A 57671-nucleotide genomic window follows, 5' to 3' on the forward strand; every position below is an offset into this window, starting at 1 on the left:
AATCTTCGCTGACTCGATCGACGTTGCTGGATCATTGAACTTCGCATTAAGGTCAATATTTCGTAATGCGTAGCTTGCGAAGCCTTCCGCTAATTTGAATTCAGCACTGCCGTTTGCAGAAAATTTCTGTTGGTTGTTTTCACCAGAAGCGGCAAACGTCGCAGTTGTCCATGTATCAACAGCAAACTCAGAAAGATTCAAAGACACATCGTATAGCTTAGTGAATGAACCCGCTTGCTTGTCGTCCATCTCAAACAATGCATTTGAAACAGTTACGCCTGCAAGGTTGATCGTCCAACCAGATGCTTCAGTTGCGCTTTGTTCTTGAGATGCAGGTGCAGATTCAGCATTTGTGTCTGCTACAGGCTCAGATCCTTGAGGCGCTGACGCTTGCGTTAGTGCATCAATGTTCTTGCGACCATCTTTAAGCGTTTCTAAATAGAATTCTGCACCGTCTAGAGTGATGTTGCCAATCTCTAGTTGGTTGCTAAATAGCGGGGTAACCGAAACATCAACACCAACGGTATCAACCTTAAACAGGTTTGGTTGGGTGAATCCTTCAGGGTTACGTAATTCAGTTTGACCAAGTTCGAAGCCAATAGATGGGAAGAATTGCCAGCTGATATCACCCTCGATCACGAGCTCTAGGCCTGTGTGTTTTTGGGCTTGTTCAACAATTAATGGCTTAAATTGGTTAGGGTTCACTAACAGCACTAGTGCCAGAATTGCTGCAACGACAACAAACACTGGTACAGCTATGAAAATGAGTAGTTTCTTCATCCGCATATTCCTTGCTTAGATTCCAAAAGAAAGTGGCACTATAAAAGTGCCACTGATTCGGTAAAAAATAAAGCTAAGTGAGTCACTTAGACAAAAATTTTACTTAATTAAGACTTCAACAACTTCGCAATGTGCGCTTTTAGCACATCAATCGCGATGCGGTTTTTACCACCACGAGGAACGATGATGTCTGCATGTTGTTTTGAAGGCTCGATAAACTGCATGAACATTGGACGTACTGTTTCTTGATATTGCTTAAGTACCGTGTCCATTGTACGACCACGCTCTTCTACATCACGCTTAACACGGCGTAGTAGACAGATGTCTAACGGTGTATCCATAAACACGCTTGCGTGCATTAGTTTACGAAGACGCGGGTCTGTTAGAAGCAGAATACCTTCTAAAATGATCACTTTCTTAGGTGTAAGTGTAGTCGTTTCAGAAGTACGTGTGTGCTCTGTATAGCTGTATTCAGGAACTTCTACCGCATTGCCACTCATTAGCTGCTGTAGGTGTTCACATAATAGATCATGATCCAGTGCATTTGGGTGATCGTAGTTAGTTTTAACACGCTCTTCCATACTCAAGTGGCTTTGGTCGCTGTAGTAGCAATCTTCCGTGATAACACCAATTTGATGGTCGCCTACTTTCTCGCGCAACTCATTATAAATTGTACTAGCAATCAGACTTTTTCCTGATGCTGAAGCGCCAGCGATACCTACGATGACACATTGATTATTATCAGACATTAATTTTGCACCCGATATGGTTTGGTGGTGGGAAGAGATAAACCGCCTGATTATAGGGGCTAAACAATATAGATTCTAGTCGCCATTCTTGCTAATTACAGTCAAATTGATGTTATCTATACATTAAATGAATATAATCGTTTGCTTTCGAATCACTAACGTACAACTATTTGCACAAACCCAATGACTATCTAACCAAATCCAAAAGCTATTTATCTCACCCAAATATTATTTATACGGCTTTAAGGCTGATCTACTCTAATCAACCATAGAAAAGTTAATCGCTTCCGGTCTTGCTTTTCCCGTCCAGAACATCTTCGCAGCCACATTTTCAGCCAATTCAAGGTAGTGACGAGTATGTTCGCTGTCCGGACGACGTATAACGGTTGGGCAGCCCGCATCGATGTCTTCTCGCACATCAATATGCAGTGGAATCTGCGCCAAAATATCAAGGAAGAACTCCTCCGACATAGCTTCTGCACCACCAGCACCGAAGATATGCTCTTTTTCACCACAGTGGCTACAGATATGGTAGCTCATGTTTTCCACTAAACCTGCAACTGGCACGCTCACTTTATCGAACATCGCCACGCCTTTACGTGCATCGGCTAAAGCCAAATCTTGAGGTGTCGTCACGACTACCGCGCCGGTTACTGGGATCTGCTGTGAAAGCGTTAGCTGAATATCACCCGTACCCGGTGGCATGTCGATAACAAGGTAATCCAATTCAGGCCAAACCGTTTCGTTCACGAGCTGACCTAATGCTTTCGCCGCCATTGGACCACGCCAGATTGCCGCATCATCTTTTGACACAAGGTAACCGATAGAATGAGTAAAAATGCCATGAGCTTCGATTGGCATCATCCATTTGTTATTCTGTACTTCTGGTTTTGCGTCTAGTTGACCAAGCATCATAGGCACAGATGGACCATAGATATCCGCATCCAACAAGCCCACTTTTGAACCTGACTTAGATAACGCAAGCGCAAGGTTTACAGAGGTTGTGGATTTACCTACCCCACCCTTTGCCGACGTCACGGCGATAATGTTCTTAACGCCCTTCAAAGGTGTCGCGACTGTTGTTTCTAGCGCAGACGGCTTCACTTTTACTTCAAATTGGAAAGCACTCACAAGCTTTTGCTCAATCTGGGCATTAATCCAATCTTCAAGATCAACAGCAAGCTGATTGGCAGCAAAAGGCAAGGTAATAACAAATGATCCACGCGGATCAACCGATACAATATTTTGGTGTAGCGCCCACTCTGGTATGAGGATTGGTGACTCGAACTCATTCAACCATGAACAGAAATCTTGCTTAGAAGTAAAGTTACGCATTGGGGCTCCTTTTTTTATTTATGCTATCACCCACGAGATGAAGACTGAACCCCTAAAAAACTAGGGGAATCCTTTGTCTGATACCTTGGCGTATCACACGTTATAAAGTAGTATTACCTCTCAAAATTTATACCTATCAAAAAAGCGAATTATTAAGTATGGCAACTGATCCAAGACAACTTTTGGTAACTTGTGCGCTTCCGTACGCTAACGGCTCTATTCACCTTGGCCATATGCTTGAGCATATCCAAGCTGATATCTGGGTTCGATACCAGCGTCTACGTGGCAACACTGTAAACTTCATCTGTGCTGACGATGCTCACGGCACGCCAATTATGCTTAAAGCTCAACAGATGGGTATCACACCAGAAGAGATGATCGCTGCTGTTAGTGAAGAGCATCAAAAAGACTTCGCTGGCTTTGATATCAGCTTTGATAACTACCACAGCACACATAGTGAAGAGAACCGTGAACTGGCTTCTCATATCTACCTTGAGCTTAAAAAGAACGGTTTCATCTCTAGCCGTACTATTTCTCAGCTTTTCGATCCTGAGAAAGAGATGTTTCTTCCAGACCGTTTTGTAAAAGGTACTTGCCCTAAGTGTAAGTCAGAAGACCAATACGGTGATAACTGTGATAACTGTGGTGAGACATACAGCCCAACTGAACTGATTAATCCAAAATCAGCAGTTTCTGGCGCAACTCCAGTAATGAAAGACTCTGAGCACTTCTTCTTCGACCTACCTCAGTTCGAAAGCATGCTTAAGGAGTGGACTCGTTCTGGCTCTCTACAGAATGAAACTGCAAACAAAATGCAGGAGTGGTTTGAGTCTGGCCTGCAACAGTGGGATATCTCACGTGATGCGCCTTACTTCGGCTTCGAAATCCCAGGCGAAAAAGACAAGTTCTTCTACGTGTGGCTAGATGCGCCAGTTGGCTACATGGCTTCTTTCAAGAACCTATGTGACAAGCGTGACGATCTAAACTTCGACGAATACTGGAAGAAAGATAGCACAACTGAGCTTTACCACTTCATCGGTAAAGACATTGTGTACTTCCACTCTCTATTCTGGCCTGCAATGCTAGAAGGTTCTGGTTTCCGTAAGCCAAACAACGTATTCGTACACGGCTACGTAACCGTAAACGGCGCTAAGATGTCTAAGTCGAAAGGCACATTCATCAAAGCAAGCACGTACCTAAACCACCTAGATCCTGAGTGTCTACGTTACTACTACGCTGCTAAGCTAAACAGCCGTATCGATGATTTAGACCTTAACCTTGAAGACTTCACTCAACGTGTAAACGCTGACGTAGTAAATAAGATTGTTAACTTGGCTTCTCGTAACGCAGGCTTCATCACTAAGCGTTTCGAAGGCAAGCTTTCTGCTGAATTTGCAGAACCAGAGCTTTATAACGAATTCGTAGCAGCAGCTGAGCGTATCGGTCAACTGTACGAAACTCGTGAGTTTAGCCGCGCTATTCGTGAAGTAACGGCACTAGCAGACAAAGCTAACCAATACATCGACGAAAAAGCACCTTGGGTTCTTGCAAAAGAAGAAGGTAAAGAGAAAGAGCTTCAAGAAGTTTCTTCTGTAGGTATTAACCTATTCCGCGTACTCATGGCTTACCTGAAACCCGTAATGCCAGAGCTAGCCGCTCGCACTGAAGCTTTCCTAAACGAAGAGCTAACGTGGGAAGCGATTGCTACCCCGCTAACTGATCACGAAATCACTAAGTTCAAGGCGCTATTTAGCCGTATTGATCCGAAGAAAGTCGAAGCAATGATCGAGTCTTCTAAAGAAGATGCAGCCGCTGAAGCAGCAGCAAAAGAAAAAGCGGAAGCAGAAAAAGAGCAAGCAAGCCAAACTGAACTAGACAAAGAACCAATCGCAGATGAGATTGAGTTCGATGCCTTTGCAGCAGTCGATATGCGTATAGCTCGTATCATCTCTTGTGAAGAAGTACCAAAAGCGAACAAACTACTGAAATTCCAACTGGACATCGGTGGTGAGACTCGCCAAGTATTCTCTGGTATCAAGTCAGCGTACAAACCTGAAGAGCTAGAAGGCAAGCTAACTGTCATGGTAGCAAACCTTAAACCTCGTAAGATGAAGTTTGGTATGTCTGAAGGCATGATCCTAGCTGCTGGCCCTGGTGGCAGTGACTTATGGATCCTTGAACCACACGAAGGTGCTCAACCAGGTATGCGTGTAATGTAATGCCGGTTTAGCCACTTAAAAATCCCCATAACAGCCATGTTATGGGGATTTTTTATATCTATGGAAAACAAGCGTTCTCTGTTAGAGTCGCCTTCAACTATGCTATGTAGAGTAAAATGTGCTTTATCAAATCCAATATATTTGATTGGAGCCATATTCACTCCCAGATACCTTTTTAGGACTACCCTGTGACTAACAATGAAATCTTGCGTCGTATTCAACACGCACTAAACCTTAAAAATGCACAAATCATCAAAGCTATTGAACAAGCTGACGTTATCGTTGCTCACGATAAAGTGATTAACTGGCTGAAAGAAGATAACGACAAGTCATGCGCAACGATGAAAGACAAAGAGTTAGCGGTATTCCTAAATGGTTTCATCAACCTGAAGCGTGGCAAGAAAGAAGGTGAGCAGCCAAAACCTGAAGTTGCACTAACGAACAACATGATTTTCATGAAGCTGCGCATCGCGCTAAACATGAAAGCTGAAGATGTGCTTGATGTACTAGAAGTTGTTGGTGTGAGCTTAAGTAAATACGAGATCGGTGCTTACTTCCGCAAGCCAGAAAATAAGAACTACAAAGTGTGTGAAGACCAATTACTTTGTGATTACTTAAATGGTGTTCAGTTTACTAACCGCCCAGACTCAGAAGAGTTTGCAGGGTAAGTGACTGCCTATTGATAAGTTGTCACTAACTATCAATAAATAAAAAGCGGCGAGATAATTTGATTATCTCGCCGCTTTTTGTTTTCTTTACGTCGTTTACTTAACAAGCAAACTTAACAGTACTTTGATGAAAAGACTTAGCTGTCATCTTCAGTAAAGTTTGTTGGTAACGTTGTTTTCATCTCGTTCCAAATCTGTGCGCTTGCGATACCGTAATTACGAATCACAAGTGGTAGGTTTTCACGCTCACCACTTTCACAAATAACAAACAAGTCTTTGTAGAACTCCATGGCTAAACGACGAGCTTCCGGGTTAGAGAAGTAGTAGCTGCCAACACGGTCGTAGAGCTTACGAACACCGTTAAAAATCAGTCCGTAGATTTGGTTACCTGAATGGAATGCTAAACGTTGGAAAAGCATGTAATCGTAGAAGTTAAACGTTTTAGCAATTAAGATCGTTTGACGCTTCGCTTCATCTTTTTCTACGTCTTCTTTCACTGACTGTTTGATCTTGTCAGCATACGGAGAAGACTCTAGGAATTCATCCCATGTCGGTGCCGCAAGTAAAGCTTCACAAGATTCAATCACGTTAGTAATCGTACGCTCAGACGCTTCTTTATTTGCTTTGAAAGCATAACGCATAAAGATAGGACTGATATTGGTACGTGCAGCAAGCAAGTCTTCTACCATTTTACTTGCGTTATCAACATCCAACGTCATTAACGTATCAAGAATATGAAGGCCTGAGGTTTCCATAAACTGGTTAACTTTTGTTGGCTTGCCGTGTTGGATCGTCAACCAACCATCACGAGCAAGACGTTGTAGTACTTCACGAAGCGTAGTACGTGTAACACCAATCAGTTCAGAAAGCTCACGCTCTGCGGGCAAGATAGAACCTGGAGGGAAACGGCCATTCCAAATACTTTCAATGATATACTTTTCTGCAAATCCTGCCGGGCTCTTCGCCTTAATGACCATCTACACTTCAATCCAATTTAATTATTATGTTCTAATTTACTCATCATACCACTAGTCTTACCTAGCTGAAATACCCCCAAAAACTTTACTCACCCAAATATAACAATAGAGCTAAAGCTCTAAAGTTAAGCACACGTTTACACTTAGAGTTTGGAAAGCAAGTGACTATAAACCACCATTACAACAACTTATTAACACAATAAAATCCGTTAAAAATCAATGGCATTGGTCATATTTACAAGGTAATTAAAATGCAATATTAAGTTGTAATAATCACACATAAACAGTCTTTATTATGTTGATTTCAATCATTTCGCTGAAATATTGATTCTAGTCGGTTTTTATCACATTTTAAGTGGTATGCTTGCGCTACTTTGATCGCGTTTCTCAACAAAAAAGAGGTATTTTTAGTGCTACAGGGCTTTTCCTGTTGACTAAATGTTATCTAAGAGTAGAGTTGCGCTCAAAAATAAGCAGTGCTTGAGTTTCTAAGGGAGTGACTTGGCAAGACCACAGAACATTACATGGAATGTAGTTTTTCTAAGTCACTGTTAGTTATAGTTTTTAATCAATTTTATAGCTCGATTCTCAAAATGTTGTATTGCTTGTCTATTCATAATCAACATAAAAGAGTATTAACATGCCGATGTCTCTCGGAAACGCTTTTATCAAGAACTTCCTTGGTAAAGCTCCTGATTGGTATAAACTTGCCATCATTTCCTTTTTAATCATCAACCCGTTTGTTTTTTTCCTAGTTGACCCATTTGTTGCGGGCTGGCTGTTAGTGGTTGAGTTTATTTTCACTCTAGCTATGGCTCTCAAATGCTACCCTCTTCAACCAGGTGGTCTATTAGCTATTCAAGCAGTCGCCATTGGCATGACCAAACCAGAAATGGTTTATCACGAACTGCAAGCAAACCTTCCTGTATTACTCTTGCTCGTATTCATGGTTGCTGGCATTTACTTCATGAAAGAACTGCTTTTGTTCATTTTCACGAAGATCTTGCTTGGCATCCAATCTAAAGTCTTACTCTCTGTTGCTTTCTGTGTTGCTGCTGCTTTCTTATCAGCATTCCTAGACGCACTAACAGTAATCGCCGTAGTTATTAGCGTTGCGGTCGGCTTCTACTCTATTTATCACAAGGTTGCATCAGGCAAAGGTACAACGTCTGCGCACGATCATACGCATGATGAAGAGATCTCTGAGCTAACTCGTGATGACTTAGAAAACTACCGTGCTTTCCTACGTTCATTGCTTATGCACGCCGGTGTTGGTACAGCACTGGGTGGTGTAATGACCATGGTAGGTGAACCACAAAACTTGGTAATTGCTAAACAAGCAGGTTGGGAATTCGGTGAATTTATCATCCGAATGCTGCCTGTAACGCTGCCTGTTTTTTTCTGCGGTATTTTAACTTGTGCACTTGTCGAGAAATTCAAAGTATTTGGCTACGGTGCAGAACTGCCAAATAACGTTCGCCAAATCTTAGTTGAATTTGACAACAAAGAACGCGCAAACCGTACAAAACAAGACGTAGCAAAACTATGGGTTCAAAGTGCAATCGCAGTTTGGCTTATTGTTGGCCTTGCGCTTCACGTCGCTGAAGTCGGTTTGATTGGCCTTTCAGTTATCATTTTAGCAACGGCATTTACTGGTGTAATTGAAGAACACTCGATGGGTAAAGCCTTTGAAGAAGCGCTACCATTTACTGCTCTTCTTGCTGTCTTTTTCGCAGTCGTTGCTGTAATCATCGACCAGGGACTATTTAAGCCAGTGATCGACGCAGTACTTCACGTTGAAGATAAGGGCGCACAGCTCGCACTCTTCTACGTAGCCAACGGTATCTTGTCGATGGTTTCAGATAACGTGTTCGTAGGTACGGTTTACATCAACGAAGTGAAAACTGCACTGGTTGAAGGCATCATCACTCGTGACCAATTTGACCTACTTGCTGTTGCTATCAACACAGGTACTAACCTACCTTCTGTTGCTACGCCAAACGGCCAAGCTGCATTCCTATTCTTATTAACATCGGCACTTGCCCCGTTAATTCGACTGTCTTACGGCCGCATGGTTATCATGGCTTTGCCATACACTATCGTACTGGCTCTTGTTGGCCTTGCTGGTATCGTGTTCTTTGTTGAACCGATGACAGCCTGGTTCTACGATGCAGGTTGGATCATTCAGCGCACAGGTGAAGCCGTTGCTCCATTGGTTTCTGGTGGTCACTAATCTGATTTTGTGTTGCGAAACACAATAAGTGTATCTAACTAATCAAAAATATTAGTTGATTAGGAAACTTATCCAAGATAAAAAGCTCTGAGTATTCAGAGCTTTTTTATTTTATAGACGGGATTAAATTCGTGAACTTTTTTGCAATGCTCAAAGACTTCTCTAAGGGACGTTTATCTTGGCTTTTACTGCTGGCTTTCATACTATTTTTTGAAGCGTGTGCCCTTTTCTTCCAGCACGTAATGATGCTTGGCCCTTGCGTGATGTGTATCTACGAGCGCGTTGCCATGCTTGCTATCGGTGTCGCGGCAATGATTGGCGCTATAGCCCCAAATAACCCGATATCACGTTGGCTAGGCCTTGCTGGTTGGGGATTTGGCGCGTACAAGGGTTTGACGCTGGCTTTAGAGCACGTCGATTACCAGTTCAACCCGTCTCCTTTTGCAACCTGTGACTTATTCGTGACCTTCCCTAGTTGGGCGCCACTAAACAAATGGGTTCCGTGGATGTTTGAAGCTTACGGAGACTGCAGCAAGGTTGTGTGGCAGTTCTTAGAGCTTTCTATGCCTCAATGGCTAGTGATTATCTTCGCGGGTAACTTGGTTGCTTTCGGCTTTATTGTTGTGTCTCAATTCGTTAAATCAAAGAATGACTAACAATTAGCTCATCATGTGCAGAAACGAAAAAGTCGACCAACAGGTCGACTTTTTATTGCTTAAGCTTTTATCACTTAAAGAGAATCTGATGCTCATTCAAGCTTAATCTATCAACAAGTCTCGATTAGCTGTTTTTGCCGCAACATTGCTTGAATTTCTTGCCACTCTCACACGGACATAGATCGTTTCGACCAATATCTTTAAATGGGTTCACGCTTTGTGACTTATTACCCAACATGGCTTCATCTGCCGCAAGTGCCACTTCAGAAATCATCAAATCAATCTGACCAACCAAGTCAGCAAGCGATGGCGGATTCTGAAGGCCAGCAGCGACCATTTGTTGTTGGGTTTGTTCTTCGTCGATCGCCAACATCAATGTAGTTAGCAGCGCTTGTAGCATACGTAGCGTACCATCCGCCACGGTCACACTTTGCCACTGCTCCTCAATCGTAGGCCAAACCATCATAAAGCCTTCCGCGAAATCAGCGAATTGTTCGTTAAAGTCACCTTCCGCAAACACATCGGCTAGTAAGTATTCACTACGCTGAATCAGGTTGTGTTGACGGTTAATTTGTTCCGTCACGATTGTTACCAGCTCTTTGCCCGCTTCAGGCGCGACGATAGCCAGCCATTCTTCAGGATCTAATGGTTTAGTCGCTAGGTTAGACGCAAGGATTGCACCTTCAATAAACTGCGGTGTAATGTCTGTAACTTGTTCTGGTAGGCTTAATAATTGATATGTCATGAAAGCTCGAGTGTTTTAAATCATTTTGTCCATTATAGCGTTATCAAACCCAGCATGTCGCCACTAACCGCTCAAGTAAACATGACAACAGGAGCCCCACTCTCGTAGTGACAATCCTGTGAGCAAACCGTACAATCACGCCTCTTAATTTTTGGTCCACTCAGTTTCGGTAAAAAAACAGCATGCGAGTAATACTTGGCCCTATGGAGGGCGTCCTTGATCATCTAATGCGCGAAATTCTTACAGAGATTAATGACTATGATCTCTGTGTCACTGAATTCGTGCGTATCGTTGATCAACTTCTTCCCCCGCATGTTTTCCACCGTATTTGCCCTGAATTACATCAAGGCTCTCAAACCATGGCAGGTGTACCTATCCACCTGCAGCTTCTTGGACAACACCCAAATTGGATGGCTGAGAATGCCTTCCAGGCGGCCAGCTTAGGCGCTAAAGGGATCGATATTAACTTTGGGTGTCCTGCTAAAGCAGTAAACAAAAGTAATGGTGGAGCGTCCCTGTTAAAAGAGCCAGAGCTCATCTATCAAGTAGTGAAAGCTTGCCGAGAAGCGGTCCCTGCGCACATTCCCGTGTCTGCAAAAATTCGATTAGGTTGGGAACACCCTGAAGAATGTTTTGAAATTGTCGACGCGATCGAGCAAGCAAAAGCTGACGAACTTACCGTGCATGCGCGAACCAAAGTTGGCGGCTACAAAGCCAGTGAAATCAAATGGGATTACATCAACCAAATAAGAGAGAAGACCTCTCTGCCGTTGATTGCGAATGGGGAAATTTGGAACTATCAAGATGGCCAAGATTGTATTGAGGCAACGGGTGTCGATTCATTAATGGTCTGCCGCGGCGCTTTTAATATTCCAAACCTTGGTAATGTCGTTAAGCACAACCACCAGAAAATGCCGTGGGATAGAGTGATCGCACTTTTACTGCGCTATTCAGAGTTTCAAATTAAAGGGGATAAAGGCATGTACTACCCCAATAGAGTGAAACAATGGTTTGTCTATTTAAGTAAAGGCTACCCTGAAGCGAACGAACTGTTTAAAGAAATTCGTACTTTCAAGAAAGCGCCGCCTATCGTAGAGCGCCTACAACGCTATCAAGAAGAGCATTTCCACTCAGCTTAATATGTCTTAGCCAGGGAGAGTCATCAACCCCTCTCCTCCTTTAAAGCGCAAGATTTGAGTAACGTGGTTAAAACTCGATTCGGTCTTTACCGGTCGTCTTAGCCACGTACAGTTTTTCATCGGCGTACTTAAATATCTCTTCAAAGTCGAGTTTGCTTTGCTCCGTTTCAACAATGCACACGCCGCCAGATACCGTGAAGCCATTAGGGATGATATCCTCAGATTTAGAGCAAACCGCGCTTTTTACACGCTGCAATGTTCTGATTAATGTTTCTCGATCATCCCCTTTCAGATAGACAACGAACTCTTCACCACCAAATCTCGCAGCAACATCACTACTTCGAATGCTATTACTTATCTGGCGCGACATGTAACGGATGACATCGTCGCCTTTATCGTGGCCGAAGGTGTCATTTATCGACTTGAAATCATCGATATCAAATACCGTTAAAGCAAACAACTGATCATGTTCTACGCTGCGCCAAAACGCTTCTAAACCACGTCGATTCAGTAGCCCGGTCATTGGGTCTTTGGCTGCAAGATCTTTGAAATAACCGCGTTCAATATTGGAATTAACGTAAAAAAAGATGGTTACAGAGAATAGATACACAATGATAGCGACAATAAGGCTGTCTTTTTCATAAACGAAAAAGTGTCGAGCCTCATCAACCAAATTCAATTCGTAGTACATAGCATGATGAGATGCTACGCCCTCTAGCTCAATTTTATGATAGAAAGCGGCGGAATCTCTTGGGCTAGTTAAGGTAGTATCAATAATATCGATTCGACCGGCTAAGTGTTCATTAGCAATAGCAAGTAGTTTTCCAGCGTCAATATCAACCGATAACATCCCTTGATGTTCGCCTTTATGAAAGACAGGGATCGTCATGCTGATCATACGGTCAAGAGAATCAAACCGATATGCAGGACCAGATAAAGTCAACAGATCAGGGTTGTTGGCGGTTTTTTGCCAATATGGACGGCTTTTGATGGTCGAAAGTAATTCCTTTCCTAACCCTTTGGCAAAATCTTCCGGTGACGAAATAACGTACCCACGTTTATCAATAAAGTGGACACCATCGTGGTATTCATCAAGTTGGGAGAGAAATGAGAGAATAGGTGCTAGAGCTATTTTCTCCGAAGCACTTTTATAGGTACTACTTGTTTCTGTACATAAAGACTCTTCACCGACCAGCATGTAGTCAATATCAACAGAAGGGATATCGGTAGTTTTGCCTTCGGCAAGAAGCAGGCTATCAATTGGCCAAATTTGGCATAGGCCATCAACCACCTGTTTGTTGTGGTCAAGGAAAAGAGGGTTACCTGATTTGTAATAGTTTGAGAAACTATAATCTAGCGCGGTAACGATCTTAGTCGTTCGTTTAAAAACTTCTTCGATACGTTGAAATTCATTGCTGATATCTTTCTCTACCGAGTCAAAATGGTTCTTTGCAATCAAGCTAAGTAACATCGCTGCGATCACAGCAGGGAAACCAAAAACAAAGGTAAGGCTAAAGTGCCTGTTAACTTTCATATCATGTGCTCTTAGCGCTTAGCTATTTTCATTTACCCCATTAATATTATGACATTAATCGCCGGCTCTCTCGATGTAAAATAATGTAAATTCATATTAACAGCATAGCTTACGGCCAAATAACCGATTCGGAGTGAACTAAATAACCACTTATAAAAGAACAAATTAGAGAAATACGACCATTATGTTGAGTTAATTTACTAATTTCTATCAACTGTTTTAATACTGTTAACAAGATTATTTATATGCAACCTATGTTCATCATTCTAGTTATTACTAACGGCTAACAATCGCACGATCGATCACAGACTGAGGAAGGGTTACGCCCAGTTCACGAGCCGCATCCAAATTGATGACAAGCTGTGAGCTCTTCGCTGTTTTCACATTCAACTTTCCAGGCTTTTGTCCCTCAAGTATTGCCGCTACATAATCAGCAGTTTGAACACCTACGTCATAATAATCTAGACCTAAACCTGCAATGGCGCCCTTCCCTACATAAGACGTTGCCCCAGCTACGACTGGGGTACCTGATTGGTTTGCTGCTTGAATCAGATCTTCAATACCACTTGCTACTGTGTTGTCGGTCAGCGCGTAGATAACATCTGATTTTTTAGCGATAGATTCAGCTTTTGATTCCACATCATCGATAGTCAGTGCTGTTGCGGTATAAAGTTTGAGTCCATTCGCTCGCGCAGCTTTCTTCAATAACTTTATCAATGCCACCGCATTGGCTTCTGCAGGGTTGTAGACAACACCAATGGAACTCGCTTTAGGGAGCAGTTCTTTGATCAACGAAACGTGTTGCGACACAGGAGAGAGATCAGAAAGGCCGGTCACGTTTTTTCCGGGGTTGTTGAGTTGTTTGACAAGCCTTGCACCGATCGGGTCGGTCACAGCGGTAAATACAATTGGAATAGATCGGGTCGCGGAGACCAATGCTTGCGAGGTAGGCGTGGCTATACCAACTAATACGTGAGGATTTTCGCTAGCCAACTCTCTTGCTATTTTTGCGGCTTGCGCTGGACTACCATCGGCCATCTCATACGAGAACTCTAGATTTTTTCCTGGCTCATAACCTTTCGCTCTTAACCCTTCAAGAAGCCCCAAACGTGTCGCGTTCAGATCAGGATGGTCTACAACTTGTGAGACCGAGACTTTGGCAATATTTGCCATCGCGCTGCCAGTCCATAGCAACAAAAAACAGCTGAAACCAGCCGTTAATACTCTTCTTACAGAACCCATTAATATTCCCTTCATCAAGCTCTCGTTGTTATTGCTCGATCTAAAGAGACAACATCAAATTCACTATTGACACTTTTACCAGTAACTATTGATAAGTTGAAGTGATATTTAACAAAAACACAACAAGGCTCGAAATATGTGAGGAAAGGTAAGTTTGCTTAAGTTATTAGGTAAGCAATGAAGTGAATAACGAGAGATAAGTGAGATGAATAATGAAGATCAAAAGGAACGAATCTGAGAACAAGCCAACATCGATGTGTAACTGTCCTCAGACGATAGGGAAAGACAAGATATTCTTAGAACCAACGTTCCATTGAAGATTTATCTAACTGGCGGAAAGCGCGATTTAAAATGATCGCCAATTCTTTATAACGAGGGCGTGGCTTCATTGGTTCCAATGCAAAACCCGTTTCGCTGATCTTCTCATGTAATTCTCGATACCAAGAAACCAATGCTGGCGGTAATTGAGTGTTCGAACGGTTACCTAACCACCACATGCCTTGAAGTGGCAAGCTGATCGCAAACAACGCCATAACAACAGCTTGTGGCATCGCATGATAATTATTGAAGACCATTTGTGTAAGAATACTAATAGCGGCTATCGCTGGCATCACTTTCACACCAAAACGCGTGGCTTTAATGATGCGCTGTTCAGGGAAGATAGCGTTTAACTCTTTTCGAACAGGCCAGAGATCCATGTACTTTTGGCCATCTTTTAAACTGCTCGCTAAACTAACTCTATTACTCATATGAGTCTCCCATTAAAAAAAAGTTGAAATCATCAACTAAAAACACAAAAATTTGACGAAAAATAATATTCTTTCAAATTTTTTTGTTATATTTGCACAATATCGCTATTATTTGCAGACCTCAATCTCATTGTTGCCCTTATTTACAATTTAAGCAACTTTGGGACGACTTCTGCAAGGAATGCAAAAGCCTCTTTTTCTGAAAAAAGTGCGCTTTCACTTTAATACGGAAATTAACGTTTTTTTGACCAAGGTTAGTACGCAAGCCTATGTGCTTCGACTATTCTTGAGATTAATTTTCATCCTTAACTGATTTCGATCAGAAAAATAAACAGGTAGTCATTAATGTCTAAGCTAGTTTTAGTTTTAAACTGTGGTAGTTCTTCTCTTAAATTTGCTGTTGTTGATGCAGAAACAGGTGCTGAGCACCTAACTGGTCTTGCTGAGTGTCTTGGTCTTCCAGAAGCTCGTATGAAGTGGAAACTTGATGGCAAGCACGAAGCACAACTAGGCGCGGGCGCAGCTCACGTAGAAGCACTATCTTTCATGGTAGAAACTATTCTTGCTTCTAAGCCTGAGCTTAAAGCTAACCTTGGCGCTATCGGTCACCGTATCGTACACGGTGGCGAGCAGTTCACTTCTTCTGCACTTATCACTGATGAAGTACTTAAGGGTATTCAAGACGCTGCAACTTTTGCACCTCTTCACAACCCAGCTCACCTTATCGGTATCGAAGCGGCTCAACAGAACTTCCCTGGCCTACAAAACGTTGCTGTATTTGACACTGCGTTCCACCAAACAATGCCTTCTGAGTCTTACCTATACGCTCTACCGTACAACCTGTACAAAGAGCACGGCATCCGTCGTTACGGCATGCACGGTACTTCTCACCTGTTCATTACTCGTGAAGTAGCTGGTCTACTAAACAAGCCAGTTGAAGAAGTTAACATCATCAACTGTCACCTAGGTAACGGCGCATCTGTATGTGCTATCAAGAACGGTCAATCTGTAGATACTTCTATGGGTCTTACTCCTCTTGAAGGTCTAGTAATGGGTACTCGTTGTGGTGACCTAGATCCTGCGATCATCTTCCACCTACACGACGCTCTTGGTTACTCTGTTGAAGAAATCAACAACATGCTAACTAAAGAGTCTGGCCTAGCTGGTCTAACTGAAGTGACTTCTGACTGTCGTTTCGTTGAAGACAACTACGGTGAGAAAGAAGAAGCAACTCGTGCAATGGACGTGTTCTGTCACCGTCTAGCTAAGTACGTTGCTGGTTACACTGCAACTCTAGAAGGTCGTCTAGACGCAATCACTTTCACTGGCGGCATCGGCGAGAACTCTGGCCCAATCCGTGAAATGGTTCTTAACCGCCTAGGCATCTTCGGCATCGAAGTTGACGGTGAAGCTAACCTTAAAGCTCGTTTCGGCGGCGAAGGTACTATCACTACAGCTAACAGCCGTATCCCTGCAATGGTTATCTCTACTAATGAAGAGCTAGTAATTGCTGAAGACACTGCGAAACTAGCAGGTCTTTAATTGATTTTTCTGACTAGCTTCACTCGAAGCTAGTCAGTTTTTCATACTACGAAAATGGGGCTCAACTTCTATTCCTACCCCAATTTAAATGTCGGTAGGAACAGAAGTTGAGCTTTTTTTATTTCCAATAGTCAAAGGTGTTCGTCAATGTCCCGTACTATTATGCTTATCCCTACAAGCGCTGGTGTTGGTCTTACTAGTGTTAGCATGGGTGTTCTTCGCGCTATGGAGCGTAAGGGCGTAAGTGTTTCTTTCTACAAGCCAATCGCTCAACCTCGCAGCGGTGGTAACCAACCTGATTTAACGTCTACTATCATCAGCGCAAACAGCGACATTAAGATTGGTGAGCCAATCGCAATGACTAAAGCTGAAGCTTTGATCGGTAGCGAAAAAATGGACGAGCTTCTTGAGTCTGTTGTTGAGCAATACAACAAGATCAACAAGGACGCAGAAGTAACGCTAATCGAAGGTCTAGTACCTACTCGTAAGCACCCATTTGCTAACCAAGTGAACGCGGAAATCGCTAAAACACTAGGCGCAGAGATCGTTTTCGTTGCGACTCCGGGTACATACAACCCTATTCAGCTTAAAGAGCACATCGAAGTAGCATGTTCTAACTTCGGCGGCACTAAAAACAAGAACATCTCAGGCGTTATTATTAACAAACTGAATGCACCTGTTGATGAAGCTGGCCGTACTCGCCCTGACCTTTCTGAAATCTTCGATGATGCAGATAGCGCTCAACAAGCGAACCTTGAAGTAATGCAAATCTTCAACTCTAGCCCTATCCGTGTTCTTGGCTGTGTGCCATGGAGCATCGACCTAATCGCAACTCGTGCGGTTGATATGGCTAAACACCTTAACGCTGAAATCGTTAACGAAGGTGAAATCTCAACGCGTCGTATTAAGAGCATCACTTTCTGTGCACGTTCTCTACCGCACATGATTGAGCACTTCAAACCAGGTTCACTGCTAGTAACTTCTGCAGACCGTCCTGACGTTATCGTTGCTGCGGCTCTTGCTGCGAAGAATGGTGTTGAAATTGGCGCAATCCTACTGACTGGCGGTTACGACATTCCAGAAAGCATTGCTAACCTTTGTGCGCCAGCATTCGCTTCAGGTCTACCGATCTTCAAGGCTCAAGGTAACACTTGGCAGACGTCTCTTAACCTACAGAGCTTCAACCTAGAAGTACCTGCAGACGATAAAGAGCGTATCGAGTTCGTTAACGATCACGTTGCTAGCCACATCGATGGCCCTTGGATTGATTCTCTATCTGAAGGTACTCAAGGCATTCGTCGTCTAAGCCCACCAGCATTCCGTTACCAGTTAACTGAATTTGCTCGTAAAGCGGCTAAGCGTATCGTTCTTCCTGAAGGTGATGAACCACGTACTGTTAAAGCAGCTTCTATCTGTGCTGAACGCGGTATCGCAACTTGTGTGCTTCTTGGTAACCCAGACGAAATCCGTCGTGTTGCTGCACAACAAGGTGTTGAACTAGGCGCTGGCGTTGAGATCATCGATTCTGCATCTGTTCGCGAAAACTACGTAGCTCGTCTAGTAGAACTTCGTGGCGCTAAAGGTATGACTGAAGTTGTTGCTCGTGAGAAGCTAGAAGATTCAGTATTCCTAGGTACTATGATGCTTGAAGCTGGCGAAGTTGACGGCCTAGTTTCTGGTGCTGTTCACACAACGGCGAACACAATCGTTCCTCCGTTCCAGATCATCAAGACTGCACCTGATGCTTCTATCGTATCTTCAATTTTCTTCATGCTTCTGCCTGATCAAGTACTTGTATACGGTGACTGTGCGATCAACCCTGATCCAACAGCTGAGCAACTTGCTGAAATCGCTATCCAATCTGCTGACTCTGCAGCGGCATTTGGTATCGACCCACGCGTTGCTATGATCTCTTACTCTACTGGTGAATCTGGTAAAGGTGCAGACGTAGATAAAGTACGTGAAGCAACCAAACTTGCTCAAGCGAAACGTCCTGATCTAGTGATCGACGGTCCTCTTCAGTACGACGCAGCAATCATGGAAAACGTTGCCGCTTCTAAAGCGCCTAACTCTCCAGTTGCAGGTAAAGCGACAGTATTCGTATTCCCAGACCTAAACACAGGTAACACGACTTACAAAGCTGTACAGCGTTCAGCAGACCTAGTATCTATCGGTCCAATGCTTCAAGGTATGCGCAAGCCAGTAAATGACTTGTCTCGTGGCGCTCTAGTAGACGATATCGTTTACACAGTAGCTCTAACGGCTATCCAAGCAGACCAAGCGGCTCAAGCTGAAGAAAAAGTGATTAACTAATTTTTCTTTTGTAGAAAGCAAAAAACCCTAGATTCTTATCTAGGGTTTTTTTATGTCTAATGCTTAAAGTTATTTGATGATCTTAAGATTAATCTAACCTCGCCCGTGGGCTGATTCTAAATCTAGTGTTGGTCCTTTTGGCACAACTTGAGTTGGGTTTATACCCGTGTGGCTGTAATAGTAGTGACGCTTGATGTGATAAAAGTCGGTCGTCTCTTTGATGCCTTCGATCTGGTAGAGCTCTTTTAAGTAACCCTGAATATGGACGTAGTCTGAAATTCGCTGCTTATTACACTTAAAGTGCCCAACATAAACGGCATCAAATCGAACCAGAGTGGTAAACAAGCGCCAATCCGCCTCTGTAATCTCGTTACCCGCTAAATAGCGATGTTCGCTAAGGTGAGCGTCTACTTTGTCTAAGGCTTCAAATAACGCATCATACGCTTCTTCGTAGGCTTCTTGTGTCGTTGCAAAGCCCGTTCGGTACACACCGTTGTTAATGTTTGGGTAGATATAGTCATTCCACTCATCAATCTTCTTTGCCAGTTCCCACGGATAGTAATCATCGGTGTTGCCTGTCAGTTCATTAAACTCTGAGTTAAACATACGGATAATCTCAGACGACTCGTTACTCACAATGGTGTTAGTCTTTTTATCCCACAACACAGGCACCGTCACTCTACCCGAGTAGTCAGGTTTGGCTTGAGTGTAGATTTGATGCATGCGCGTATGACCAAACAAAGGTTCAGGCAAACCCATTTGCCAGCCTTCGCTCATCATATCGGGGCAAACAACCGTCACGTCAATGTGATCGGTTAGGTCTTTAAGCTCTCGGAAGATAAGGGTGCGGTGCGCCCAAGGGCAAGCCAATGATACGTACAAGTGATAACGGCCGCTTTCAGGCTGAAACTGCGCGGACGCTTTATTCTCTACCCAGTGACGAAAGCCTGCATTTTCACGAACAAACTTGCCACCGCTTTCCTTGGTGTCGTACCAAACATCATGCCAAACACCTTCAACTAACTTGCCCATATCCAAACCTCTGTCATCCATACTTTTCTCTAGTATAAAAAAAGCCTACTTTTTCAAAACTAGAAGAAGTTGGCTTAGTTGTTCAAATTATTTGATGAAGCTTATTTAATATGAAGCTTTAGACACAAAAAAAGCGCGACTCTAATAACTAGTCGCGCTTAAGCCTGTCACAGGCTGAACCGTTTTAAATAGGCTCTAGACTTGTACGTGCAAGCAAGATACTGCGTGAACGTCATCGCCTTGAATCGTTGGCTTAGTTTGCGCACACGCCTCTGTTACTTGCGGGCAACGAGTACGGAACACACAACCTGATGGTGGGTTGATTGGTGACGGTAGATCACCCTCCAGCATCTGAATGGTTTTACTGCGCTCTAAGCGAGGATCTGGAATCGGAACTGCAGACATCAACGCTTTGGTATATGGGTGCTTAGGGTCTGAGAACAAGGCATCTGATTCACCTAGCTCAACAGCATTACCTAAGTACATCACCAATACACGGTCAGAGATGTGTTTAACCACTGACAAATCGTGCGCGATGAATACCAAAGACAAACCAAGCTCTTTCTGTAGTTCTTTCAGAAGGTTAACTACTTGAGCTTGGATAGAGACATCCAGTGCAGAAACAGGTTCATCACAGATGATCATCTTAGGCTTCAAGATAAGTGCACGTGCAATACCGATACGCTGGCACTGACCACCAGAGAATTCATGTGGGTAACGGTTGATTACGTTTGGTAGTAGACCAACTTTTGCCATCATCTCTTTAACTCTGTCCTTCACTTCTTGTTTAGAAAGTTCAGGGAAGAAAGTCTCTAGAGGCTCAGCAATGATGTCGCCGACTGACATACGCGGGTTGAGTGATGCTAGTGGATCTTGGAAGATCATCTGAATCTCTTTACGAGTCTCACGACGTTTCACTTCTTGCATCTTAGTCAGGTCCTGACCTAACCACATCACTTGACCTTCAGTCGCTTCAACCAAACCGATAATCGCACGTGCAAAAGTCGATTTACCACAACCAGACTCACCTACCACACCTAGCGTTTCGCCTTCGTAAAGATGAACATCAACACCATCAACGGCTTTGAGGTTTGATGGTTTCGCCCAAGGCCAAGCAGACTTAGCCGCAATGCTAAAGTGAACTTTTAGGTCTTTAATATCTAATAGTAATTCTTTACTCATTTTGTCCAAGTCTCCCAGTCTGAAAAACAAGCACGCTGACGGTCTTTAGCAAATGGCTGTAGAATCGGTGCTTCTTGCTTACAACGGTCCATTACACGGTGACAACGGTCTTGGTAAGGACAACCTGTTGGTAGGCGAAGTAAGTTAGGTGGGTTACCTGGAATCGTCGGTAGAATTTCACCTTCGGTATCCAAACGAGGAATCGCTTTAAGCAGGCCTTCCGCATAAGGGTGGCTTGGCTCGTAGAAGATTTCATCAACCGTGCCATATTCCATGGTACGACCTGCGTACATCACAAGTACTTTGTCACATGAGCCAGCAACAACACCCAAATCATGGGTGATCATGATGATTGCCGTATTGAACTCATCTTTAAGTTCGTTCAGCAATTCCATGATTTGCGCTTGAATGGTTACATCCAGAGCAGTTGTTGGTTCATCAGCGATAAGTAATTTAGGACGACACAGCAGTGCCATTGCGATCATCACACGCTGACGCATACCGCCCGAAAACTCGTGCGGGTACATGGTGATACGCTTACGTGCTTCAGGGATTTTCACCGCTTCAAGCATGCGCACTGATTCTTCAAACGCTTCAGCTTTACCCATGCCTTTATGCAGCATCAGTACTTCCATCAACTGATCACTTACTTTCATGTAAGGGTTCAGTGACGTCATTGGATCTTGGAAGATCATCGCGATCTGTTCAGCACGTACTTTGTTCAGCTCTTTTTCAGGCAGGTTAAGAATTTCATTGCCTTCAAACTTTGCGCTACCTGAGATGATGCCGTTCTTAGCCAGCAGCCCCATCAGTGCAAATACCGTTTGTGATTTACCTGAACCCGACTCACCAACAATACCCAGCGTTTCGCCTTGGTTAAGTGAGAAGTTCAAGTCGTTTACTGCGGTTACGATACCATCTTGCGTGGTAAATTCGACGCGCAGATCTTTGACATCTAATAAGCTCATCATTGCTTCCTTCAATCTTTTATAGCTTTTGTATTTTTATTTGCTATTTCTTTATCTGTCTTTTGGATCAAGCGCGTCGCGCAGACCATCACCCACGTAGTTAAAGCAGAACAGCGTAACTACCATGAATGCCGCTGGGAATGCCAGTTGCCAAATAGCAACTTCCATTGTTTGCGAACCTTCTTGTAACAGTGCGCCCCAACTTGTCATAGGCTCTTGAACACCAAGACCAAGGAAAGATAAGAATGATTCAGTAAGGATCATGCTCGGAATAAGTAGCGTCGAGTAAACCGCAACAATACCCAATACGTTCGGTACGATATGACGTGTAATGATCTTCCATTTACTTACACCACATACGTGAGCAGCCTCGATGAATTCTTTGCTACGTAGACTCAACGTTTGACCACGTACGATTCGTGCCATATCGAGCCAAGCAATAGCACCGATAGCAACAAAGATAAGTACAATATTACGACCAAAGAATGTTACCAGTACGATCACAAGGAACATGAATGGTACTGCGTACAAGATCTCTAGGATACGCATCATCACTCGGTCAGTACGACCGCCAATGAAACCTGAAGCTGCACCGTAAAGCGTACCAATCAGTACCGCTACAAATGCGCCCATCACACCAACCATAAGAGAAATACGGCCGCCAATCATTGTACGAACGTATAAGTCACGACCTAAACTGTCGGTACCAAACCAGTGATCCGCATTTGGGCCTACGTGCATTGCGTACCAGTCAGTATCATCGTAAGCATGCTGCGCCAACATAGGTAAGAAGATTACCGAAAGCACCATGATAATTAGAATGAACAGACTGATCATTGCCGCTTTGTTGCGCATAAAACGAATACGCGCATCTTGCCACAAACTACGACCTTCAATTTCCAAATTCTCTGAGAATTTTTCGATCGCTTCTAAGTTTTCTTTTTTCTTCAACATAACCATGCGTCCCTGCTAGTAGCGAATTTTCGGGTCAATAAGCGCTAGTAAAATATCAACGATTGCGTTGAACAAGATGAATAGGAAACCAATCAAAATGGTTACACCCATTACTAACGAATAATCACGGTTAAACGCGGCGTTAACAAACAGCTTACCGATACCCGGCAGGCCGAAGATGGTTTCAACAACAACTGAACCTGTGATGATACCTACGAACGCAGGCCCCATGTATGAAACAACAGGTAGCATTGCTGGCTTAAGCGCATGTTTAAGAACGATATAACGGTAACTTAGACCTTTAGCACGAGCGGTACGGATAAAGTTACTGTTTAGGGTTTCAATCATGCTACCGCGAGTGATACGAGCAAAGGTTGCTACGTATAGAAGAGACATCGCGATAACGGGTAGGACGATGTACATGTACGTACCACCGTGCCAACCACCTGCTGGGAATATATGCCAGTGTAGAGAGAATAGGTAGATAAGCGCTGGTGCCAACACGAAGGATGGCATCACCACCCCGAGCATGGCGGTCGACATTATGGTGTAGTCGATCCAGGTGTTGTGCTTCAAGGCGGCAATGGTTCCGACCGTTACCCCCATCAATAATGTGAAGATAAAGGCAACAAAACCTACCTTCGCAGATACTGGAAGTGCAACCGCAATCAGCTCATTTACTGTGTAATCTTGGTATTTAAAAGATGGACCAAAATCACCCTGAAGGATGTTGGTCAAGTACGTGGTGTACTGTTCAAATACAGGTTTATCTAAGCCATATTTAGCTTCGATGTTAGCCATAACTTCTGGCGGTAATGGACGCTCGCTTGAAAACGGGTTACCCGGTGCGAAACGCATGAGAAAGAAAGATATAGTGATCAACACCAACATGGTTGGAATCGCTTCAAATATCCTTTTCATAATGAATTTAAGCATAAACTCACTCTTTCAGTCTGTGACAATTAAAATTAGAAAGACGCTACATGCGCGCCCTGCGCATGTAGTGTCTGTATCGTTATAGTTATATTAACTTTTTAGAATCTAAGCTCTTATTATTGAGCTTTGATGTATAAGTCTTTCGAGAAGATCTTATCTTCCGCGTTGTTAGTAGGGAAGCCACCAACGTGCGGATTTAGTAGACGTGATTTCACGTATTGGTAGATAGGTGCGATAGGCATGTCTTTAGCCATTAACGCCTCAGCTTCTAGGTAAAGTGCTTCACGCTCTTCTGCTGATGTAGAGTTAAGTGCTTTATCAATGAGTTGGTCGTACTCAGCACTATCGTAGTGAACACCACCGGTAGTGTTGTTACTCTTCATTAGCGTTAGGAATGACGACGCTTCGTTGTAGTCACCACACCAACCAGCACGTGCTACTTCGAAATCACCTGAATCTTTAGAAGATAGGTAAGTTTTCCACTCTTGGTTTTCAAGCGTTACTTTAAGGCCTAGAGTTTTCTTCCACATAGAACCTAGCGCTACAGCAATCTTCTTATGGTTCTCAGAAGTGTTGTAAAGTAGGTTGAAGTTAAGTGGATTGTCTTTACCGTAACCCGCTTCTTCAAGAAGACGAGCAGCTTCTTCATTACGTTCTTTTTGAGACATCTTGCCGTAAGCAGGAAGTTCAGGGTTAAAGCCAGCTGTGATTTCAGGCGTTAGGAAGTAAGCTGGTTTTTGACCTTGTGCTAGGATTGCGTCACTTACGATATTACGGTCAATTGCGTAAGAGATAGCCTTACGTACACGAACATCATCAAATGGTGCTTTCTTAGTGTTAAAGATGTAGTAGTAAGTACATAGGTTACCCGCTACAGATACATCTTCCGCGTGTTCTTTCTTAAGACGCTTGAAATGCTCTACTGGAAGTTCGTTTGTGAAGTCGATTTCACCAGATAGGAAACGGTTCATTTCCGCTACTTGGTTTTCGATTGGCAGGAACGTTACTTTGTTTAGAACAGTCTTATCATTGTTCCAGTATTGGTCGTTACGCTTAAGTACTAGGCGTTCGTTAACAACCCATTTATCAACAGCAAATGCACCATTACCAACAAAGTGATCTGGTTTAGTCCATTGGTCACCGTACTTTTCAACAGTTGCTTTATGTACTGGCTTAACAGTTGTGTGGCCCATCATCATTACGAAGTATGGTACCGCTGTTTCTAATTCAATAACAAGTGTGTTCGCATCTACAGCTTTAACGCCTAGCTCACTCTTGTCTTTCTTACCCGCGACGATGTCTTTCGCGTTCACCATCTTGGTATATTCCATGTACCAAGCGTATGGAGAAGCAGTGGCAGGATCAACTGCACGTTGCCAGCTGTAAACGAAATCTTCAGCTGTTACAGGATCGCCGTTAGACCATTTTGCGTCTTTGCGTAGGTGGAAAGTGAATGTTTTGTTGTCTGTCGTTTCCCAGCTTTCGGCTACACCTGGGATTGTATTACCTTCGCCGTCTTGGTTCACTAGACCTTCTAGAAGATCACGAATTACGTGAGATTCTGGTACACCTTGAGATTTGTGTGGGTCGATAGTCGCAACTTCAGTACCGTTACCGCGAACAAGTTCCTGAACTTTTGCTAGTTCTGTACCTGCTGGAACTTCAGCAGCGATAGAAAGAGTAGAAGTGGCAGCAACTGCCAAACCAGCACCTAGAAGAAGGGCCTGAGTGATTTTATTCTTGTACATTTAATAAACTCCAAGTTTTACGTATTGCATCCATGACTTCTTTGCTAAGTTCACTGAACGGCAGTGATTTAGATTTATTTAGCTCAAAATTTAAGCATAAAAATCTAAAACCTTACAAAGATTGAGGCACACACTATCAACCATTGAAGTAATTTGCCATAAACAAGTCGCAAAAAATCGGATAATTCTCCGATTAACTCAAGGTAATAGTGTAAAACTCTAATAAAAACCTAATGCATAGTGAGTTACACATAGGGATTAATTAAAAAACAGCCTTTAGTGTTGATGTATCTGTGTTGATACTTTTTTTTAGCATCTTATGCTAGAACACTGTCGGCAAATTAACATTAATGCCACATGAAATCTAATTGCACATCACATATCCCCTAAATAGACTCCACTATTTGTGAGGGTTATCACTTTATACAAAACAGCATAATGCACTGCACCAAAACAGATTTAGAAATGCACCAAGACAGACAAAATCACGCACCGAATTTATATGCAACTTGAGTGATTAACCATTTATTAATGCACCTTTTATTTATAAATAGCTTTGTAGCATCCACAAAAAAGCCGACCTTAATAGTCGGCTTTTTACTGTCTCAATCAACAGAGTAAATTTTTGAAGCAACATCATATTGCGAGAATTATTTCTCCCAGCGGTCCGCAGCTTTAGTATCTGAATCGCGAGAATCAACCCAGCGAGTAGTTTCAGTGGTGCGTTCTTTTTTCCAAAATGGCGCTTTAGTTTTCAGAAAGTCCATCACAAACTCACACGCTTCGAAGGCTGCACCTCGGTGCGCACTCGATACACCAACGTAAACAATCTGGTCACCGATATCTAGGTCACCCACGCGGTGAATCACTCGCATCTTCTGGATAGGCCAGCGCGCTTCAGCTTGGTCACAGATCTCGCTCAGCGACTTCTCTGTCATACCCGGATAGTGCTCTAGAGACAAACCAATCACGTTGTCGCCAAGGTTCATGTCGCGAACTTTACCAACAAACGTCACAACCGCTCCCGCAGATGTGCCTTGAGCTAGATAATCGTATTCGCCACCCACAGAAAAATCTTCAGCAGTAACTAATACTCTTGGATCAATAACTCGAGAGTCATTCATGGCTAACCTCCAGTAACAGGTGGGAAGAAAGCCACTTCGTCGCCGTCTTTCACTTCAGTCGTCAAAGGTACGATTGATTGGTTAAGCGCAGCCAGAAGCTTGCCCTCTTCCAATGCGATATCCCATTTGCCTTCTTGTGTTACAAGGTGGCTGCGAATCGCTTCAATCGTCTTGAACTGCGTATCAACTTCAACGCTATCAACACCGACAAGTTCACGAGTTTGAGCAAAGAACAGTACAGTAATCATGATTCCACCTTGAAGTGACCTGATTTACCGCCGGTCTTCTCTAACAGGCGTACATTCTCGATAACAATGTCTTTCTGAACAGCTTTACACATATCGTAAATGGTTAGTGCAGCAACAGAAGCAGCCGTTAGCGCTTCCATCTCTACTCCTGTCTTACCAGCAAGCTTACATACTGATTCGATGCGAACCTTATTTTCAGACTCGATTGCCTCAAGTTGAACTTCGACCTTAGTTAGCAGCAAAGGGTGGCACAGTGGAATCAGGTCCCACGTCTTCTTCGCCGCTTGAATGCCAGCAATACGTGCCGTTGCGAAAACATCACCTTTATGGTGGCTGCCAGAAACAATCAGTTGTAGTGTTTCTGCTGACATTTTAACGAAAGCTTCTGCTCTCGCTTCACGTACTGTCTCTGCTTTAGCCGATACATCGACCATGTTCGCTTCGCCAGACGCGTTAATGTGGGTAAATTGGCTCATGCTCAAACCACCCTATACAGAAAGATGTGGCATGAAGTTACAAGGACGGTGGCTAGCATCCATCTGTTGCTTGATGATCTTAGTCCAACCTGTACGACACGCACCTGTAGAACCTGGCATCGCAAAGATTACTGTGTGGTTAGCAAAGCCCGCAATCGCACGAGATTGAATTGTCGATGTACCGATCTCTTCGTAAGATACTTGACGGAAAAGCTCACCAAAGCCTTCTACTTCTTTGTCGAATAGTGGCTTAAGTGCTTCAGGCGTGCTGTCACGAGATGTGAAACCCGTACCGCCAGTGATCATAATCGCTTGAACGCTGTCATCCGCGATCCACTTAGAGACAATCGCACGGATCTTGTACATGTCATCGATAACAATTTGCTTATCAACCACGTTGTGGCCTGCTTCTTTAGCATGCTCAGCTAGGTAACCACCTGACGTGTCATTTTCTTCTGTACGAGTATCTGAAACGGTTAGTACTGCGATGCTTGCTGCTTGGAATTTGCTTTCTGCGTGACCCATTTGTTCACCTATGTAAATTTTTCAATGATTAGACTGATTCGCCCAACTTAAAGAAGCTGAGCGATAAAATGCTTTAGAGTATGTATAGCGGGTTAACCGCCGATTGACGCCAAGTTTGGAGTCATGCCGCTGTTGCCATCATGCAAGAAGTGGCTAACGGACTTGGTTTGAAGCTGAGCCTGAATTCGATCAATGAGCTCTTGCTCTTGCTGATCTTCTTGAATCAGATCTCTCAGTTCAACACCGTGGTCGCCAAACAGACATAGGTGAAGTTTACCAGTCGCAGAAACGCGCAGTCGGTTACAACTCTCACAGAAGTCTTTCTCGTAAGGCATGATCAAACCAATTTCACCCTTGTAGTCTGGGTGGACAAACACTTGTGCTGGGCCATCGTTAACCGCTTTGACTTTTAACAGCCAACCGTTAGCAATAAGCTGATTGCGAATCGCAACGCCAGATACATGGTGTTTATCGAACAACTCGTCCATCTCGCCGGTTTTCATCAGCTCGATAAAACGTAATTGAATAGGTTTGTCTTTGATCCAATTAAGGAAGGCTGGTAATTCCTGACTGTTGAGGTCTTTCATCAATACAACGTTGACTTTGACTTGTTCATAGCCAACCTCAAACGCTTTATCAATGCCTCGCATAACCTCAGTAAACTTATTCTCACCAGTGATCTGATGGAACATGCGTGAATCTAAACTATCCACGCTCACGTTTATATGGGTTAAACCAGCATCACGCCACTGCCCTACTTGTTTCTCCATGCGGTAGCCATTAGTTGTCGTGGCTACTTTTTCGATGCCCGGAGTAGAAGCAACGGTATGTATGATTTCAGGAAAGTCTTTACGCAGACTCGGCTCTCCGCCTGTAATGCGGATCTTTGAGGTACCACAATCTGCAAACGCTTTTACAACGCGTTTGATCTCGGGAACACTTAAAAAAGACGAGTTTTTTTGCCCTGACGGTTTGTAACCATCCGGCAAGCAGTAAGTACATTTAAAGTTACAGACGTCTGTAACCGACAAGCGCAAGTAATAAAACTTGCGATGGAATCTATCTTCGAATTGTTGCGCCACGGAACACCTTTCCAAACACGGGAGGCATAATCATTTCCAATTAAGCCCTTGTGACAACATGTCACTGGCTCTTGACGCGTATCGGTACAGCAAATTCCACTGTGCGACTTAGCATACGAGAGCTCGGAGTTATGGCAACTGCACGTTATATTCACACGCGCAGTAGCTGAGTAATAAAATACTTAATATTTGTACGTGAATCTAGCTCTGATGACAAAAAACGGGTCACATCGGCAAAAAAAACGTATCAAACCCTCAAAATAACTCTTGTTGAGTATCTGACGAGAAGCATTTAACCTAAATTATAGTTGGTAATAATCTAACAAGAACAAAAAATGAATATTTACGCTTCAAAGAAAGTCGTAGCAATCGGTGGAGGCCATGGCTTAGGTCGCATGCTTGCTGCATTAAAAGACTTTGGTAGCAATGCAACTGGCATTGTTGCAACAACAGATAACGGTGGCTCAACCGGACGAATTCGAGACTGCCAAGGTGGTATCGCTTGGGGAGATACTCGTAACTGTATCAACCAATTGATCACTGAACCTTCCATCAGCTCGATGATGTTTGAGTACCGTTTTCGCGGCCAAGGTGAGCTGGATGGTCATAACCTCGGCAATCTGATGCTTACTGCCTTAGACAACTTATCCGTTCGTCCGTTGGAAGCCATCAACCTGATCAGAAACATGCTGAAGGTCGATGTGAATATCGTCCCGATGACCGAGCATCCTTCCGATCTAACCGCGCTATCAATGGATGGTCGTTGGGTAACCGGCGAAACTAACGTTGATGACATGACAGAAAAACTGCGCATGATGGACTTGTCTCCAGAAGTACCTGCAACCAAAGAAGCTGTTGCAGCCGTCGAACAAGCCGATTGTATCGTTCTTGGACCCGGCAGCTTTCTGACCAGTGTTATGCCCCCTCTTCTCCTTCCTGAGATTGGCAAAGCCATCGCTGAGAACACCAAGGCTAAGGTTATTTTCATCGAAAACCTTTCGCCAGAGCACGGTCCTGCAGGAAAGATGACGCTTCAAGAACAATTGGAGTGGTGTGAACGTACCTGTAAGGCAAGAAAAATAGACATTGTACTGGGCAATGAACCACACCCTGAATTAGAAGGGCAATGGAATTGTGTGACCACTGATCTTGCCTCTCCTAATCGAGATTGGCGACACGACCGTTTAAAGCTTCAACAAGCGATTCGGGCTCAACTGGCTTAGTGGCTTAGTGCCTTAGTGGCTTAAGCTAAACACCAGAAGCCGGTAAAAACAAAAAAGGAGCATAATGCTCCTTTTTTAATATCTGCTTATGCCACTATCAACCGTTTTAGAGATCCGTCATCAACTGCTGATATTCCGTGTACGTTGATAACAGAAGTTCTTGCATATCTTGAAAGTCAACCTCTGTCACGGGTAACGCTTGCTTCACTTTTGCATCCACACTAATCGCAAAATTACACAAAGAATCGGCACCAAAGCTCGCGGCGCTGCTCTTTAAGGCATGGCTAATGTCGGCCAGATACTTCGATGTATCCGTGTCTTTATTGAGATCTAGGTGCTCATAATATCCTTTCAATTCACCTAAAAATATTTCCAGTAACACTGGGACATTCTCTTGCCCGATTTCACCGGCAAGTTCATCAACCTTTTGCTGATTTAATACTTTCATCATCGTTCTTTCTTATTGTTTGGTGACTACTGTTTCGCATTCCACGTTTGCAATTTACGGTAAATCGTCGATGGACTGACATCCAAAAAGCCTGCCGCGCGAGGGATGTTACCATCACACGCTTTTATGGCCTGCTCGATAGCCGTTTTCTCAGTGATCCACAATGGGAAAATATCTTTTACCGTGATGTCTTCATTCTGCTTCTCTTTCAGTCGCAGACTGTTTTCAATCGGTTGATTCAATGGCGGCGGAAGCATGTTCAGAGTAATCTCTTTACCATTATTCAATACCACCACATTTCGTAATACGTTTTGTAGCTGACGAACGTTACCCGGCCACTCGTATTGGTTAAAGCGATCCAGCACTTCCTGAGCAAAACGCACAAAGGCCTTACCTTCCTCAACAGACATATAGCCCAGCAGAGAGTACGCAATTTCAATAACATCTTCCCCACGCTCACGCAGTGGCGGCAAGTGCAAAGGAATCACGTATAAACGATAGTATAAATCTTCTCTAAAGCGACCTTCTTGTACTTCTTTCCAAGGGTCACGGTTAGTTGCACAAACAAAGCGCACATCAACGCTCTTCATTTTTGAAGAACCGACTTTTTGGAAAGTACCGGTTTGAATAAAACGCAGAAGCTTGGTTTGCAGTTCAAGATCCATTTCGCACAACTCATCGAGGAACAGGGTTCCACCATCTGCGAGTTCAGCCGCGCCTTGTCGATCCGTTGCCGCCCCAGTAAAGGCGCCTTTAACGTGACCAAACAGTTCACTCTCAATCAAATCTTTAGGAATAGCGGCACAGTTAATCGCAATGAAAGGCTTATCACCACGCTTACTCGCAGCGTGAATCGCTTCTGCACACACCTCTTTACCGGTGCCACTTTCACCTGTGATGAAAATACTCGCTTTACTCGATGCTGCAGAATCGATCGTTCGGTAGACCTGCTGCATGGTTTGGCTGCTACCAATGAAGCCTTGATAGTTTTGATTACCGGGATGTTCAGCGCTGTTTTTGAGTTTTGTCGCTTTGCGGATCGCGTTGTTCACCGTAATACGAAGTCGGTCGGCTTCACACGGTTTGATAAGGAAATCTTGAGAACCATGACGCATCGCTTCAACGGCCGTATCGATCGAGCCGTGAGCCGTCATAAAGATCACAGGAACTTCTGGGTATTTTTGTTTTACAGCAAATAGCACGTCCATACCCGTCATATCAGGTAGACGTAGATCTAAAAAATATCCGCCTTCTTAGAAGGCGGTTTTGCTTTATAACCCCCTAGAAGGGGGCGTCCACGCTATCAGTTCTTCAATAACTGCAGTTGTTGTTCATACTCTATGTCCTGTTTATCTTGGTGTCGGACATATCGTCGAATGACTTCTTCATTCACACCGACCGTATCTACAAAATACCCTCTAGCCCAAAAGTGATTTCCCCATAGTTTCTTACGTATATGTGGAAATTTATTGAAAAGTCTAATTGCTGTCCGGCCCTTTAAAACTCCTAACAAACTCGAGATCGACAACTTGGGAGGAATAATGACAACAAGATGAACATGATCTGGTTGAACATTTAACTCTAAAACCTCGCAGTCTTTCATATTGCACAAAATATAAATTGAACGATAAAGCTCCTTTCCAACCTTATCTTTCAAAATCTTATATCTATACTTTGGAGTCCAAACTATATGGTATTTGCAACGCCAATAGACATGTGATGAACTTCTGTAATCGCCCATGTGGTTGTTTCCTCTTACTTGTGGTGAATAAGAGGTTACTTCTAACATGGGCACTTCTTCAGGCTATAGCCTAGAGGAACAATCACCACCGCCCTAGGCGGTGGTTTTGAGGAGCCAATAAAATAAGGTCTGGGATTCGATGATTCAAACTCTCAATTGCATCGCGGCCTGTGCCGACAATGTTGATATCAATCTCGAGCGGTGTAAGATACGAGCGATATAGAGCCGCTACTGAAGCGGTATCCTCTACCATCAACAAATACTTCGATTTGTTATCTAGCGTTTTTGATTGCATATCCTAGCCATTATAATTTGCATTTCTTATTATAATCGCATTCCGCTTTGCATTATGCAAATTAACCACAGTATTTGTGGAACATTTCTTTCCCTGTTTAAAACAATCAATGTGTTATCGATGTGGCACGAACGATGCAGTTATCTAACTGACCTTCGGGTCACCTAGCCAACTGACGTTGTTAGTGGACCTGTGTTCACAAACGTAAGCCAGTAGAACATTTACTACTGGCTGTTTTTTTGTCTGAAATTCCAGTCCCGACGAGCTAACCTTAACTATTGGTAATGAACTGCTTTCTTAACTGTTCAATTTCATCACGCTTCTGTGCCGCCAATTCAAATTCCAAGTTCTGAGCATGTTGATACATTGCCGCTTCCAGTTTACTGATCTCTTTATCAAGCTGCTGTGGTGTAAGCACTGCATAACTTTCAGAAGGTTCAGCGACCTTAGATAGCGGAACTTGCTTAGATTGTCGCTGTTGTTTGGATTTAGTCAGGTCACCCAGCTCCATAATATCTTTGATATTACGTTTCAATGCTTGCGGCGTGATGCCTTGCTCTTCATTGTAAGCTTGTTGTTTTTCTCTACGACGATCAGTTTCATCAATCGCTTTTCTCATCGACTTAGTAATCGAATCACCATATAAAATTGCTCGACCTTCCAAGTTACGTGCCGCACGACCAATGGTCTGAATCAGAGAACGCTCAGAACGTAAGAAGCCTTCTTTGTCTGCATCAAGAATCGCCACCAGCGATACTTCAGGCATATCCAAACCTTCTCGAAGTAAGTTAATGCCCACTAACACGTCAAACTCGCCCAGTCGAAGATCTCGAATGATCTCTACACGCTCAACCGTATCGATATCTGAGTGCAAGTAACGAACCTTAACACCATGCTCACTCAGATATTCTGTTAAGTCTTCAGCCATTCGCTTAGTTAACGTCGTGACCAGTACACGTTCTTCTTTCACTGAACGTATTCTGATTTCAGACAACAGGTCATCAACCTGAGTCGCGACAGGCCTTACTTCGATGATCGGGTCAAGTAAGCCAGTAGGACGCACTACTTGATCAGCAATCTCACCGTCTGATTTCTCAATCTCATAATTACCCGGCGTGGCCGACACAAAAATAGTCTGAGGAGCGATCGATTCGAACTCTTCAAACTTCATCGGTCGGTTATCTAACGCCGAAGGCAGTCTAAAGCCAAACTCAACCAAGGTTTCTTTACGCGAACGGTCACCTTTATACATGGCGCCAATTTGCGGCACAGTTACGTGTGACTCATCGATAATCAGCAAACCATCATTAGGTAAGTAATCAAATAACGTCGGAGGTGCTTCACCTTCATTACGTCCACTCAAATAACGAGAGTAGTTTTCAATACCTGAGCAAAAACCTAGCTCCGTCATCATCTCAATATCAAACTGAGTTCTTTGGGAGATGCGCTGTTCTTCGAGAAGCTTGTTGTTGTCTTTTAAATATTGCGCCCTATCGCGTAACTCATCCTTAATCTTCTCAATCGCTTCAAGGATTTTCTCTCTTGGAGTGACATAGTGCGTTTTTGGATAAACCGTAAAACGAGGTAAGTCTCTCTGTTTAATAGCACCGGTTAACGGGTCAAAAATACTGATACAGTCTACTTCATCATCGAACATTTCGATTCGAACTGCGTCTTGGTCAGATTCTGCGGGGAAGATATCAATCACTTCACCACGGACACGGAACTGACCACGCTCAAATGCTACATCGTTTCTCGAATATTGCAGCTCAGCCAAGCGGCGTAAGATATCACGCTGATCCATGACCTCACCGCGGCTCAAGTGAAGCATCATCTTCAAGTAAGACTTGGGATCACCAAGACCATAAATAGCGGATACAGAAGCGACAATGATGGCGTCTTTACGTTCAAGAAGCGCTTTGGTCGCTGATAGCCTCATTTGTTCGATATGGGCATTCACAGACGCATCTTTCTCAATGAAAGTATCCGTGGTTGGAACGTAAGCTTCTGGTTGGTAGTAATCGTAGTAAGAAACGAAGTACTCGACGGCATTATTTGGAAAGAAGGATTTCATCTCACCATAAAGCTGAGCAGCCAACGTCTTGTTCGGTGCTAACAGAATGGCAGGTCTTTGCGATTGGGAAATGACATTGGCAAGAGTAAAGGTTTTACCTGAGCCCGTTACCCCTAATAGAGTTTGATGTGCCAAACCAGAATCTAATCCATCTAGTAATCTGGTTATCGCTGTCGGCTGGTCACCGGACGGGCTGTAGTCCGATACCAAATCAAAGAGTTTGCTCATAGGTTGCCATTTCCATACTGTGTTTTTAATCAGGTCATTGTCACTCTAGGAGCCATCTCGTTGCAACTATTATCTAGAGAAATGCGCCTTAAGATTGAATATCAGTGATAGCTTTTATTTTTAGAACTTGGTATTATCCGTGCCCCTGCAAAGTTTCCCCAGCTAAATTACTCGAATTTTAATCCACTACTTTTCCCCAAAAAATCTAAAAATACCGCTTGTTTTACTGTTCGCTTTATAATCTATAAAAGTTATACAATCGTGATAGTTTGGTGCTATTCCTTTAAATACATCACGTTAGCTATAATTTTTACATTTTCAGACTTATCCCAATTATTGTTGTTAAAGTTTCACACACACACTTATCCACAATTTTGGTGGATAACTAAAGCAAAGCTAAATCCGATAAGGCGTCCAAGAAAGTAAAGTTTTTTATCTTACTTTTTTCTGCTATTTTTTGTTGACAGAAAATAGGTCTCTTATTAGAATTCGCGTCGCTAACAAGCAATTCCCCTTTAGTTCAGTTGGTAGAACGGCGGACTGTTAATCCGTATGTCGCAAGTTCAAGTCTTGCAAGGGGAGCCAAATTCAGAAAAAAGCTCAATCGAAAGATTGGGCTTTTTTCGTATATAACTGCGACTAACTTGCTCCAAGTTAATATCACACCCGAATCGTCGGACCGTGCTACCCGCCCGCGTTCAAGTCTCGACAAGGGGGCCAAATTAAAGAAACCGCATCACTCGATGCGGCTTTTTGCGTTTTGAAGCGACTGGTTTGTACCAAACCGATGTCTCAGCCGAAGCATCGGCCTGCACTAAGCCTTGTGTTCTAGGACGATCAAAAAAGCCACGTACGAATCCGTGGCTCACTTAACTTTTGAGACTACAAACTACCCGAGAAGTAATGGGTATCCCGTAGAATCCATTTATATTGTATTATAGGTGACGAGCGATCGTGTCCGTCAAAACCGCAGCTACCTTATCATCGCCAGCTTGATCGCCTTTGCTGTAGGTATTGATCTGACGCTTCGATGAATCGTGGATATTAGTGATGGCTACCACTTCTCTCTCGATACCAAATCCAACCAACTTAATCATCAATTCTTTATTTTTGAATGAGTCGCCAACGATCACGATAGAGTTAAAATCTTTCAGTAGCTCTTTAGTCAGATCTTCAACTTGAACATCATTACTATTAATAAAAAAGATATCCGCAGACTTCGCAGAGCTTCGCTCTCCAGCAGACTTCAGTTGGATTTGCTGCATCTCATTGAATACACCATTATCTTGCGTTCCAATGGTAGATAGGCTCGCAGCGTTAGAAGCCAAAGACAATAGCAGTGTACTAGCAAAAACAGTACTTTTAATAAAATTCATTCTCTTTACCCTCTAATAACTAAAGAATTGTTTCTTTCATGATGCGGAACGTTTGACCTTTATCGTCAATATCGCAATCAGTATCGATCGTAATGCCGTAGTTAGAATCTCTTTGGTATAAAGTTGACTCATTCTCATTAATTGACCAACTACTGCCATACATATTGAGATAGGCGCGCGAAACCGTCACCGCATTGCCGAATACCAGTTTTTGCTCACGACAAGTATTCCGTTCAGCAGTGTAGTTTTCCTGCCACGTCTCATAGCTCTTTAGATCGTAAACTCGGTACAGGTCTTCACCCCAAATTTCAGCAGCGTTCTTTACATGCCAAAATTCTGCAGATGGAGCATCTCTGTAATACCCAGCTTCTCCCACAGCTTTTGTATTAATAGTCTGGACAACCGAGTGGCCGATATCATTGCCTTCATCAACCGAGGTGTAATTCAACATATTGTGTGTCTGGCTCGATTCTTTGGTTTGGCTAAAACCAAAGCCTACTCCGAGACCAGCAGACGGACCATCTGATTTGCTCGCTTCAAAAGAGCCAGTAATATCGAAACTAAAAGACGTACTCTCAGCTAACGAAATCTCTTTGTTCAAATTACTCGAACTTGGAAAGCTTTGCTGGTTCACAAACAGATTTCCATGTCGGCTTTGAGGGAGACAATGATCGTTGATTGTGTCGTCTTCACACCTCTCACTTAAGTACTTCCAAGTCAACCTTGTTTGCTCTTCAAGATTGTTAGGTGCTTCATTAACCGCTCTGCGGTGCATCTGGTTGTAAGCATCCTCACCTGACATGAAATTAAATTGAGAATTACCATGGAAGATCTGACCTAAGTATGCTTCTCGGTAATAAAAGTGTGGCGCAACTTTCTCATCTTCCCACTCGAAAAAATAGCCTCCGTCGGCAAGGGTTTGACGCGTGACATTCATGCTACCGTCAACCGCCATAATATAGTTAGTCTTATTTGACTGAGAAAACATCAACAAATCGATGGTACGTGCGACATCAACCTGTTCATGAATTTTGTACTTCTTCTTACCATAGCTATAAGCACCATTCTGAGAAGTGATAATAAATTGCTCTTCAATTTGACCATCTTCTATTCTGGCATGCTGACAGAGGTTCGCAATTTTTCCAGGTAAACCCTGCTGCTCTAGGTGATTGTTAATGTATTCTACTTTGGCATTAAAGATATCACAGGCTGTCGCCGGATCATCGTACGCAACATACTCATCAGCCCCTTTGAAGTAGGCATCATCAATCCCAGGGATAGGAGATGCATTCGCATAGCCAGCTAACATGGAGACTGTTATCAAGCTTAAACTGAAGCGTTTTAATTTCATCACTCGTTCCTTTTAACTGCATTTGCACCAATATCGATGCCTTTTAAAATTAGCGAGTCAAAAGAATATATTCACAATTAAATAGTGATAAAAAAATCTATTTTATTGTTGAATATTCCTGATTGATAATTAATTTGTTATTGAATACTTTATATCTCTCTGGAAAAGTTAAATCAGTAATTTCATATTCTTTATCCTTAAACCTTCGATAACAATGGGAAATAAGCCGACCTTGTTCTGTCCGAAATGAAAGACCGGAGTGTCCTATGTTAATTCTCTTTCGCCATACTAGTAGGTCTTCTAGCGAATCGACCTTCTCTATTTGAATTTGTATTTTTTCAAAGTATCCATCAAAGTTCATAATTCAATATCTGACTAAAGCCAAAACCTTTCCAACTCGTTTTTATAATTCAGGTCTTTATGAAAACCAATTTTCAACACACTATGATTCTCGAAAATTCAGCCAATCATTAACTGACCAATCGATAAATAAGTACATTGTTTTTATATTGTAAAAAGCTACATTATTGTGGCTTTTATTTTAGCGATAGTGGCAGCAGAAGAGCAGAGCCGACTAACCGCACTACCCTCCACAATCACTGAACACACTCTAATTTTTGACTATTTACAATAAACCAAATGAGTCAAGTAGTACTGAAAATCAAGTGATTTCAAGAAAAATCAACATTTAGAATATGTTCATTTATAAGTTAGACTCAATTCCCAGTCAGAGAATTCAAAGTTATCCATCTCAATAATGAACAGCCCATTTTCGCTAACTGGCAGCTCCTTAGTCGCTTTGATGTACGTATTTATAGGCTCAAGATATTTGTCCGCTGATGTCCACAAATGATGCGCATGATCATAAATATATACGACATCACCATTCTGGATGCAGCTTTCGGATTCTGTTAGGCGGCTGATCTTCATGAAGTCAGAAGAGTCGTGATCTTCGGTATAATACGTATTACGACTATAGGTCCAGTAGTAATCTTTATAATCATCTTTCCTTGAGATCTGAACATAGTCATTGTCGTGAATACAAGTACCATTATATGGATGCCAGTTATCTAACTTAAACTTAGCGTTGGATTGCTCTCCATCACGACCGTAGGTAAGCCAGCCATTAGGCACATTTGGATCCGCGTAAACATATTCTCCAGTCGATCGATGCTTTAACCTGATTGAGTTATATGGCTTATTGATTGGACGCACACTATGAATTGGCGTGCTTTCATCTGCATACTCAAACGCAGCGACAGGGAAATGGTCTGAATACTCATAAAAGTAATACGGCTCCTGTGTGCCAGGTAAAGCAACTCTATCCGATGCGATATCTAACACTTGGTTATGCCAATTCTTGGGTTGCTTGTGGCTACGCTCGACCAAAACATAGTCAAGTAATTGCCCTTTTAGATCAGAATAGTTTGCGTGTGCTAAACCATTTACTGCAGGGTTCCATGAGTAAGGCGCACCAGCGTAATTGGTCGGCTCTGATACATTTAAGGTCTCGAGCATTGAAGAAAACTCTTGTGAGTCCTTTGCTACATTTAAATCACCAGCAATAAAAAACATTTCGTCAGCTGAGCGGTTTGCCCCCAAAATATAGCTCTCTATTTGTGCAAACTGGTCTTGTCTAACCACAGAAGGAGGAGTGTTGCAGGTATCATCGTCGGCTTGAACGTGAGTGCCGATAATATTGTATCTCTCTCCACCTTTATTAATGACGGTATGTATAAAACCTTTTTGGGATGCCCAATCTGCACCACACCCATCTCTGAAGATCACTTGTGACTTATACTCAATCGGATATTTACTGAATACAATCACGCCGCCATCATCAAGAGATGTCGATCGCCAACCTTCAGTGTGATCCCAACCATTTTTTGTACGGCCCAAGACAGGAGTTAGATATCCAAACTTCTGAGCTAGTGCATCGATAAGTATTTGGCTCGCTTGGTTGTCGAACACTTCGTTAAATATAACCACATCGGTATCATCAAAAACCGAAGAGTTCGCCAATAACTGTGCTCGTTTATTTGGATTAGTCCCACCAACGAAAACGCCGAGACGATGATCCAGCATATAAACGTTATAATTCATTATCTTAGGGGGTGAGCTGATCTCCTCAGCTAGCGAATTAAGACTGATCAGTATGAGCAAGACTGATATTAGATATTTAGTCATGGTTAGTGCATCTCCTATTAAACTGAGATGCATCCTCCCATAATGACACAATTGATAATAATGAAATAGACCTAAAAAAAATATCAAACCATAGTTAAAATATTAATAGTCACCATAAAAACCTTCAATTGGTAAAGCCTCAACTTTTACAGCAACCATTTTCTTTACAGGACTATTTGAAATGATAATCATATATTGGTTCGGCAACTCTTCAACAACTTGAACCGATTTAAAAAATGATAGCTTTTTTCGCGCTTCAATATATTTATCATAAACGAGCATGTCGTCATCATGTTCAAAATCAATGTCTCCATGATCAACGCGTTCTTCACGCAAGCTTACATTAAATAGCCCATTACTCTTGCGAATGAATTTTCCTTTTGTGTAAATATCTAAGGTGTTATTGAGTCCAGCTTCTTTTATAATCGTAACCGCCTCAAAATTTCCATCACTGATCACGACGTCCATGTGCTCCGTGGCCATATAGTCACCATCTATTGTCATATAAAGGGTCGTAGAGTTGACCAAAACATTATTTTTCGAACGTAGACTATATGCAATGGAAACCAGCATTAAACAAAGACAACACAGAAGAAAGTAAACACTTTTATTTTTAGTGAACATAGCGACTAAGCTCCGCTTTAACCATACCAACCAGATCATCCGTTGATTGAGGAGATTCAAACAAAACCACTAAATTGACAGGCGGTGCCAGTGGCTTGAGTATTACAATAGATAAACTTTCTTGAGAATGAGCAAGGATCAATCGGCTTAACCTACCTTGTTTAACTTCTTGAGAAACCAAAAGCTTAACGCCTTTTGCAACCAATTTGGCCTCTTCTTCATTATCACAATAGACAGTTAAAGCTTCGCTAGAAAACATTTTAGTCAGTGGAAGCCAGCTCGTTAACTTAGGGGCTTTTGCAGTGAACACCAACGGAAACAATGCCGCAATCGCTATGAATAAGCAGCCTAGAACAATATAGATTTGGTTACGTCCGAATGTGAATCGTGTTTTTTTTTCAGAACTCTCTTCAAAGCTCTCAGTCTTACAACTTGGGTCCCCAGCTAATAAGTTGTCTTGGTTATCTGATTTATCATCATCGTCTTCTAGCCACGACACCGCCTCACTTTCAAGTTTATAACCAACCTTAGCGACCGTTTTTAGATACTTTTGTTGCTTCCCATTATCCTCAAGCAAAGTACGTATCGCGCTGATCGATTGTGTCAGTGAGCCTTCAGAGACATGTTTTCCTGGCCAAGCTCTTTTCAACAAATCTTCTTTAGTATTAATTTTTCCAGCGTTTTCACACAACATTAGAATCACAAGATGATCGTGATAGCCGATGCGCTTTTCTTCATTTTTGAGTAAATCAGTCACTAACGGGTGGTCTAAGTGGATTAACCAATTATTTACTTTGTACATAAATTAGCCTTGAAAAATGAATAACCATAATATTTATACAAATATAATTTTCATGGATAAATATTGGGGTTATTTAAAATAATTTTTATATGTCACTTGATTCATTCAACCATTTACCACTAACCGAACGTTAACAGGATTAATTAAATGGTTATTTAAAAAGGCAAAATAAGTAACTTTTTTGTAAACGCAACTATATATAAAAAAAGCGTCGCCATGAAACAAAAAAAACTAAAATACATATATTCCAAACTTGATAACTATTTCATAAAAAAAGAGAGTGGATTTCATTCGATTGTTAAAGAATATTACAATTTAACTCAAAAATTGACTTACAATTACAGGAAATGTAAGTAGTTTTTTGTTCTTACAAAAAAAAACCTCTAGCTACACGTTCGCTCAAAACCTCATTTACAACAAATTAATCTCCGCGGATTAAGTTTGGTGTCCGGTTCATTTTCATCGTGCAACTTTTCACGTGTCGAGAGATATAGCCAAGCTTTTAATAATTGCTAGCCTAGCACGCCGCTCCGTACCTAGGTTCATTACGCCTGACTCGAAAAGCTCCCCACCCACTCACAAGAAATACGGAGGTTTACGTTAAAACCGTTAATTTCCTGCTTAAGAAATACATCTCCTACAACCCAAAAACTTCCATACTGCGCGGTGTTAGATGTGGCACTTTTGAACATCAATGAAAACCACAACTTCATTCAGTCGATCATCTATGGTTTCGGCGCAGCGGTTGGTTTCTCTCTTGTTCTGACGCTATTTGCTGCGATGCGTGAACATATCGCGGTTGCTGATGTTCCAGTACTATTTCGATCATTACGCTATCCATTTTAGCCGCTGTTTTGGCGTTATTTTGGCTTTGCTTCTATTCGCTTTAAAGTGGAAATCGATCCTATCGTCGATCAAATTGATACTATTCTACCGCAGGCTCAATGTGCCTTTTTGCATTTTGGCTACAACAGAACTCGATAAGCTCGCTGTTAGTTGACCAACACCCATAAAAAAACGCCTCACAAGGAGGCGTTTGAGCTGAGCGACTAAACTGAGCTTTATTCTAGGTTAGACGTCGTTTTAGCGGTTATGCTTCTGCTGTAACAACATTAGTCTGAGTGTCACTACCCGCTTGGTCTTGATCAAACCCTTCATGCAGGTGGTAGTAACGCTTATAAACCAGAGCACTTACCATCATGAGAATCGCTGGTAAACCTACCATCATAAACTGCAGTCCCATGATAGTGCTGTCAGACTGTTCCACGTTTGGTACATAACCCACCACAGACAAGCCCATACCAACAATAAAACCACCAGCCGCGCCTGCAAACTTAACAAGCATCGTTTGAACAGAGAAGATAACACTCTCACTGCGACGACCTGTTTTGTGTTCACCGTAATCAACAACGTCAGCAAGCATTACGGTTTGCAGTGCGTTAGCGATACCCACACCAAACTTGATTGCAGCACCCGCGATACCGATTAGAATCGCGTTACCTGGAGCGATAAAGCCCATGATAAGTAGAGTGATACAAGACAGCACTGGGAAGCCACAAGCCATAACCCATAGGTGCTTGCGTGGTAACACTGATGCAATACGAGGGAACAAGAATACGCCTGCAACTTCAGCGATACCTGCCACCATCATATAAACGGGGAACAAGTCAGCGTTGCCTAATGCGTAAGAGAAGTAGTAAATCGCAAAACCACCAACTAGCAAGTTTGCTATTTGGAAAGATAATACCGTACCAATAAGTGCTTTTAGTTGATCATTCTTACCAATGATAACCAGTACATCTTTAAAGCTGAAGCGCTCAGCTGGTTTAGCATTTGCTGGTGCCGATTTTTCTTTTACGTTGCGCGCAATCAAGAATGCACTCATCACGAACAGAACAGCAATCAACATAGCAACGTTGAAGAAGCCTTGTCCTTGGTCGCCATCACCCAGTTTACCGACAATGTGTAGCCCGTAAGTACCCGTAATAAACCACGCCAAACTAGCAAACAATCGTGGCCAAACAACCAGTTTTTCACGCTCTTGACGAGAGCTCGATAGTGCAGGAATCAAAGACCAGTATGGAATATCCATAATCGTGTACGTAAGGCCCCACAGAATATAAGCAGCCGCTGCATAAATGTATAACATAGTGCCTTCAAACATATGCGTACTAAAAAGGCCAACAAGCACTACAGCATTCAACAGAGTTCCAATCACTATCCAAGGACGGAATTTACCAAACTTAGAGCGCGTGTTATCAACGATAACGCCCATCATTGGGTCGGTCACCGCGTCGATAATGCGCGCGGCCAAAAAGATAGTACCCACGAACGCCGCTGACAGCCCAGCAACATCAGTGAAGTAAAACATTAAAAAGATGTAGATTGGAGCACAGGCAAAGTCTTTACCTAAAGCCCCTAGTCCATACGATAATTTGGTTTGTAGAGTAATTTGATCAGACATAGTATTTCCTTCAGGCGCGTAACTTCATCTCCTAACAGACGTTGAAACGCTTACCTTTTATTTATAATAATTTATCCACTCAAGTTCTGTTTTAGAGCCACTCTGTGGTCGCTTCTTAAAACACTCAAGTATCAAGTCCGACGCTAATGTAACCATTCCAATGCACAGATACTGTGATCAACAACCACTGAGTGGAAACGTTTTCAGTCAAATATCTAAAGTGAGAGATCGAACAATAAAACACTCGAATTGATAGAGAATATCGCTAATTAAAGTGCTCAAAACAGTTCGTAGTGTGAAGTAACGCATGAGAACGATTACATAAGTGCAGTAGCACGCTGGGAATACCACAGTTCTCCAATCTATAAGGGTGCATCAAATTGATTAGATAGTTCATGACGGCTTATTAACGGCAATAAAAAACCGCGTAGTTTCACCTACGCGATCCGTCAAATATAAAGCCTATGCTAAAGCTTACTCGATACGTTCAAACTTAATCAGCATCGCTGTTTCTGCATCGAGTATCGGCATCGTCAGCCCCACCTCGGCACACCAAGCACCTGATAATTCACAGCCAGACTCTGTCCATGGCGGTTGATAATTCACTATATCATCGTAATTTGACGGTTTATCAATCACAGATACCTTGTATAAACTTTGTGGATCTAGCCCAGGTATGCGCAAATGGCCACTCAACGAATTGGTTGGCATCGCCAGCTGTGCAATCATCACCACCGCTTCTGACACATCTTCGGAAACGACCGCATGGATTTGATGGGCACTATCGTCCGTTGGTACTCGCCAAGTTCTCCCGCTATGCAGTAACGGACGCAGCATCTTATGTAGCTTAATATAGTGTTCAAAGCCCTGTTTCTCTTCTTGAACTTCTTTCACAGGGTCTAATTCAATCCCCATATGACCAAACAGTGCTGTTAGACCACGAAACTCAATACTATGACGACGACGAGTGCTGTGGCAGTGGCTCGCGCCAATATGACTTCCCATTACCTCTGGAGGGAAGAAGTAACTCATCCCGCGCTGAATAGTTTGCCTTTCTAAGGCATCATTATTATCTGAAGCCCAAAAACGTTGCGTACGCTTAAGAACCTCAAAATCGATACGACCACCACCAGCCGCACACGATTCAATATCAACCATAGGGTGCTTCTCTCGGACTTTATCGACCAACTCATAATAACGAGCGGTTTGTTGATGAGCCGCAGCCCTGCCTAGATGCGCAGGTTGTACAACTTCTCGGTTCATATCCCACTTAATGTAAGCAATGTTGTACTTACTTAAGAAGTGATCAAGGCGCTCAAACAGAAAGTCGAATGCTTGTTGATTCTGAAGATCGATAACATATTGATTGCGACCCGTTGGTTGGTCATAGCCGTCTACAGCGAGCAACCAATCTGGGTGGGCTCGATATAAGTCAGAATCCTTATTGATCATCTCAGGTTCAAACCACAATCCAAACTCCATACCCAATTGATTAACGTGTTCAACTACCGGCTCTAAACCATTTGGGTATTTTTCTTCATCTAAGAACCAATCCCCTAGTGCTGCTTTGTCTCCGCAGCGCCCTTTGAACCAACCATCGTCAATGATAAAGCGCTCTACTCCCATATCCGCAGCTTGGCTAGCCATTGACATAATATAATCAGGATCATGGTCAAAATAGATGCCTTCCCATGTATTAAGATGGATAGGTCGAGGCTTTTGTACGAAAGACTCCGGTAAGATGGAACCACGCACATGGGAGTGAAACTGGTGACTCATTCCATTTAGACCTTCCGAACTAAAACTGGCATATAACCAAGGTGTCGTTAAGCTTTCACCTTCATCCAATGCAATCTCGCCCGGTAGATAAATAATCTCGGCTTGCACGTAGCGACGACCGTCTGCTTTTACATCAGCGCGCAATCTGTGGTTACCACTCCAAGCGAAGTGAATCCCCCACACATCACCTGCCATTTCATTGAAGTTAGCCGTACCAACAACCATCGCTGGATAATGTTCATGAGACGTTCGTCCGCGACGATTTTCTTGTTGGTAGCCCCCTTGCTGTAAGGGTTGACGCACCGTTTGGAACTCATGTACCCAACGGCCGTAGTACGTCATCAACTCATTAGCTCTTGCTGGTAATGGTAAAGTATTGGCGAGACGGCTCACCTGATAAAGGCCGGCTTTAACGTTGGTTAAGGTGTGACGAGACTTCACAACATCATGTTTATCAAGACATAATTCGGTTGCTAAACGTAAGCCTGCACGCACATCTTCACTCTCAATGATTAAGCTAGATGGTGTTTGTTGAATATCCGTAATAGAGAAAACAGGCGCCCAGTCCAATCCATCTCGGTGTCCTTCTAATGTCGGGCTGCTGAAAACACCGCGCCCGAGCTCTGGGCTCAGCGACATAGCAACATCATTATCAAGGCGACCGTAAGGAACTGGTCTTTGAAGAGAAACACGAAAGTTCGCTAGATCTCCACGAACTGGAACTCCCCAATGCAGAATTTCAGCGAAATCACCAAGTTCAACGATCAGTTGCGAGTCTTTACCCGTGATTTCTACTAGGGGTTTATTCGTCATTTTATTTAACCTTAACGCGTTTAATTACCCCGTATCATAGTTATTGAGCTGAGAGTTTCTGTGATCAAACCCAAAACCATGAAAACGTTTCCATTAAATATTTTAAGATTAATAGAGTCAAATAATACTCCCCAATTCAAAGATTTATGCCAAGCACCATCTCAACTCATATAATCCTGCGCCCAAAGAATAGGGATATCCCACATTAAATAAAGCGCTATAACGTTAAAATAAATAGGAGTTTAACAGCAATTAAACCCTTAAGATTCATTGCTTTATGGTGGCTATGTAATTTGAAAATTGGTTCAAACACATTTCTTCTTGAACTCGCCACACCACACTCGTATTCTTAACCTTTAGAGTACAACTATGAAGTGTCTCCCTGGGTCCTAACTTTTACATTCCAGCTTGACGGTATAGAACGCAATGCCTGTAGCCTAGCTTTGGCATTGAATTTGATACTTGCTTCCTTATCTCACATGCCCAGTTATCATTGACTGGGCTGATTTTCCCCTTAAAAAAGCTCCAATCCCTTGCTAGATATTGCCTCGCATCACTATTATCTATGTTCGAACACAACGAGCAACTTCAACTCTAGCGCACGTTCAACCCCCTCAACACCTCTGAAATAGAAAACGATTCCATTAAAAATCCACAGAAATCTCTATAAAACCGCCAACACAAGCTCAATAACCAGATCAAAATCACACAAAATAATCACAAACCCATCAATAGAGTAAAAATGCCAACCTCATCATGAAAACGTTTCCATTGTTTATTTACACTCTCGCTCGAGTTAGGACTCAAACAGAAAAATATCCACCGGTAAAAATAGAGACACTTCATAAAGCCAGACACTAGCAACAATATTAGATGTCACTGCAAAAAAACCGATGGCCCAATAGAATTATTACCAATATTGAACACTTTAAGAGTAGGAATACCATGAAGGCATTTTCAAACATCATCCAAAGACGCGATTGGGAAAACCCACAGTCTGTGAATATCCACTGCCTTAATGCGCACAGCCCATTATCAAGCTACCGCAGCCTTGAGCACGCTCGAGACGGCATTGAGTCACAACGCAAATCTCTTAATGGGCAATGGAAGTTCAAATACTTTGATGCACCTGAACAAGTTGACGGTGAATTTATCGAAACAAGTTTCAATGACTCACAATGGGACGAGATTACCGTACCATCGAACTGGCAAATGCAAGGCTACGATAAACCTATCTACGCCAACGTAAAATACCCATTTGAAGTGAACCCACCGTTTGTACCGGCAGAAAACCCAACCGGTTGTTACCGCACTCAAATTACGTTGACTAAAAATGACCTAAAGAACACCCAACGTATTATCTTTGATGGCGTCAATTCCGCTTTTCATCTTTGGTGTAATGGCAATTGGGTTGGGTACAGCCAAGATAGCCGCTTACCTGCCGAGTTCGACTTAACTCAGTATCTAACTGTTGGCGATAATACACTGTCTGTTATGGTGATACGTTGGTGTGATGGTAGCTATTTGGAAGACCAAGATATGTGGTGGCTAAGCGGTATTTTCCGTGATGTGACCTTGCTAGCTAAACCAAAGCAGTGCATTGAAGATGTGTTCGTTACGCCTAATTTAGACGCATGCTATCGCGATGGTTCACTGTCTATTGTCACCAAAATTACGGCACCAGACACTTACCAAGTTCAGGTTCAACTGTTTGACGGTGAAAACGCAGTAACTGAGCCGCTTATCGATCGCCCTCATAATCGACGAATTGACGAGCGTGGCACCTACGACGATGTGGTATTCCAAACTCTTCATGTTCGAGATCCGAAGAAATGGAGCGCAGAAGTTCCAAACCTCTACAGAATTGTCGTGTCATTGCTCGATGAACAAGGTAACTACCTAGAAAGTGAAGCTTATCAAGTTGGCTTCCGTAAAGTCGAAATGACAGACGCTCAGCTAAAGCTAAACGGCAAACCGCTATTGATTCGCGGCGTAAACCGTCATGAGCATCACCCAGAATTGGGGCATGTGATGACGGAAGAAGATATGATCCGTGATATCTGCTTAATGAAGCAATACAACTTCAATGCTGTGCGCACGGCTCACTACCCTAATCATCCTCGATGGTACGAACTGTGTGATGAATACGGTTTATATGTGTGTGATGAAGCAAACATCGAGACTCACGGCATGCAGCCGATGAACCGATTATCTGCCGATCCACAATGGGCACACGCGTATATGAGTCGCTATACACAAATGGTGATGCGTGATAAAAACCACGCTTCTATTATCATTTGGTCTTTAGGGAATGAATCCGGATACGGCAGCAGCCACAATGCGATGTATGCATGGTCAAAACAGTATGACCCTTCTCGCCCAGTTCAGTACGAAGGCGGCGGTTCAAACACCACAGCAACCGACATCATTGCTCCAATGTACGCACGTGTTAACAGCACTATCGAAGACGATGCGGTTCCGAAATGGTCTATCAAGAAATGGGTTTCTTTACCTAATGAGCAACGCCCGCTGATCCTTTGCGAATACGCGCACGCAATGGGTAACAGCCTAGGTAGCTTTAATGATTACTGGGATGCATTCCGAGAATACCCTCGCCTACAAGGCGGTTTCATCTGGGATTGGGTTGACCAAGGATTAAGTCAGTGGGATGAGAACGGTGAACACTTCTGGGCTTATGGTGGAGACTTTGGCGACATCATCAACGACCGTCAGTTCTGTATCAACGGTTTGATCTTCCCAGATCGCAGCGTACATCCGACCTTAGAAGAGGCGAAATACTGCCAGAGAATGATCAATGTTACGTTAGCAGAGCAAACTGAAGATCAATGCCGCCTAACGGTAACCAATGAAAACCTGTTCCGAGCGACTGACAATGAAATCTTACGCTGGCAATTGCTCGAAAATGGCATCGTGATTCAATCAGGGCAACAAGTATTATCCGTTGCTGAAGATAGTAAACAAGACCTGGTAATTGACCTTGCTTTCACGCCAAAAGCACAAGCCGAATATCATCTCAACACCGATATTACCCTGACTCATTCAACCAAGTGGGCAGAAGAAGGCCATGTTTGTGCGACGGAGCAATTTGCTTTACGAAACCATGCTGGCTTGCAATTCCCTAGCACTGCAAATGCTTTGGCTCCTAAGTTAAATCAGCAAGACAATAAAGTGGTCGTGTCTAGTCTAGATGAAACACATCAATGGCAATGGGATACAAAGAGTGGATTGTTGACCCACTGGATCGTTGATGGGCAACCGCAAGTTATCAAGGCACCTGTCGATAACTTCTATCGCGCGCCACTTGATAACGATATTGGTATCAGTGAGATAGACAACATCGACCCAAATGCATGGGTTTGTCGTTGGGAACTTGCAGGCATTGGTCAATGGGAACGTCAGTGTACAAGTTGTGTAGTGCAAGCACTCGCAGACTCAGTACAAGTGACGTCAGTATTCGCCTACCAATTTAATGGCCAAATCCAAGCGATTACAAAATGGCAATACACCTTAAATAGCTTAGGTGAAATGAATATCGCGATTGATGTCAACTTAGCCGATCACTTACCACCGATGCCGCGCATTGGTCTTGAGATGGAGCTGCCGTTACCACTCGAAACAGCCAATGAAACTCCAGTTTCGTGGCAGGGATTAGGTCCTTTTGAAAACTATCCAGACCGTTTGGCCGCTGCTCGCTTCGGTTTACATAAACAGACACTGGATCAGATGCACACGCCGTATATATTCCCAACCGATAGCGGTTTACGTTGCGGAACCAAAAACTTGAATGTTGGAAATATCGGGATCAAAGGCGATTTTTCATTCAGTGTGAGTCAGTACAGCCAACGACAATTAACGGATGCTAAGCATACCAATGACCTGACTCGTGAAGAGAAAATCTATGTACGCGTAGATCACCAACATATGGGCGTTGGTGGTGATGATTCTTGGAGTCCAAGTGTTCACCAAGAGTTTCAACTCACCGACAATCAATATCGTTATCAGGTTACGCTGACAAGCGCATCGTAAGTAGATTCGGATCAAGCGACTTGCTTTAAAGCCACTTGGTTCCCTATTACTTTGGGTTACCTGTAATTACACTATTTCACACGACAGCAGTTCAAACGACAACAGTCCACACGCCAATGTGACTCAAAAGCCAAGCTCAAATCTAGAGCTTGGCTTTTTATTTTCAAACTAGTCAGCCAACAAAAAATAAACCATCAAACCTCGTCATATTTGATGTTTAGTATTTGAATTGCCTAACTATCCGTTGTTAAATGTCCAACCACCAGCACACAGCATTATATTCAGAATAAGAGAGCGGAATGGCTACCATTAAAGATGTTGCGAAGGAAGCAGGCGTATCAATCGCGACCACCTCTCGAGTAATCAACAATGCACCTCACACCAGTGAAACCGCAATTACGGCGGTAAAAGCCGCTATGGAAAAACTCGGCTATCGCCCAAATGCCAACGCCCGTGCATTGGTCAGCAAATCTTCAAACGCGATTGGTGTACTGGTTAATGATGTTTCTGCCCCGTTCTTCGGCTCGATGATCAAAGCCATTGATACCGTGGCAAGTGAGCAAGAAAAACAGTTACTGATTGGCAGTGGATATCATGACGCGACCAAAGAGCGTAATGCGATTAACCTGCTTATTAACAGCCGCTGCGAATCACTAGTGGTGCATAGCAAAGGCATTAGCGACGAAGAGTTAGTCAAGCTGGCAAACGAAGTACCCGGCATGGTGCTGATCAATCGTATTGTTCCCGATATCGAAAACCGCTGTATTGCTCTCGACAACCGCCGCGGCTCTTACATCGCGACTGAGTATTTGATTAAAAACGGCCACAAACACATTGGCTACATCTGCTCGAGTCACGATATTGAGGATGCTCACGACCGCTTAGGTGGCTATTTGGATGCATTGAAAGATCACGGTATTGAATCGAACGATGAGTACATAGAATATGGTGAACCTGACGAGCTCGGCGGTGAGCAAGCTATGGTTAACTTAATGGCAAAAAACACAGATATAACTGCCATTGCCACGTATAACGACTACATGGCAGCAGGCTGTTTGGCGTTATTACAAGAAAATGGCGTTCGTATTCCAGAAGATATGTCTGTTATTGGGTTTGATGACGGCCACATTGCTCGCTTCATCTACCCCCGGTTGACCACCATTCGTTACCCAATCCAAGTCATGGCTAATCAAGCGGTTAAGCTCTCTCTGCAACTCGCAAGTGACGAACGTAAAGAGCACCCGGAACATAAGCTATTTATGCCAATTTTAGTCCGCAGAGCCTCTGTTCGAAACATTAATTGAGAGAGCTCAGGTTCATAAACACTAAGTCATTTCGTTCATCGACATTTTTTACAATAAAGAAAATAGGATTGATTCGATGAGTTATCATTGAGTTAATCTTATTTTTCATTCCCAGCAAATACCCACCTATACTTAACCTGAACCATCTTAATCAAACGGTAACCCGTTGATTTTTTCACCAAGTGTCTAAATCCCTAGTGATCCTTGGTTGTTATTAGGTGAGCAAAGCAGGATAATATCGGGATCGGAATCTCAAGAATTAATCCATTATGACCGAATACCTTTTGTTGTTGGTTGGCACAGTGCTGGTCAATAACTTTGTGCTAGTGAAGTTTTTAGGGCTATGTCCTTTCATGGGAGTCTCCAAGAAACTGGAGACTGCGATTGGCATGGGCCTCGCGACGACTTTCGTTCTGACGTTAGCGTCGGTATCTGCATACCTAGTAGAAACCTACATCCTTACCCCTCTGGGTATTGAATACCTGCGTACCATGAGCTTTATCTTGGTTATCGCGGTGGTTGTTCAATTTACGGAAATGGTCGTTCACAAAACCAGCCCGACTCTATATCGCCTGTTGGGTATCTTCCTGCCTCTTATCACCACCAACTGCGCGGTGTTAGGTGTGGCACTTTTGAACATCAATGAAAACCACAACTTCATTCAGTCGATCATCTATGGTTTCGGCGCGGCTGTTGGTTTCTCTCTTGTTCTGATCCTATTTGCTGCGATGCGTGAGCGTATTTCGGTTGCTGATGTTCCTATGCCATTCAAAGGCGCATCGATTGCGATGATCACAGCAGGCCTGATGTCTCTGGCATTTATGGGCTTTACTGGGTTGGTGAAGTAAGAATGAGTACCATCTTAATTGCAATCATTGCACTCGCCGTTTTAGCCGCTGTTTTTGGCGCTATCTTAGGCTTTGCTTCTATTCGCTTTAAAGTCGAAGCCGATCCGATCGTTGATCAAATCGATACCATTTTACCGCAAACTCAATGTGGCCAGTGTGGTTACCCTGGTTGTCGCCCATACGCAGAGGCGATCGCTAACGGAGACAAGATCAACAAATGTCCTCCCGGTGGCCAAGCAACTATTGAAAAACTAGCAGACTTAATGGGCGTAGAAGTTGAAGACTCCGCTCATGACTTAGATAACAAAGTAAAAACCGTTGCCTTCATTCATGAAGATATGTGTATTGGCTGTACCAAATGCATTCAAGCCTGCCCTGTCGACGCCATTGTTGGTGGCACCAAGGCACTTCACACAGTAATCAAAGATGAATGTACAGGTTGTGATCTATGTGTCGCACCGTGCCCTACTGACTGTATCGAAATGATTCCAGTGGCAACAACGACTGAAAATTGGAAATGGCAGATGAACATCATTCCTGTTACTGATATCACTAACCAAGCAACTGATGCGACCGCGTCAGAGCCTAAGGCATAGGGTTAGTATGATCTCTTTAATTGAACAAATTCGCACGGGCTCTATTTGGAACTTCCCGGGCGGTGTGCACCCTGCTGAAAACAAGAAACAGTCGAATACTACTGACATCGTGCATGCAAGGCTCCCAGAAGAAATCGTTCTTCCAGTGAAACAGCACATCGGTAAGCCTGGTAACTTGTTGGTTGCTGTCGGTGATGCCGTACTCAAAGGTCAACAACTGACGGCCTTAGAGACTGGTTTTACTTTGCCAGTACATGCACCAACATCGGGTGTGATTACCGCTATCGAACCACGAACCACCGCTCACCCTTCAGGCTTGAGCGACGTGTGCGTGGTTATTAAACCTGATGGCCTCGACGCTTGGGTTGCAAAACACCCGGTTGAAGATTTTTCTACAAAAACATCCGATGAACTGCTTGATGTAATTCGCCAAGCCGGTATCTCAGGCATGGGTGGCGCAGGCTTCCCCACCGCTAAAAAACTTCAATCGGGCTTAGGTCGTACCGACATTTTGATCGTCAACGCTGCTGAGTGTGAACCTTACATCACCTCTGATGACAAGTTGCTTCAAGAACATGCCGACGAAGTATTAAAAGGCATCGAAGTAGTTGAACACATTCTTCAACCAAAGCTGACGGTTATCGGCATTGAAGACAACAAACCAGACGCGATAAAAGCACTTGAGATTGCAGCAAAAGACAAAGATATCGTCATTCGCGTTATCCCAACCAAATACCCTTCTGGTGGTGAAAAACAGCTCATCAAGATCCTCACCAATAAAGAGGTTCCGGCTGGCGGCATTCCTGCAGACATTGGTGTTTTGGTTCAAAACGTCGGCTCGCTTTACTCAATTAAGAGAGCGGTAATCGACGGTGAGCCCGTAGTTAACCGCGTGGTAACTTTAACCGGTAAAACCTTTAAGCAACCTCGTAACGTGTGGGCACTATTAGGTACACCAGTACACGAGTTACTAGAAGAGTTTGGCTACAAAGCGGATAAAAAACTGCCGCGTTTGATTTTGGGCGGCCCTATGATGGGCTTTACCTTGCCACATGCCAATGTGCCAATTACCAAAACGTCGAACTGTATTTTAGCGCCAACGCGTCGTGAGATTTCACCAAGCACTTACGAGATGGAATGTATTCGATGCAGTGCATGTGCCGAAGCTTGCCCCGCATCACTTCTTCCTCAACAACTGCAATGGCATGCAAAAGCCAACGAGTTAGATAAGTGTGAAGAGCTGAATATTAAAGACTGTATTGAATGCGGTGCTTGTGCGTTTGTCTGCCCAAGTGAAATCCCTCTTGTTCAATACTATCGCCAAGCGAAAGCTGAAATCAAAACAAGAAAAGACGAAGCAACAGCTGCAGAGCGCGCCAAGATTCGTTTCGAAGAGAAAAACGCTCGTATGGAGCGCGACAAAGCAGAACGTGAAAACCGCTTCAAAAAAGCCGCGGATAATCGTCGTAAAGACATGAAATCGGCCGACGGTGACGACGCAATTGCTGCTGCTATCGCACGTGTTAAAGCTCAAAAAGCGACGGCAGATCAAGACACAGCCGCAGAGCCAACCGTAAAACCTGCAGTTGCTGCTGCCATTGCACGCGCTAAAGCGAAACAAGCTGCTGCTCAAAAAGAGAGTAATTCTGAACCTGATAACTCTGAAATGTCGAAACTACGTGAAGAACGTAAGAGACAAGCACGAGAACGTAAAGCACAGCAAGCAGCTACTGATAATCCAACAGGAAGCTCTGGTGATGGCAAGAAAGACGCTGTCGCTGCTGCAATAGCTCGTGCTAAAGCCAAGAAAGAACAACAAACAGAATCAGCTTCTGAAGCTCCGGTTGAAAAATCAGATGACGCTAAGAAAGATGCTGTCGCTGCAGCCATCGCTCGCGCTAAAGCAAAGAAAGCTCAACAAGTGGAATCGGCTTCTGACGCTCCAGCTGAAAACTCAGGTGACGCTAAGAAAGATGCCGTCGCTGCAGCTATCGCGCGTGCTAAAGCTAAGAAAGCTCAGCAAACAGAGTCAGCTTCTGAAGCTCCGGTTGAAAAATCAGGTGACGCTAAGAAAGATGCTGTCGCTGCCGCTATTGCTCGTGCTAAAGCGAAGAAAGCACAGCAAGCTAAACAGGTCGAAGCAGAAGCAATCGCTCCTGAAATAGAAGTGGAAGCTGAAATTCAATCAGAACCAGTGGATCCTAAAAAAGCTGCTGTCGCTGCTGCAATAGCTCGAGCTAAAGCCAAAAAGGCGCAGCAAGCTAAGCAAGACGAAACAGCAGAAACGTCCGAACCTGTGGTTGAACTTGAGTCTGAGACTCAACAAGAATCAGTCGACCCTAAAAAAGCGGCCGTTGCCGCAGCAATAGCTCGCGCTAAAGCGAAGAAAGCACAGCAAGCAAAACAGACCGAGACAGAAGAAATACTTGAGCCTGTGACCGAAGTTAAGACTGAGACTCAACAAGAACCAGTCGACCCTAAAAAAGCAGCGGTTGCTGCAGCGATTGCTCGTGCTAAAGCAAGAAAGGCGCAGCAAGAGCAAGACAAAAAGAATAATGAGGAGAAAGAGTAGTGGCCTTCTTTATCGCCAGCTCACCGCACGCGCACAATCGTAGAAGCACCCCCGATCTCATGAAATGGGTCGCTATTTGTGCATTGCCAGGTCTACTAGCTCAAACCTACTTCTTTGGATGGGGTACTCTCATCCAGTTGGTATTTGCTATTGCACTTGCTGTTACCTTTGAAGCCGCTGTAATGCTGCTAAGAAAACGTCCACCAGTGATGGCATTGCGTGATTACAGTGCGGTTGTGACCGCTTGGCTACTCAGTGTCGCGATTCCCCCACACTCTCCGTGGTGGATTCTAGTCATAGGTATGTTCTTCGCTATCATCATCGCAAAACACCTTTATGGCGGCCTTGGACAAAACCCATTTAACCCGGCGATGGTGGCTTACGTTGTTTTGCTGATCTCATTCCCAGTTCAAATGACGAGTTGGAATGCGCCGACCAGCTTAACCGCTGAAGCAACGAGCTTTGTTGACTCATTTTTGATGATCTTTACCGGTTTCAACAATGAAGGTTTGTCTCTGCAGCAAGCGCGTCTTGGTATTGATGGCACCACCATGGCAACACCACTTGATGCCTTCAAAACGGCATTGACGGCAGGCAACACCGCTTCTGAAGCTCTGTCTCAACCACAATTCAGCTGGTTAGCTGGTGTGGGTTGGGAATGGGTTAACCTTGCCTACCTAGTCGGCGGCTTAGTGCTCATTAAACAACGTGTGATTCAGTGGCATATTCCAGTCGCTTTTATTGCTAGCCTTGCGCTGTTTAGCCTAGTGTTCTTAGTGTTGACGCCAGGTGAAACCGCTTCTCCAACCATTCATCTATTGTCTGGCGCAACCATGCTTGGTGCATTCTTCATTGCAACCGATCCGGTTTCAGCCTCGACAACAGTGAAAGGTCGCTTGGTATTTGGTGCCCTGATTGGCGGGTTAGTCTTTATTATCCGCAGTTGGGGTGGCTTCCCTGATGGCGTAGCGTTCGCTGTATTGTTAGCCAACATGTGTGTTCCACTGATTGACTACTACACCAAACCTCGTACATACGGCCACTAAGGAGCGGATACCATGCTAAATGCAATTAAGAAAAATGGCCTTGTACTCGCGATTTTTGCGTGTGCTTCAACAGGTTTGGTAGCGGTAACTCACTACCTGACCAAAGACCAGATTAAGCAGCAAGAACAGGCTCAGTTACTGTCCGTGCTTAACCAAGTTATCCCGCACGATCTGCACGATAATGAACTGTTTTCAGCCTGTACTCTGGTTCAAGCCGAAGAGCTAGGCACTGAACAAGCGATGCCAGCTTACATTGCTAAACTCAATGGTGAACCAAGCGCGATTGCGATCGAAGCGATTGCACCAGATGGTTACAACGGAGCGATTAAGGTCATTGTTGGGATGAAAATCGACGGTACGATTTTAGGTACTCGCGTTCTTTCCCACCAAGAAACTCCGGGATTGGGTGATAAGATTGATCTACGAGTGAGTGATTGGATTCTCTCATTTGCTGGTAAGCAAGTGACGGATTCTAATCTTGACCGTTGGAAAGTTCGTAAAGATGGTGGTGACTTTGATCAGTTTACTGGCGCAACCATTACGCCAAGAGCTGTCGTTAAGTCAGTGAAGCAAGCGGTGCAGTACGTGAACCAAAACAACCAAGCATTGCTTGCTCAACCTCTAAATTGTGGTGGTGAATAATGAGTGACCATAAAACACTAATTAAAAATGGCATGTGGGCCAACAACCCTGCCCT

Annotated in this window: 45 protein-coding genes, 1 tRNA gene, 4 pseudogenes and 1 riboswitch (2 of these 51 only partly in view); of the genes and pseudogenes, 19 read left to right on the top strand and 31 right to left on the bottom strand. The window is 43.4% G+C overall.

Annotation, left to right across the window (positions count from 1 at the left end):
- The 3 genes from QWZ07_RS16855 to apbC form a co-directional block, all read right to left on the bottom strand.
- Positions 1 to 780, bottom strand: partial view of an AsmA family protein gene (locus QWZ07_RS16855; protein WP_192853686.1) — the beginning only. It extends 1347 nt beyond the left edge of the window; the window shows 780 of its 2127 coding nt (coding positions 1–780); its start codon is at positions 778 to 780; its stop codon lies beyond the left edge, outside the window.
- Positions 781 to 887: 107 nt separating this feature from the next.
- Complete coding sequence (udk, locus tag QWZ07_RS16860; protein WP_004734002.1) at positions 888 to 1529, bottom strand: uridine kinase; 642 nt, start codon at positions 1527 to 1529, stop codon at positions 888 to 890.
- Between the two features lie 258 nt (positions 1530 to 1787).
- The gene (gene apbC / locus QWZ07_RS16865) at positions 1788 to 2864 is read right to left on the bottom strand and encodes an iron-sulfur cluster carrier protein ApbC (protein WP_017111096.1); all 1077 of its coding nucleotides are present in this window, start codon (positions 2862 to 2864) and stop codon (positions 1788 to 1790) included.
- A 158-nt stretch (positions 2865 to 3022) separates the two neighbouring features.
- Between apbC and metG the strand changes: the two genes are divergently transcribed.
- Positions 3023 to 5083, top strand: a complete 2061-nt coding sequence (gene metG, locus QWZ07_RS16870) for a methionine--tRNA ligase (RefSeq protein WP_017111097.1) — start codon at positions 3023 to 3025, stop codon at positions 5081 to 5083.
- Positions 5084 to 5271: 188 nt separating this feature from the next.
- Positions 5272 to 5751 (top strand): YehS family protein, encoded by a 480-nt coding sequence (locus QWZ07_RS16875; protein ID WP_192853685.1) that lies wholly within the window; start codon positions 5272 to 5274, stop codon positions 5749 to 5751.
- Between the two features lie 137 nt (positions 5752 to 5888).
- On the opposite strand, the gene fadR is transcribed toward QWZ07_RS16875, so the two are convergent.
- Positions 5889 to 6728, bottom strand: a complete 840-nt coding sequence (gene fadR / locus QWZ07_RS16880) for a fatty acid metabolism transcriptional regulator FadR (RefSeq protein ID WP_065111011.1) — start codon at positions 6726 to 6728, stop codon at positions 5889 to 5891.
- A 640-nt stretch (positions 6729 to 7368) separates the two neighbouring features.
- Here fadR and nhaB point away from each other — a divergent pair.
- Together nhaB and dsbB are read left to right on the top strand one after the other, a co-directional pair.
- Positions 7369 to 8961 (top strand): Na(+)/H(+) antiporter NhaB, encoded by a 1593-nt coding sequence (gene nhaB / locus QWZ07_RS16885; RefSeq protein ID WP_192853684.1) that lies wholly within the window; start codon positions 7369 to 7371, stop codon positions 8959 to 8961.
- Positions 8962 to 9107: 146 nt separating this feature from the next.
- The gene (dsbB, locus tag QWZ07_RS16890; RefSeq protein ID WP_065111288.1) at positions 9108 to 9617 is read left to right on the top strand and encodes a disulfide bond formation protein DsbB; all 510 of its coding nucleotides are present in this window, start codon (positions 9108 to 9110) and stop codon (positions 9615 to 9617) included.
- A 124-nt stretch (positions 9618 to 9741) separates the two neighbouring features.
- On the opposite strand, the gene QWZ07_RS16895 is transcribed toward dsbB, so the two are convergent.
- On the bottom strand, positions 9742 to 10362 hold the full coding sequence (locus QWZ07_RS16895) for a YecA family protein (protein WP_017111100.1): 621 nt from the start codon (positions 10360 to 10362) through the stop codon (positions 9742 to 9744).
- Between the two features lie 182 nt (positions 10363 to 10544).
- On the opposite strand from QWZ07_RS16895, the gene dusC reads away from it, so the two are divergent.
- Positions 10545 to 11501 (top strand): tRNA dihydrouridine(16) synthase DusC, encoded by a 957-nt coding sequence (dusC, locus tag QWZ07_RS16900; RefSeq protein WP_017107304.1) that lies wholly within the window; start codon positions 10545 to 10547, stop codon positions 11499 to 11501.
- A 67-nt stretch (positions 11502 to 11568) separates the two neighbouring features.
- Here the strand turns inward: dusC and QWZ07_RS16905 are convergent, their stop codons facing one another.
- From QWZ07_RS16905 to yfbV, 3 genes are all read right to left on the bottom strand, one after another.
- On the bottom strand, positions 11569 to 13035 hold the full coding sequence (locus QWZ07_RS16905; protein ID WP_192853682.1) for a GGDEF domain-containing protein: 1467 nt from the start codon (positions 13033 to 13035) through the stop codon (positions 11569 to 11571).
- A gap of 276 nt (positions 13036 to 13311) precedes the next feature.
- The gene (locus tag QWZ07_RS16910) at positions 13312 to 14277 is read right to left on the bottom strand and encodes an ABC transporter substrate binding protein (RefSeq protein ID WP_065111006.1); all 966 of its coding nucleotides are present in this window, start codon (positions 14275 to 14277) and stop codon (positions 13312 to 13314) included.
- Positions 14278 to 14573: 296 nt separating this feature from the next.
- Positions 14574 to 15026 carry a terminus macrodomain insulation protein YfbV gene (gene yfbV, locus QWZ07_RS16915; protein WP_192853681.1) on the bottom strand — a complete coding sequence of 151 codons (453 nt, stop codon included), beginning with the start codon at positions 15024 to 15026 and terminating at the stop codon, positions 14574 to 14576.
- A gap of 345 nt (positions 15027 to 15371) precedes the next feature.
- Here yfbV and QWZ07_RS16920 point away from each other — a divergent pair, with 345 nt between their 5' ends.
- Together QWZ07_RS16920 and pta are read left to right on the top strand one after the other, a co-directional pair.
- Positions 15372 to 16568, top strand: a complete 1197-nt coding sequence (locus QWZ07_RS16920) for an acetate kinase (protein WP_017107306.1) — start codon at positions 15372 to 15374, stop codon at positions 16566 to 16568.
- Between the two features lie 147 nt (positions 16569 to 16715).
- Complete coding sequence (gene pta / locus QWZ07_RS16925) at positions 16716 to 18881, top strand: phosphate acetyltransferase (protein ID WP_017088569.1); 2166 nt, start codon at positions 16716 to 16718, stop codon at positions 18879 to 18881.
- A gap of 93 nt (positions 18882 to 18974) precedes the next feature.
- On the opposite strand, the gene QWZ07_RS16930 is transcribed toward pta, so the two are convergent.
- From QWZ07_RS16930 to moaA, 11 genes are all read right to left on the bottom strand, one after another.
- Complete coding sequence (locus QWZ07_RS16930) at positions 18975 to 19913, bottom strand: glutathione S-transferase family protein (protein ID WP_192853700.1); 939 nt, start codon at positions 19911 to 19913, stop codon at positions 18975 to 18977.
- 195 nt (positions 19914 to 20108) lie between these two features.
- On the bottom strand, positions 20109 to 21095 hold the full coding sequence (oppF, locus tag QWZ07_RS16935) for a murein tripeptide/oligopeptide ABC transporter ATP binding protein OppF (protein ID WP_192853680.1): 987 nt from the start codon (positions 21093 to 21095) through the stop codon (positions 20109 to 20111).
- Positions 21092 to 22063: an ABC transporter ATP-binding protein gene (locus QWZ07_RS16940; RefSeq protein ID WP_135381350.1), complete on the bottom strand. Its 972-nt coding sequence runs from the start codon at positions 22061 to 22063 to the stop codon at positions 21092 to 21094. Before QWZ07_RS16940 ends, oppF begins: the two co-directional genes overlap by 4 nt.
- Positions 22064 to 22114: 51 nt before the next feature.
- Complete coding sequence (oppC, locus tag QWZ07_RS16945; protein WP_009848636.1) at positions 22115 to 23017, bottom strand: oligopeptide ABC transporter permease OppC; 903 nt, start codon at positions 23015 to 23017, stop codon at positions 22115 to 22117.
- A 15-nt stretch (positions 23018 to 23032) separates the two neighbouring features.
- Positions 23033 to 23953 (bottom strand): oligopeptide ABC transporter permease OppB, encoded by a 921-nt coding sequence (oppB, locus tag QWZ07_RS16950; protein ID WP_004734022.1) that lies wholly within the window; start codon positions 23951 to 23953, stop codon positions 23033 to 23035.
- A 116-nt stretch (positions 23954 to 24069) separates the two neighbouring features.
- Complete coding sequence (locus tag QWZ07_RS16955) at positions 24070 to 25701, bottom strand: ABC transporter substrate-binding protein (RefSeq protein WP_065111003.1); 1632 nt, start codon at positions 25699 to 25701, stop codon at positions 24070 to 24072.
- A 650-nt stretch (positions 25702 to 26351) separates the two neighbouring features.
- Positions 26352 to 26825, bottom strand: a complete 474-nt coding sequence (gene moaE, locus QWZ07_RS16960; RefSeq protein WP_065103216.1) for a molybdopterin synthase catalytic subunit MoaE — start codon at positions 26823 to 26825, stop codon at positions 26352 to 26354.
- Between the two features lie 2 nt (positions 26826 to 26827).
- The gene (gene moaD / locus QWZ07_RS16965; protein ID WP_065103215.1) at positions 26828 to 27073 is read right to left on the bottom strand and encodes a molybdopterin synthase sulfur carrier subunit; all 246 of its coding nucleotides are present in this window, start codon (positions 27071 to 27073) and stop codon (positions 26828 to 26830) included.
- Positions 27070 to 27549 (bottom strand): cyclic pyranopterin monophosphate synthase MoaC, encoded by a 480-nt coding sequence (gene moaC / locus QWZ07_RS16970; protein ID WP_099165352.1) that lies wholly within the window; start codon positions 27547 to 27549, stop codon positions 27070 to 27072. Before moaC ends, moaD begins: the two co-directional genes overlap by 4 nt.
- A gap of 12 nt (positions 27550 to 27561) precedes the next feature.
- A complete protein-coding gene (moaB, locus tag QWZ07_RS16975) occupies positions 27562 to 28074 on the bottom strand; it encodes a molybdenum cofactor biosynthesis protein B (protein WP_192853679.1) in 513 nt (170 codons plus the stop codon).
- A 92-nt stretch (positions 28075 to 28166) separates the two neighbouring features.
- Entirely contained in the window at positions 28167 to 29156 is a 990-nt protein-coding gene (gene moaA / locus QWZ07_RS16980) for a GTP 3',8-cyclase MoaA (RefSeq protein WP_017632500.1), read from the bottom strand.
- Positions 29145 to 29297, bottom strand: a riboswitch (molybdenum cofactor riboswitch). (Overlaps the previous gene by 12 nt.)
- A gap of 194 nt (positions 29298 to 29491) precedes the next feature.
- Between moaA and QWZ07_RS16985 the strand changes: the two genes are divergently transcribed.
- The gene (locus QWZ07_RS16985; protein ID WP_065111000.1) at positions 29492 to 30379 is read left to right on the top strand and encodes a YvcK family protein; all 888 of its coding nucleotides are present in this window, start codon (positions 29492 to 29494) and stop codon (positions 30377 to 30379) included.
- Positions 30380 to 30485: 106 nt separating this feature from the next.
- Here the strand turns inward: QWZ07_RS16985 and luxU are convergent, their stop codons facing one another.
- The 5 genes and pseudogenes from luxU to uvrB all read right to left on the bottom strand — a co-directional run bounded on the left by luxU (position 30486) and on the right by uvrB (position 35165).
- Positions 30486 to 30830, bottom strand: coding sequence for a quorum-sensing phosphorelay protein LuxU (luxU, locus tag QWZ07_RS16990; RefSeq protein ID WP_065110999.1), 345 nt, complete (start codon positions 30828 to 30830; stop codon positions 30486 to 30488).
- A 23-nt stretch (positions 30831 to 30853) separates the two neighbouring features.
- Positions 30854 to 32065: pseudogene (locus QWZ07_RS16995) on the bottom strand (sigma-54-dependent transcriptional regulator); the annotation flags it as partial.
- 65 nt (positions 32066 to 32130) lie between these two features.
- The gene (gene tnpA / locus QWZ07_RS17000) at positions 32131 to 32568 is read right to left on the bottom strand and encodes an IS200/IS605 family transposase (RefSeq protein WP_192854770.1); all 438 of its coding nucleotides are present in this window, start codon (positions 32566 to 32568) and stop codon (positions 32131 to 32133) included.
- 115 nt (positions 32569 to 32683) lie between these two features.
- Positions 32684 to 32863, bottom strand: a pseudogene (locus QWZ07_RS17005) (response regulator); the annotation flags it as partial.
- A gap of 271 nt (positions 32864 to 33134) precedes the next feature.
- On the bottom strand, positions 33135 to 35165 hold the full coding sequence (gene uvrB, locus QWZ07_RS17010; protein ID WP_017111110.1) for an excinuclease ABC subunit UvrB: 2031 nt from the start codon (positions 35163 to 35165) through the stop codon (positions 33135 to 33137).
- A 509-nt stretch (positions 35166 to 35674) separates the two neighbouring features.
- Between uvrB and QWZ07_RS17015 the strand changes: the two genes are divergently transcribed.
- Positions 35675 to 35750 (top strand) — tRNA-Asn (locus tag QWZ07_RS17015).
- 350 nt (positions 35751 to 36100) lie between these two features.
- On the opposite strand, the gene QWZ07_RS17020 is transcribed toward QWZ07_RS17015, so the two are convergent.
- The 5 genes from QWZ07_RS17020 to QWZ07_RS17040 form a co-directional block, all read right to left on the bottom strand.
- Positions 36101 to 36541 (bottom strand): hypothetical protein, encoded by a 441-nt coding sequence (locus QWZ07_RS17020; RefSeq protein ID WP_102295669.1) that lies wholly within the window; start codon positions 36539 to 36541, stop codon positions 36101 to 36103.
- A gap of 19 nt (positions 36542 to 36560) precedes the next feature.
- Positions 36561 to 37892 carry an excinuclease ABC subunit B gene (locus QWZ07_RS17025; protein WP_192853678.1) on the bottom strand — a complete coding sequence of 444 codons (1332 nt, stop codon included), beginning with the start codon at positions 37890 to 37892 and terminating at the stop codon, positions 36561 to 36563.
- A 699-nt stretch (positions 37893 to 38591) separates the two neighbouring features.
- Positions 38592 to 39995, bottom strand: a complete 1404-nt coding sequence (sph, locus tag QWZ07_RS17030) for a sphingomyelin phosphodiesterase (protein ID WP_192853677.1) — start codon at positions 39993 to 39995, stop codon at positions 38592 to 38594.
- Between the two features lie 186 nt (positions 39996 to 40181).
- The gene (locus QWZ07_RS17035; RefSeq protein ID WP_225998505.1) at positions 40182 to 40583 is read right to left on the bottom strand and encodes a hypothetical protein; all 402 of its coding nucleotides are present in this window, start codon (positions 40581 to 40583) and stop codon (positions 40182 to 40184) included.
- A 109-nt stretch (positions 40584 to 40692) separates the two neighbouring features.
- Positions 40693 to 41505: a winged helix-turn-helix domain-containing protein gene (locus QWZ07_RS17040; protein WP_102295660.1), complete on the bottom strand. Its 813-nt coding sequence runs from the start codon at positions 41503 to 41505 to the stop codon at positions 40693 to 40695.
- 621 nt (positions 41506 to 42126) lie between these two features.
- Between QWZ07_RS17040 and QWZ07_RS17045 the strand changes: the two are divergent.
- Positions 42127 to 42351 (top strand): annotated as a pseudogene (locus QWZ07_RS17045) (Rnf-Nqr domain containing protein); the annotation flags it as partial.
- Positions 42324 to 42453 (top strand): annotated as a pseudogene (locus QWZ07_RS17050) (electron transport complex subunit RsxB); the annotation flags it as partial. The pseudogenes QWZ07_RS17045 and QWZ07_RS17050, both read left to right, overlap by 28 nt.
- A gap of 142 nt (positions 42454 to 42595) precedes the next feature.
- Here QWZ07_RS17050 and melB read toward each other — a convergent pair.
- Together melB and QWZ07_RS17060 are read right to left on the bottom strand one after the other, a co-directional pair.
- Positions 42596 to 43969 carry a melibiose:sodium transporter MelB gene (gene melB / locus QWZ07_RS17055; RefSeq protein ID WP_192853676.1) on the bottom strand — a complete coding sequence of 458 codons (1374 nt, stop codon included), beginning with the start codon at positions 43967 to 43969 and terminating at the stop codon, positions 42596 to 42598.
- A gap of 474 nt (positions 43970 to 44443) precedes the next feature.
- Positions 44444 to 46561, bottom strand: coding sequence for an alpha-galactosidase (locus QWZ07_RS17060; RefSeq protein ID WP_192853675.1), 2118 nt, complete (start codon positions 46559 to 46561; stop codon positions 44444 to 44446).
- Positions 46562 to 47506: 945 nt separating this feature from the next.
- On the opposite strand from QWZ07_RS17060, the gene QWZ07_RS17065 reads away from it, so the two are divergent.
- From QWZ07_RS17065 to QWZ07_RS17100, 8 genes are all read left to right on the top strand, one after another.
- Complete coding sequence (locus QWZ07_RS17065) at positions 47507 to 50608, top strand: beta-galactosidase (RefSeq protein ID WP_192853674.1); 3102 nt, start codon at positions 47507 to 47509, stop codon at positions 50606 to 50608.
- 299 nt (positions 50609 to 50907) lie between these two features.
- Positions 50908 to 51912: a substrate-binding domain-containing protein gene (locus tag QWZ07_RS17070; RefSeq protein ID WP_192853673.1), complete on the top strand. Its 1005-nt coding sequence runs from the start codon at positions 50908 to 50910 to the stop codon at positions 51910 to 51912.
- 269 nt (positions 51913 to 52181) lie between these two features.
- Positions 52182 to 52760, top strand: a complete 579-nt coding sequence (gene rsxA, locus QWZ07_RS17075) for an electron transport complex subunit RsxA (protein ID WP_192853672.1) — start codon at positions 52182 to 52184, stop codon at positions 52758 to 52760.
- A gap of 2 nt (positions 52761 to 52762) precedes the next feature.
- A complete protein-coding gene (rsxB, locus tag QWZ07_RS17080) occupies positions 52763 to 53356 on the top strand; it encodes an electron transport complex subunit RsxB (protein ID WP_004734040.1) in 594 nt (197 codons plus the stop codon).
- A gap of 7 nt (positions 53357 to 53363) precedes the next feature.
- Positions 53364 to 55928, top strand: coding sequence for an electron transport complex subunit RsxC (gene rsxC / locus QWZ07_RS17085; RefSeq protein WP_192853671.1), 2565 nt, complete (start codon positions 53364 to 53366; stop codon positions 55926 to 55928).
- Complete coding sequence (gene rsxD, locus QWZ07_RS17090) at positions 55928 to 56974, top strand: electron transport complex subunit RsxD (protein WP_017105543.1); 1047 nt, start codon at positions 55928 to 55930, stop codon at positions 56972 to 56974. The genes rsxC and rsxD overlap by 1 nt, the downstream gene beginning before the upstream one ends.
- A gap of 12 nt (positions 56975 to 56986) precedes the next feature.
- Positions 56987 to 57616, top strand: a complete 630-nt coding sequence (gene rsxG, locus QWZ07_RS17095; protein ID WP_017098008.1) for an electron transport complex subunit RsxG — start codon at positions 56987 to 56989, stop codon at positions 57614 to 57616.
- On the top strand, positions 57616 to 57671 hold the start of the coding sequence (locus tag QWZ07_RS17100) for an electron transport complex subunit E (RefSeq protein WP_004734044.1). 637 nt of this gene lie beyond the right edge of the window; the window shows 56 of its 693 coding nt (coding positions 1–56); the start codon lies at positions 57616 to 57618; its stop codon lies off the right edge, out of view. Before rsxG ends, QWZ07_RS17100 begins: the two co-directional genes overlap by 1 nt.

It is taken from the genome of Vibrio lentus, from assembly GCF_030409755.1.
Lineage (GTDB): Bacteria > Pseudomonadota > Gammaproteobacteria > Enterobacterales > Vibrionaceae > Vibrio > Vibrio lentus.

Bases quoted from the DNA above. Each gene is read 5' to 3' on its own strand.
- udk (WP_004734002.1), bottom strand. From the start codon at position 1,529: ATGTCTGATAATAATCAATGTGTCATCGTAGGTATCGCTGGCGCTTCA.
- apbC (WP_017111096.1), bottom strand. From the start codon at position 2,864: ATGCGTAACTTTACTTCTAAGCAAGATTTCTGTTCATGGTTGAATGAG.
- metG (WP_017111097.1), top strand. From the start codon at position 3,023: ATGGCAACTGATCCAAGACAACTTTTGGTAACTTGTGCGCTTCCGTAC.
- fadR (WP_065111011.1), bottom strand. From the start codon at position 6,728: ATGGTCATTAAGGCGAAGAGCCCGGCAGGATTTGCAGAAAAGTATATC.
- nhaB (WP_192853684.1), top strand. From the start codon at position 7,369: ATGCCGATGTCTCTCGGAAACGCTTTTATCAAGAACTTCCTTGGTAAA.
- dsbB (WP_065111288.1), top strand. From the start codon at position 9,108: ATGCTCAAAGACTTCTCTAAGGGACGTTTATCTTGGCTTTTACTGCTG.
- QWZ07_RS16895 (WP_017111100.1), bottom strand. From the start codon at position 10,362: ATGACATATCAATTATTAAGCCTACCAGAACAAGTTACAGACATTACA.
- dusC (WP_017107304.1), top strand. From the start codon at position 10,545: ATGCGAGTAATACTTGGCCCTATGGAGGGCGTCCTTGATCATCTAATG.
- QWZ07_RS16905 (WP_192853682.1), bottom strand. From the start codon at position 13,035: ATGAAAGTTAACAGGCACTTTAGCCTTACCTTTGTTTTTGGTTTCCCT.
- QWZ07_RS16910 (WP_065111006.1), bottom strand. From the start codon at position 14,277: ATGGGTTCTGTAAGAAGAGTATTAACGGCTGGTTTCAGCTGTTTTTTG.
- yfbV (WP_192853681.1), bottom strand. From the start codon at position 15,026: ATGAGTAATAGAGTTAGTTTAGCGAGCAGTTTAAAAGATGGCCAAAAG.
- QWZ07_RS16920 (WP_017107306.1), top strand. From the start codon at position 15,372: ATGTCTAAGCTAGTTTTAGTTTTAAACTGTGGTAGTTCTTCTCTTAAA.
- pta (WP_017088569.1), top strand. From the start codon at position 16,716: ATGTCCCGTACTATTATGCTTATCCCTACAAGCGCTGGTGTTGGTCTT.
- QWZ07_RS16930 (WP_192853700.1), bottom strand. From the start codon at position 19,913: ATGGGCAAGTTAGTTGAAGGTGTTTGGCATGATGTTTGGTACGACACC.
- oppF (WP_192853680.1), bottom strand. From the start codon at position 21,095: ATGAGTAAAGAATTACTATTAGATATTAAAGACCTAAAAGTTCACTTT.
- QWZ07_RS16940 (WP_135381350.1), bottom strand. From the start codon at position 22,063: ATGAGCTTATTAGATGTCAAAGATCTGCGCGTCGAATTTACCACGCAA.
- oppC (WP_009848636.1), bottom strand. From the start codon at position 23,017: ATGTTGAAGAAAAAAGAAAACTTAGAAGCGATCGAAAAATTCTCAGAG.
- oppB (WP_004734022.1), bottom strand. From the start codon at position 23,953: ATGCTTAAATTCATTATGAAAAGGATATTTGAAGCGATTCCAACCATG.
- QWZ07_RS16955 (WP_065111003.1), bottom strand. From the start codon at position 25,701: ATGTACAAGAATAAAATCACTCAGGCCCTTCTTCTAGGTGCTGGTTTG.
- moaE (WP_065103216.1), bottom strand. From the start codon at position 26,825: ATGAATGACTCTCGAGTTATTGATCCAAGAGTATTAGTTACTGCTGAA.
- moaD (WP_065103215.1), bottom strand. From the start codon at position 27,073: ATGATTACTGTACTGTTCTTTGCTCAAACTCGTGAACTTGTCGGTGTT.
- moaC (WP_099165352.1), bottom strand. From the start codon at position 27,549: ATGAGCCAATTTACCCACATTAACGCGTCTGGCGAAGCGAACATGGTC.
- moaB (WP_192853679.1), bottom strand. From the start codon at position 28,074: ATGGGTCACGCAGAAAGCAAATTCCAAGCAGCAAGCATCGCAGTACTA.
- QWZ07_RS16985 (WP_065111000.1), top strand. From the start codon at position 29,492: ATGAATATTTACGCTTCAAAGAAAGTCGTAGCAATCGGTGGAGGCCAT.
- luxU (WP_065110999.1), bottom strand. From the start codon at position 30,830: ATGATGAAAGTATTAAATCAGCAAAAGGTTGATGAACTTGCCGGTGAA.
- tnpA (WP_192854770.1), bottom strand. From the start codon at position 32,568: ATGGGCGATTACAGAAGTTCATCACATGTCTATTGGCGTTGCAAATAC.
- uvrB (WP_017111110.1), bottom strand. From the start codon at position 35,165: ATGAGCAAACTCTTTGATTTGGTATCGGACTACAGCCCGTCCGGTGAC.
- QWZ07_RS17020 (WP_102295669.1), bottom strand. From the start codon at position 36,541: ATGAATTTTATTAAAAGTACTGTTTTTGCTAGTACACTGCTATTGTCT.
- QWZ07_RS17025 (WP_192853678.1), bottom strand. From the start codon at position 37,892: ATGAAATTAAAACGCTTCAGTTTAAGCTTGATAACAGTCTCCATGTTA.
- sph (WP_192853677.1), bottom strand. From the start codon at position 39,995: ATGAATTATAACGTTTATATGCTGGATCATCGTCTCGGCGTTTTCGTT.
- QWZ07_RS17035 (WP_225998505.1), bottom strand. From the start codon at position 40,583: ATGACAATAGATGGTGACTATATGGCCACGGAGCACATGGACGTCGTG.
- QWZ07_RS17040 (WP_102295660.1), bottom strand. From the start codon at position 41,505: ATGTACAAAGTAAATAATTGGTTAATCCACTTAGACCACCCGTTAGTG.
- melB (WP_192853676.1), bottom strand. From the start codon at position 43,969: ATGTCTGATCAAATTACTCTACAAACCAAATTATCGTATGGACTAGGG.
- QWZ07_RS17060 (WP_192853675.1), bottom strand. From the start codon at position 46,561: ATGACGAATAAACCCCTAGTAGAAATCACGGGTAAAGACTCGCAACTG.
- QWZ07_RS17065 (WP_192853674.1), top strand. From the start codon at position 47,507: ATGAAGGCATTTTCAAACATCATCCAAAGACGCGATTGGGAAAACCCA.
- QWZ07_RS17070 (WP_192853673.1), top strand. From the start codon at position 50,908: ATGGCTACCATTAAAGATGTTGCGAAGGAAGCAGGCGTATCAATCGCG.
- rsxA (WP_192853672.1), top strand. From the start codon at position 52,182: ATGACCGAATACCTTTTGTTGTTGGTTGGCACAGTGCTGGTCAATAAC.
- rsxB (WP_004734040.1), top strand. From the start codon at position 52,763: ATGAGTACCATCTTAATTGCAATCATTGCACTCGCCGTTTTAGCCGCT.
- rsxC (WP_192853671.1), top strand. From the start codon at position 53,364: ATGATCTCTTTAATTGAACAAATTCGCACGGGCTCTATTTGGAACTTC.
- rsxG (WP_017098008.1), top strand. From the start codon at position 56,987: ATGCTAAATGCAATTAAGAAAAATGGCCTTGTACTCGCGATTTTTGCG.